At 66.9% G+C, this 57,671-nt stretch carries 42 protein-coding genes and 5 pseudogenes (1 of these 47 running past the window's edge); 16 read left to right on the forward strand and 31 right to left on the reverse strand.

Annotated features, from left to right (window positions below):
• Window positions 1–254: 254 nt before the first annotated feature.
• Window positions 255–1,619, forward strand: coding sequence for an FAD-dependent oxidoreductase (locus tag GVY39_RS24200; RefSeq protein ID WP_159928570.1), 1,365 nt, complete (start codon window positions 255–257; stop codon window positions 1,617–1,619).
• A gap of 7 nt (window positions 1,620–1,626) precedes the next feature.
• Complete coding sequence (locus GVY39_RS24205) at window positions 1,627–2,292, forward strand: TetR/AcrR family transcriptional regulator (RefSeq protein ID WP_159928568.1); 666 nt, start codon at window positions 1,627–1,629, stop codon at window positions 2,290–2,292.
• Window positions 2,293–2,311: 19 nt separating this feature from the next.
• Here GVY39_RS24205 and GVY39_RS24210 read toward each other — a convergent pair whose 3' ends face one another.
• A complete protein-coding gene (locus GVY39_RS24210; protein ID WP_159928566.1) occupies window positions 2,312–2,884 on the reverse strand; it encodes a TetR/AcrR family transcriptional regulator in 573 nt (190 codons plus the stop codon).
• A 69-nt stretch (window positions 2,885–2,953) separates the two neighbouring features.
• On the opposite strand from GVY39_RS24210, the gene GVY39_RS24215 reads away from it, so the two are divergent.
• Complete coding sequence (locus tag GVY39_RS24215; RefSeq protein ID WP_159928564.1) at window positions 2,954–3,355, forward strand: PaaI family thioesterase; 402 nt, start codon at window positions 2,954–2,956, stop codon at window positions 3,353–3,355.
• 821 nt (window positions 3,356–4,176) lie between these two features.
• Window positions 4,177–4,590: pseudogene (locus tag GVY39_RS34015) on the forward strand (cysteine hydrolase family protein); the annotation flags it as partial.
• A 276-nt stretch (window positions 4,591–4,866) separates the two neighbouring features.
• On the opposite strand, the gene GVY39_RS24225 reads toward GVY39_RS34015, so the two are convergent.
• On the reverse strand, window positions 4,867–5,520 hold the full coding sequence (locus GVY39_RS24225) for a class I SAM-dependent methyltransferase (protein ID WP_159928562.1): 654 nt from the start codon (window positions 5,518–5,520) through the stop codon (window positions 4,867–4,869).
• Between the two features lie 38 nt (window positions 5,521–5,558).
• On the opposite strand from GVY39_RS24225, the gene GVY39_RS24230 reads away from it, so the two are divergent.
• Window positions 5,559–5,996 carry a MerR family transcriptional regulator gene (locus tag GVY39_RS24230; protein ID WP_159928560.1) on the forward strand — a complete coding sequence of 146 codons (438 nt, stop codon included), beginning with the start codon at window positions 5,559–5,561 and terminating at the stop codon, window positions 5,994–5,996.
• 416 nt (window positions 5,997–6,412) lie between these two features.
• Here the strand turns inward: GVY39_RS24230 and GVY39_RS24235 are convergent, their stop codons facing one another.
• The 3 genes from GVY39_RS24235 to GVY39_RS24245 form a co-directional block, all read right to left on the reverse strand.
• On the reverse strand, window positions 6,413–7,018 hold the full coding sequence (locus GVY39_RS24235; protein WP_159928558.1) for a dihydrofolate reductase family protein: 606 nt from the start codon (window positions 7,016–7,018) through the stop codon (window positions 6,413–6,415).
• 115 nt (window positions 7,019–7,133) lie between these two features.
• Window positions 7,134–7,658: a hypothetical protein gene (locus tag GVY39_RS24240; protein ID WP_159928556.1), complete on the reverse strand. Its 525-nt coding sequence runs from the start codon at window positions 7,656–7,658 to the stop codon at window positions 7,134–7,136.
• 588 nt (window positions 7,659–8,246) lie between these two features.
• A complete protein-coding gene (locus GVY39_RS24245) occupies window positions 8,247–8,675 on the reverse strand; it encodes a hypothetical protein (protein ID WP_159928554.1) in 429 nt (142 codons plus the stop codon).
• Window positions 8,676–8,804: 129 nt separating this feature from the next.
• On the opposite strand from GVY39_RS24245, the gene GVY39_RS24250 reads away from it, so the two are divergent.
• On the forward strand, window positions 8,805–11,516 hold the full coding sequence (locus GVY39_RS24250) for an AAA family ATPase (RefSeq protein ID WP_159928552.1): 2,712 nt from the start codon (window positions 8,805–8,807) through the stop codon (window positions 11,514–11,516).
• A gap of 81 nt (window positions 11,517–11,597) precedes the next feature.
• Window positions 11,598–12,650 carry an alpha/beta fold hydrolase gene (locus tag GVY39_RS24255; RefSeq protein WP_159928550.1) on the forward strand — a complete coding sequence of 351 codons (1,053 nt, stop codon included), beginning with the start codon at window positions 11,598–11,600 and terminating at the stop codon, window positions 12,648–12,650.
• Between the two features lie 50 nt (window positions 12,651–12,700).
• Here the strand turns inward: GVY39_RS24255 and GVY39_RS24260 are convergent, their stop codons facing one another.
• From GVY39_RS24260 to GVY39_RS24290, 7 genes are all read right to left on the reverse strand, one after another.
• Complete coding sequence (locus GVY39_RS24260; protein ID WP_159928548.1) at window positions 12,701–14,296, reverse strand: ABC-F family ATP-binding cassette domain-containing protein; 1,596 nt, start codon at window positions 14,294–14,296, stop codon at window positions 12,701–12,703.
• 210 nt (window positions 14,297–14,506) lie between these two features.
• Window positions 14,507–15,949, reverse strand: a complete 1,443-nt coding sequence (locus GVY39_RS24265) for an aldehyde dehydrogenase (protein WP_159928546.1) — start codon at window positions 15,947–15,949, stop codon at window positions 14,507–14,509.
• A complete protein-coding gene (locus GVY39_RS24270; protein ID WP_159928544.1) occupies window positions 15,946–17,421 on the reverse strand; it encodes an NAD(P)/FAD-dependent oxidoreductase in 1,476 nt (491 codons plus the stop codon). Before GVY39_RS24270 ends, GVY39_RS24265 begins: the two co-directional genes overlap by 4 nt.
• A gap of 21 nt (window positions 17,422–17,442) precedes the next feature.
• Window positions 17,443–17,889, reverse strand: coding sequence for a VOC family protein (locus GVY39_RS24275; protein WP_159928542.1), 447 nt, complete (start codon window positions 17,887–17,889; stop codon window positions 17,443–17,445).
• A 35-nt stretch (window positions 17,890–17,924) separates the two neighbouring features.
• Window positions 17,925–18,773 (reverse strand): alpha/beta fold hydrolase, encoded by an 849-nt coding sequence (locus GVY39_RS24280; RefSeq protein ID WP_159928540.1) that lies wholly within the window; start codon window positions 18,771–18,773, stop codon window positions 17,925–17,927.
• Window positions 18,774–19,157: 384 nt separating this feature from the next.
• The gene (locus GVY39_RS24285) at window positions 19,158–20,078 is read right to left on the reverse strand and encodes a DUF2797 domain-containing protein (protein ID WP_159928538.1); all 921 of its coding nucleotides are present in this window, start codon (window positions 20,076–20,078) and stop codon (window positions 19,158–19,160) included.
• Between the two features lie 412 nt (window positions 20,079–20,490).
• The gene (locus GVY39_RS24290) at window positions 20,491–20,940 is read right to left on the reverse strand and encodes a hypothetical protein (protein ID WP_159928536.1); all 450 of its coding nucleotides are present in this window, start codon (window positions 20,938–20,940) and stop codon (window positions 20,491–20,493) included.
• 217 nt (window positions 20,941–21,157) lie between these two features.
• On the opposite strand from GVY39_RS24290, the gene GVY39_RS24295 reads away from it, so the two are divergent.
• Together GVY39_RS24295 and GVY39_RS34580 are read left to right on the forward strand one after the other, a co-directional pair.
• On the forward strand, window positions 21,158–22,264 hold the full coding sequence (locus tag GVY39_RS24295; protein WP_195071890.1) for an epoxide hydrolase family protein: 1,107 nt from the start codon (window positions 21,158–21,160) through the stop codon (window positions 22,262–22,264).
• A gap of 15 nt (window positions 22,265–22,279) precedes the next feature.
• Window positions 22,280–22,813, forward strand: a pseudogene (locus tag GVY39_RS34580) (MFS transporter); the annotation flags it as partial.
• Window positions 22,814–22,826: 13 nt separating this feature from the next.
• Here the strand turns inward: GVY39_RS34580 and GVY39_RS24305 are convergent.
• The 7 genes and pseudogenes from GVY39_RS24305 to GVY39_RS34585 all read right to left on the reverse strand — a co-directional run.
• The gene (locus GVY39_RS24305; protein WP_159928534.1) at window positions 22,827–23,459 is read right to left on the reverse strand and encodes a hypothetical protein; all 633 of its coding nucleotides are present in this window, start codon (window positions 23,457–23,459) and stop codon (window positions 22,827–22,829) included.
• The gene (locus GVY39_RS24310) at window positions 23,456–24,664 is read right to left on the reverse strand and encodes a cytochrome P450 (RefSeq protein ID WP_159928532.1); all 1,209 of its coding nucleotides are present in this window, start codon (window positions 24,662–24,664) and stop codon (window positions 23,456–23,458) included. Before GVY39_RS24310 ends, GVY39_RS24305 begins: the two co-directional genes overlap by 4 nt.
• Window positions 24,661–25,326 (reverse strand): glutathione S-transferase family protein, encoded by a 666-nt coding sequence (locus tag GVY39_RS24315; protein ID WP_201295331.1) that lies wholly within the window; start codon window positions 25,324–25,326, stop codon window positions 24,661–24,663. The genes GVY39_RS24310 and GVY39_RS24315 overlap by 4 nt, the downstream gene beginning before the upstream one ends.
• Window positions 25,323–28,316, reverse strand: a complete 2,994-nt coding sequence (locus GVY39_RS24320) for a type I polyketide synthase (RefSeq protein WP_159928530.1) — start codon at window positions 28,314–28,316, stop codon at window positions 25,323–25,325. Before GVY39_RS24320 ends, GVY39_RS24315 begins: the two co-directional genes overlap by 4 nt.
• Window positions 28,313–33,604 carry a type I polyketide synthase gene (locus GVY39_RS24325; protein ID WP_201296029.1) on the reverse strand — a complete coding sequence of 1,764 codons (5,292 nt, stop codon included), beginning with the start codon at window positions 33,602–33,604 and terminating at the stop codon, window positions 28,313–28,315. Before GVY39_RS24325 ends, GVY39_RS24320 begins: the two co-directional genes overlap by 4 nt.
• A complete protein-coding gene (locus tag GVY39_RS24330) occupies window positions 33,597–40,145 on the reverse strand; it encodes a type I polyketide synthase (protein WP_159928526.1) in 6,549 nt (2,182 codons plus the stop codon). Before GVY39_RS24330 ends, GVY39_RS24325 begins: the two co-directional genes overlap by 8 nt.
• A 366-nt stretch (window positions 40,146–40,511) precedes the next feature.
• Window positions 40,512–40,720: pseudogene (locus GVY39_RS34585) on the reverse strand (SDR family oxidoreductase); the annotation flags it as partial.
• Between the two features lie 182 nt (window positions 40,721–40,902).
• Between GVY39_RS34585 and GVY39_RS24340 the strand changes: the two are divergent.
• The gene (locus GVY39_RS24340; RefSeq protein WP_159928524.1) at window positions 40,903–41,268 is read left to right on the forward strand and encodes an HPF/RaiA family ribosome-associated protein; all 366 of its coding nucleotides are present in this window, start codon (window positions 40,903–40,905) and stop codon (window positions 41,266–41,268) included.
• Between the two features lie 280 nt (window positions 41,269–41,548).
• Here the strand turns inward: GVY39_RS24340 and GVY39_RS24345 are convergent.
• Window positions 41,549–41,971, reverse strand: a pseudogene (locus GVY39_RS24345) (class II glutamine amidotransferase); the annotation flags it as partial.
• Window positions 41,968–42,206 (reverse strand): annotated as a pseudogene (locus GVY39_RS35330) (Tn3 family transposase); the annotation flags it as partial. The pseudogenes GVY39_RS24345 and GVY39_RS35330, both read right to left, overlap by 4 nt.
• A gap of 300 nt (window positions 42,207–42,506) precedes the next feature.
• On the opposite strand from GVY39_RS35330, the gene GVY39_RS24355 reads away from it, so the two are divergent.
• On the forward strand, window positions 42,507–43,703 hold the full coding sequence (locus GVY39_RS24355) for an Ig-like domain-containing protein (protein WP_159928522.1): 1,197 nt from the start codon (window positions 42,507–42,509) through the stop codon (window positions 43,701–43,703).
• A gap of 807 nt (window positions 43,704–44,510) precedes the next feature.
• Here GVY39_RS24355 and GVY39_RS24360 read toward each other — a convergent pair.
• The gene (locus tag GVY39_RS24360; protein ID WP_159928520.1) at window positions 44,511–45,125 is read right to left on the reverse strand and encodes a TetR/AcrR family transcriptional regulator; all 615 of its coding nucleotides are present in this window, start codon (window positions 45,123–45,125) and stop codon (window positions 44,511–44,513) included.
• Window positions 45,126–45,214: 89 nt separating this feature from the next.
• On the opposite strand from GVY39_RS24360, the gene GVY39_RS24365 reads away from it, so the two are divergent.
• Window positions 45,215–45,619, forward strand: coding sequence for a nuclear transport factor 2 family protein (locus GVY39_RS24365; RefSeq protein WP_159928518.1), 405 nt, complete (start codon window positions 45,215–45,217; stop codon window positions 45,617–45,619).
• Window positions 45,616–46,116 carry a DUF3237 domain-containing protein gene (locus GVY39_RS24370; RefSeq protein ID WP_159928516.1) on the forward strand — a complete coding sequence of 167 codons (501 nt, stop codon included), beginning with the start codon at window positions 45,616–45,618 and terminating at the stop codon, window positions 46,114–46,116. Before GVY39_RS24365 ends, GVY39_RS24370 begins: the two co-directional genes overlap by 4 nt.
• Window positions 46,117–46,261: 145 nt before the next feature.
• Here GVY39_RS24370 and GVY39_RS24375 read toward each other — a convergent pair whose 3' ends face one another.
• From GVY39_RS24375 to GVY39_RS24405, 7 genes are all read right to left on the reverse strand, one after another.
• The gene (locus GVY39_RS24375; RefSeq protein ID WP_159928514.1) at window positions 46,262–47,500 is read right to left on the reverse strand and encodes a hypothetical protein; all 1,239 of its coding nucleotides are present in this window, start codon (window positions 47,498–47,500) and stop codon (window positions 46,262–46,264) included.
• Between the two features lie 445 nt (window positions 47,501–47,945).
• The gene (locus GVY39_RS24380) at window positions 47,946–48,326 is read right to left on the reverse strand and encodes a hypothetical protein (protein ID WP_159928512.1); all 381 of its coding nucleotides are present in this window, start codon (window positions 48,324–48,326) and stop codon (window positions 47,946–47,948) included.
• Window positions 48,327–48,411: 85 nt separating this feature from the next.
• Window positions 48,412–48,897: a hypothetical protein gene (locus GVY39_RS24385; RefSeq protein WP_236565642.1), complete on the reverse strand. Its 486-nt coding sequence runs from the start codon at window positions 48,895–48,897 to the stop codon at window positions 48,412–48,414.
• Between the two features lie 183 nt (window positions 48,898–49,080).
• The gene (locus GVY39_RS24390; RefSeq protein ID WP_195071866.1) at window positions 49,081–49,752 is read right to left on the reverse strand and encodes a serine protease; all 672 of its coding nucleotides are present in this window, start codon (window positions 49,750–49,752) and stop codon (window positions 49,081–49,083) included.
• A 271-nt stretch (window positions 49,753–50,023) separates the two neighbouring features.
• Entirely contained in the window at window positions 50,024–50,884 is an 861-nt protein-coding gene (locus tag GVY39_RS24395; protein WP_159928510.1) for a haloalkane dehalogenase, read from the reverse strand.
• Between the two features lie 420 nt (window positions 50,885–51,304).
• Entirely contained in the window at window positions 51,305–52,171 is an 867-nt protein-coding gene (locus GVY39_RS24400; protein WP_159928508.1) for a virginiamycin B lyase, read from the reverse strand.
• Window positions 52,168–52,809, reverse strand: a complete 642-nt coding sequence (locus tag GVY39_RS24405; RefSeq protein ID WP_159928506.1) for a CatB-related O-acetyltransferase — start codon at window positions 52,807–52,809, stop codon at window positions 52,168–52,170. The genes GVY39_RS24400 and GVY39_RS24405 overlap by 4 nt, the downstream gene beginning before the upstream one ends.
• 431 nt (window positions 52,810–53,240) lie before the next feature.
• Between GVY39_RS24405 and GVY39_RS24410 the strand changes: the two genes are divergently transcribed.
• The 3 genes from GVY39_RS24410 to GVY39_RS24420 all read left to right on the forward strand — a co-directional run bounded on the left by GVY39_RS24410 (window position 53,241) and on the right by GVY39_RS24420 (window position 55,745).
• Complete coding sequence (locus GVY39_RS24410; RefSeq protein WP_159928504.1) at window positions 53,241–53,519, forward strand: helix-turn-helix transcriptional regulator; 279 nt, start codon at window positions 53,241–53,243, stop codon at window positions 53,517–53,519.
• Window positions 53,516–54,052, forward strand: coding sequence for a hypothetical protein (locus GVY39_RS24415; RefSeq protein ID WP_159928502.1), 537 nt, complete (start codon window positions 53,516–53,518; stop codon window positions 54,050–54,052). Before GVY39_RS24410 ends, GVY39_RS24415 begins: the two co-directional genes overlap by 4 nt.
• A 175-nt stretch (window positions 54,053–54,227) precedes the next feature.
• Window positions 54,228–55,745 (forward strand): aminotransferase class V-fold PLP-dependent enzyme, encoded by a 1,518-nt coding sequence (locus GVY39_RS24420; RefSeq protein WP_201295330.1) that lies wholly within the window; start codon window positions 54,228–54,230, stop codon window positions 55,743–55,745.
• Window positions 55,746–56,006: 261 nt separating this feature from the next.
• On the opposite strand, the gene GVY39_RS24425 is transcribed toward GVY39_RS24420, so the two are convergent.
• Together GVY39_RS24425 and GVY39_RS24430 are read right to left on the reverse strand one after the other, a co-directional pair.
• A complete protein-coding gene (locus GVY39_RS24425) occupies window positions 56,007–56,555 on the reverse strand; it encodes a hypothetical protein (protein ID WP_159928500.1) in 549 nt (182 codons plus the stop codon).
• Window positions 56,556–56,790: 235 nt separating this feature from the next.
• Window positions 56,791–57,671, reverse strand: partial view of an FAD-dependent oxidoreductase gene (locus tag GVY39_RS24430; RefSeq protein ID WP_240679471.1) — the final stretch only. 1,219 nt of this gene lie beyond the right edge of the window; only the last 881 of its 2,100 coding nucleotides appear in the window; its start codon lies beyond the right edge, outside the window — the gene reads right to left on this strand; it ends in the stop codon at window positions 56,791–56,793.

A 57,671-nucleotide genomic window follows, 5' to 3' on the forward strand; every position in this document is an offset into this window, starting at 1 on the left:
GCGTTGGCCCGGCGCCTGGTCGACGTGCTGTGGGCACTGCTGCGCGACAACCGCCCCTTCGACACCCAGCCCCCGAGCATCAACGGAATCCGAGCTGCGGCTTGACATGGTCATTGAGATTCCTTCGGTCCGGGTGCCGTCATGGCACCCGGACAATGCAACACCTATCCGGAAGAAATATTCCGCATAAGTGGTTGCCGGTGAGACGGGCGAACGCCCGCTCCCGATCCGGGACACAGTGGAAGAGGACACAGATGAGCGAGCAGAACCGCACGACCACGGCGCTGGGACTACCGGCCGGAATAATCCATGGCCCGGAGAGCGAGGTCTACCGTGCCGCGACCAGCCCGCACAACACCGTCGCGCCCCAGCATCCGGCCGTGGTCGCCCGCCCACGTCAGGACCGGGAGGTCGCCGCACTCGTACACTGGGCGGCGGATCGGAATCTGCGAGTCGCCGTGCAGGCCAGCGGCCATGGTGCCGGAGCGGCCATCGGTGACGATCAATTGCTCATCGACACCTCCGCGCTGGACACGGTCGACATCGATCCCGTCGCCCACACCGGGCACATCGGGGCGGGCGCTACCTGGACGCGGGTGAACGCGGCCGCCGCCCGGTTCGGACTGGCCGGGCTCGCCGGCACCTCGTCCACCGTCGCGGTGTCCGGTTACACCTTCGGCGGCGGGGTCGGTTGGCTACTGCATCCCTACGGGCTGGCCTCGGCGGCCCTGCTGGCCGTCGATTACGTCGACGGGGCCGGGCGCATGCGCCGCGCCGCCGAGGATGCGGTCGATCCGATCGATCGCGAGGCGCTGTGGACCTTCCGCGGCGGCGGTGGTGTCGGCATCGCGACCGGATTGACCGTACGGCTGGTGGCGCCGACGGCGATGTGGGCGGGCTACCGCTTGTGGGGAATCGACGCGCTCGACGCCGTCATCACGGCTTACCACCGCGGGCTGGCCGCAGCCGGGGATGCGCTGTCGACCAGCCTGGCGGTGCTGCACACACCGCCGGCGGGACCGTTTCCGCCCGAACTGTCCGGGCGTCCGGTCGTCCACTTGGCCTACGCCTCGCCCGCCGGGGAGGCCGCGGCCGCACCCTTGCTCGAAGCGCTGTCCACCGTGCCCGCTCCGGCCACCGAGGACCCATGGGGTCCGGCCGACGGTGCGCGCCTGGCGCACATCCACCTCGACCCGTCCGGCCCGATGCCGGCGCTCGGGCTCGGGCGCTGGTTGGACCCGAACACCCCCGATGTCAGCGCGGCACTGCTGAACCGTGCGGCGTCGCCCGCCGGTGGGATCGCAATGCTCGAACTGCGTAACACGGCGCGCACCACAGCCGGTCCTGAAGGGGCGATGACCACCTCGCCAGGACCGTGGCTGCTGCACGCCGTCGGTATCGGCGCCACCGCCGAACCGGCACTCGCGGCGATCGAAATGCTCGCTGCTCCGGCGGATACCGGCCAGGCGATGGCGTCCTTCGCCGAAGGCCGGGCCGCGGTCGCGAACGCACTGCCGGATCCGGCGCTGGCCAGACTGCGGGCGATCCGCGCCGCGGTCGATCCGGAGCGGCGGATCGTACCCAGCCGGGTGGGCACGGCCACCGGGCGGCGACAATGAAGAGACGATGACACCGTCTCAGTCCACACCGCCGTCCCGCCGCCGGGCCCTGCGCCGAGACGCCGCACTGAACCGGGAGAAACTTCTCACCGTCGCGGCCGAACTCATTTCCCGGCGCGGGCCCGGCGTGCCGTTGACCGACATCGCCGCTGCCGCCGGTGTCGGCGTCGGCACCTTCTACCGCGGCTACCCCCACCGCGCGGCGCTGCTGCAGGCCCTCGAACAGCGCGCCTACGCGATGCTGGAGGCCGTGCTCGACGAGATCACCGCCGCCGGCGCGACCGGTACCGCCGCCATCGAAACCTACCTGCGCCGCTGCTTGGAACTCGGCGACCAACTGGTCCTACCGCTGCGCGGAGCCCCACCGCTCACCGACCCGGCCGCAGTCGCCGCGCGGCAGCGCATCGCCGCGGCACTCGACCGATTCCTCGGCGAGGGCCGTGCGGACGGCGCGATCCGGCCGGACGTCACCGCCGCCGACATCGTCGCCTGCGCCGCCCTGCTCACCCAGCCCCTGCCTCGCACTCCGCTGTGGTCCGATCTGGCCGACCGCCATCTCACCTTGTTCGTCAACGGTTTGCAGCCGACCCCCGGCGCACCTCTTCCCGGACCAGGCCCCGCCGACCTCGAAGCCCTGCTCGACGGTCGGTCGGCAGCGGATCCACCCGAGTGAGCGAGGCCGTGACGGCCACTCAGCGCAGCGCGTCGCGCACGAGTGCGGCGGTGACATCCGCGAGGTCCGCCGGGATCGCGGAGCTGGAGGTCAGGTAGCGGCGCACCGCGGCGATGGGCAGGTCGACGGCCGCCAGGAGCAGGGCGGTGCGCCCGCGCCCGGTCTGTTCGCCGAGCCGCGCGACAAGATCGCGCATCGCCGAGTTCCAGCGCTCGTTCTCCGCGTCTCGCTCGGCACGTACCATCTCCGGCCAGGCATCGGCGCCGAATCTGGCGGCGCCGGTGAGCATTACGTGCGCGTCCAGCGGGTTCGCCGCACACCACCGCACGGTGTATCCGGCCAGCGCCACCGCGGCCTCGACGGGATCACCGTCGAACAGCGGGTACGCCGCGGTGTGATAGCGCGCGAGCGTCCGCGTCCACAACGCGCCGAGCAATGCGGCCCGATCCGGAAACCGGTGATAAACCGACCCACTCGACACTCCTGCCGCGCGGACGACCGCGCTGACAGTCACCCCGGCGACACCGCCCGTCCGCAGTAACTGCGCGGCCGTGTCCAGGATGTGGTCCGTGTCGTGCACCAGTCGAGGCATTCCTGGACAGTACTGCCCGCCCTGCCTAGAGTCATCTCTCTAGAGAGTCTTATTTAGAAGGGAACCGTCATGACCATCACCACCGAGGACGTCTACGCGCTCGCACCATTCGTGCGCACTCTGGGAGTGGAGTTCGATCACATCGAACCGAACCGGGTGACCGCGCGGCTGACTCACTCTGCCGCCCTCTCGACCACCGGCGGTGGCTTGCACGGCGGCGCGGTCATGGCACTGGCCGACGCGACGGCAGCTGTGTGCGCGGCCGTGAACGGCAAGCCCGGCGCACTGCCCGCGACAGCGGACTCCACCACCCACTTTCTGTGTCCGATTACCGATGTCGCCACCGCGATCGCGGTTCCGCTCCGGGTCAGCGGACGTCAGGTCGTGGTCACAGTCGAGGTGCGAAATGACGTCGGCAACATGTGCGCCCATGTCGTGCAGACGGTGCACCTGATTTCGAACCACGAGTGAGGATCGAAGGCGGTTTCTCGAACCTCATCGGACCGGTGAGGCCGTGAGCGCAGCTATCCGCGGCTGAAGCGTTCCACCAGGCGGGCGTAGCTGTCATGGCCGTGACCTGATTCGAGCGCTTCGGCGACCAAGTCGGCCGCCGGGGAACGCAACCGCGTCCGGTGAGCCGATGGCCTGAGCGATGGTCATGATCTGGCCATGCAGGTAGTCCGTACCGTGTTCGGTCACCAAACGCGAGCGCTCCTTCGCATGGCTACACGCATTCGAACGCCTACGAACCGCTACGAACGCCGAGCCGACATCCGCCACGCCCTACTCAGCCTCGCCTGCTCGGTCATATTCTCCGCAACTCATTTTGAACCGAGTTCTTAGCCGGATCGGGGCCGCCAGCTCCGATCAGGCACCCAGTCAAGGTCACAGCCCAAGCTACACTCGGCACCCGCCGCGCCTCCGAACGCTAGATGAGATCCCCCGCCAAGCTCGCCGCCGCGTTGCGAGGCGGTCATGAGCGATCGCCCGCCTTCCCGACTTGACCGCTGGAAGCTGCAGGAACCGCCTCATCTCAGTTGAAACCTTCCCTCCAGCGGGGCATCACGGCCAACCATCCATTCGCCGCACAGGTGGTGGACCCACGGTACGAACTGCTCCCCCGGGTTCGCGAGATCGGCACGCTAGTAGTGTTCGTGCGATTTGCTCCGCGCCCCCAATGGAATCGACTTGCCGCGACACGGCGAATTGTTCCGGCCCTTCCACGAAGCGGGCGACGCCTTTCATGAGGGGGCGCCCGGAACGAGGTCGAATCGCCGGTCGCCGCCGAGGATGTCATCGCGTCCAAGCGCCGGTCCAGCTCATTCGCAGGCACCGATCTCGACCTCGTACTCCGTGCGCACGGTGTCGACACGCTCGCGATCGCAGGTGTCGCCACCAGCGCAATGGTAACTGCAACGTGCTACGTCGCAGCAGACCGCGACTACCGGGTGATCGTTCTGCGCGACGGCTGTGCCGACGACGAACCGACAACGCACGACTTCTTCATGGATACCGTTTTCCCCAATCGCGGTTTCGAGGTCGTCACCTGCGCCGAGTGGCTGCCGTCACCAACACCGCAACGCATGTCACGGGAGGCGATCCAATGCGCCGAGGAATCACTGACGGCGATCGTTGCCGAACTGCCCGGCGAGCGCATCACCGAGGTCGTGTACCACCTGCTGACCACAGGACATCTACATCGATGAATGGGAGTATCCCGGCTGGGACGAACCGCGGATGGGCGTCGAACCGATCACCGACAGCGGTCGGCACTACTCGGCGAGAACCACCGATGCCTTCACCGAATACAGAATCGAGATTTTCCGCAAACCGATGTCCGAGGTCCCTCGACTCGACCTCGGCGACATCAAGCCGGTATCGGCAACCGTCGTGTCACCCATTCCCCATCGAGGACGATTCCGGCCCTGGCTTCTTAGTCATGCAGTCAGCACTACCGAGGCTGTCCGGTGTGCTGCGGGCGGTCAAGAGGGTACGTCGGTCGGGTTGATGGCGAGAACACAGGCGACAGGCGGATCGAGGTCGAGGGTTTCGACCCGGAGCTCGGTGAAGCCGGCCTGGGCGAGCAGGTCCTGGAGTTCTTGGCCGGCTCGGGCCGTGGTGTCCCGGGTGGCGCCGGGGCAGCGGGGCTGGCTGACGAGCGCGATGCGTCCTGCGGGCCGGAGCAGGCGGCGCAGCTCGCGAAGCCGCTCCACCGGGTCAGGCCAGAATCCCACGGAGTTGACGACGAGGATGGCGTCGAGCGGATCGTCGAAACTCGGCAACTGCTCCACCGAGGCGTGCGTGAGATGCACTCGGCCGGCACGGACGGCGGCGGCGTTGCGGCGGGCGGCGTGCCGAACCATGGCTCGGGAGTGGTCGATCCCGAAGACATGCCCCTGGGTGGCGCGGCCGGCGAACTCGGCGATGGCGACGCCGGGGCCGAAACCGATCTCGAATACCCGATCGGTGGGCTGCACGTCCAGCAACGAAACTGCCCAGACGTTGCGCTGCCGGTTGGAGGGGCGAAGAGCGAACATCCAGCCGTTCGCCCACCCGACGAAGCCGCGAGGGTGACGGGCCTGGCGCACCAAATATCTGATCGCCCGTTGTTTGAGAGCTGTGGCTACTTTCTGCATGATCGCCAGTGAACGGCTTCAAGTATGCTTGAAGTCAAATGAGTGAACAGTTGACGATCGGTGAGCTGGCGAGCCGCACCGGTGTCGCCACCTCCGCGCTGCGGTACTGGGAGGAACTGGGCCTGCTACCGCCACCGGCCCGGGTCTCGGGCCAACGGCGTTATCCGCCGTCGGCGGTCGGGCTGGTCGGTGTGGTCTTGGCGCTGCAAAACGTCGGTTTCACATTGCGGGAGGTCAAAGCGTTCATCGCGTCTCGTTCGCTGACCGACGACAGCTGGCGGGAGCTGTATCAACGCAAGCTCACCGAGCTGGATCAACGGATTGCCCAGGCACTGGCGGCACGCACCGCCATCGCCCATGGTCTGGCCTGCCCGCACGATGACATCGTCGAGTGCCCCAACTTCACCAGCGGAGTCGAGGCGCTCCTGGCGGGATGTTCTCTCGAAGAGGCGCACTCACAGGTTCATTCGTACTGACCTCGCCTCGAAATAGGCGGCCTCGCTATTGAGACCTCAGCTCTTCACCCACTCGCCGAGGTGCTCGCGATGCTCGACGACTTCCTTCGAAGCCGAGGCCTTCCCGTCAGTGAACTTCTAACCGAATTCTTCACAGCTCGCGGCAGCACGAAGCCCGGCTTGGATACCTGCAAGGGATGGCACCAACAGTAGCTCGAACAGCGACGTGGGCATATGCACCCGGCGGGTGGTACCGACTCGCGTAACTATCTGCGGCGGCGACTTACCGCCAGATCCGGCGGACTCGGACCTCATGGGCCGATCTTCCGCCGGACCGAGCCGGCTGCCGGTTCGGTCCGCGCGGCCAGCGGCATTACGGGGCATCGGGCACTTGGATGCCGGGCCTGGCGGCGCTCCGGACCGGAGGACGGGCGACGTCACGCAGGGGCGCCGAGCGGCGGGTGCTCGAGCACGCGGGGCTTGTACTCGACCAGCTGGATGCGGCCATCGAAGGTGCGCTGATCGATCATCTCGAGCGCAACGTCCGGATAGCCGTCGTAGATGCGTTCCGCGCCCGTGGCACCGGTGATCACCGGGAACATCACGACCCGGAATCGGTCGACGAGTCCGGCTCTCAGCAGGGACCGGCACAGGCTCAGGCTGCCGATCGTGCTGAGCAGTCCCGAGCCGCTCGACTTCATGGAGCGGACCGCCTCGACGGCGTCGTCGCGGACGAGCGTGGAGTTGGCCCACCTCAGTGGCTCCTCGAGTGAGGAGGAGAACACCACCTTGGACGCTCGCGTGAGCTCGTCGACGGACGCCTCTTCCTCGGGCCTGAACTCGTCTTGGCCACTCGGGACCTCGCCGGCGGCGAAGCCCGACATCAGGCGGTAGGTATTCGCTCCCATCAGGTAGGTGGCCTCGGGCTGCTCGCCGAGCCATGCGAGGTACTCCGGGCCCTCGAGGCCCCAGAACCCGGGCCATCCTTCTCCCGATGCGTAGCCGTCGAGAGAGGTGATGAAGTCGACGAGAAGCTCCGACATGGCGGTGTCCTTTCCTAGAGTGTCACGAGCTTCGACCGATCGGGAGCCCCAAACTCATCGGCCGCACTGTGGGGGTGCCGATGAGGATCGTGTCACCAGCCGCAAACGAGGGGTATTACGTGACGTTGTCGTAGGCCGATCCAACCGCCCCGACCGAGGGCTGGACCCCGGCCTCGGCGAGGCGCTCGGTGAAGGCGATGGACATGTATTGGTGGTCATGATCCGCTTGGTCGAACACCGCATGCGGCAGGGTCCGCACCCACAGCCACGAACTTCGATCGCGTAGTGGGTGTTGCAGCGCTGCCGGCTCGCACCCGGCACGGCGCCGATCGCGGCTACCGGTCCGGCGGGCTACCTGTCGGTAAGAGTTCCTCGAGCCCGATCGGCGAGAGTGATTCGGACTCGCACTCCCAGGCCGATCAACCCGCCCGCTTCTTATTACGACAATGGCCCTGTCGAAGGCACATTCGATGACATTGCGGCGTTTGTAGATCTCGGCATCGAAGCTCGGTGTCCGCCCGCCTGCCCGGCCCTTGGGTTTGCGGTTGACGACCTGCTCCCGGCGTTCGGGAATCACGGTCTGGCGATGATCCCGCCGTCCCGCCCCTTCGAGCAGCACAAGCCCGATGAACACCCCCACCAGCGCCCAGTCCCGCCAGGACCGCCGCGGCGGGTTCGGCGCCGTACCACACCGAGCGGAGAAGTTGACGCACGCTTCGATGGTCGCGCTCGGACCCGAGGAAGGAAAACCGGTGCGGGCTCGGGGTTCGGCGACCGGCAGACGTCGCCCGCGGATCGCGGTACTCGTCACACGGCGCATGCCGACAGGATGTAGGCGTGCGCGCGCAGAACACTGAACTCGACGCGGACGAGGGTGCGGTTCGCTGTGCAGGTGGTGACCGTCTTTGGCTGTTATCTGGCGAAGTACGAGCCGAGCCACCAGGCGTCGTGTGTCGGTTGAGTTCTGCGGTCGAAGGCGGCCCGGCGTTGTTTCGGCTGGTCCGTTTTCTGGTCGCGCCGCTGAAGCAACCGGGCACTGACGTAAGCGACCTCGGGAGCGGACAGAGAGCTGCGGCGGGTCCAGCACATCCAGGTCGTGGAAGCCGTCGCCGCCGCGCTACGGACGGGTGTGGAAGCCGCCGTCACAGGGTCTCGATCACTCCGGCGCCAGTCGAATGGTGCGTGACGCCGTCGTGGCCGGGTATCTCGCGCGCGGCGACTCTGCTCATCACGCGGCGCGAAGCGGTCCGGCGAACGCCTTGCGCAATGACGACGGCCCGACCAGCCGCAGCAGCATCGCCAGGATCTTCCCCTTGACCGCCTGCGGAGTGCGGGTCAGTTCGACATCGACGCGGCTGCCCGACGCGGCGGGGGTGGCGCGGAAGACCCAGCCGCCGCCCGTGCCGAACAGCTTCGAGTCCAGCGTGGTGATGGTGACGGTGTCACCGGCGGGATCCCATTCGTAGCGGGCGCGCTCCCAGGCGGCGGCGGTGCCCTCGGTGACCTCGGCCCAGGTGTCGCCGCGGTCGTGGATTCGGAAGTGCTCGGCGTCGATGTTCGGCCACACCTCGGCGCGATCGGGTCCGAAGTCGGTGAGTACCCGCACGACCTCGGCGGGAGTCAGTGTGGACAGGAGGTGAAAACGTACCGTAGTCATGGGGCTACCTTCGCCGCCGCGACCAGGGCGCCGAATCTGTAAGTTGACGCTGGGGTGACGTAATCCGGTTTCGGTAAGGTCGCGGCGGGTCGCCGCATCCCGTGACGGCCCCGGGAGGAGAACGCCCACATGCCGATGTTCGGACGAGAGACCGAGCTGAAAGACCTGGCCGCACTGGTGGACGGTCCCGGCGAGCGAAGTGGCATCCTGATCGAGGGGGAACCCGGAATCGGCAAGTCGGCACTGGTCGCGGAGGCGGCCGCCGCCGCGGCCGCCGCGGGGCTGCGGATACTGCGGACCGCGGGTGCGGAGGCCGAACACGGCCTCACCTACGCCGGGCTGCACCGGCTGCTCTACCCGCTACGCAGCGCGTTCGATACCCTGCCGAGGCACCAATTCGAGGCGCTGACGAACGCCTTGGGCATGTCGGATACCACCGAGGAGCCGAGCCTGCACCTGGTGGGGCTGGCCGCGCTGACCCTGCTGGCGGACCTGGCGGTCGAACGGCCGCTGGTGGTCGTCGCCGAGGACGTGCACTGGCTCGATCCCGCCAGCGCAGAGGTCCTCGCCTTCGTCGCGCGCCGCATCGACTCCGAACCCGTCGCTGTGCTCGCCACGGTGCGCCACGGTGCAGATTCACCGCTGCGCGAGGCCGGACTGACCACCATGCGGCTGGGTCCGCTGCCCGAGCACGACGCGAACGCGCTGCTCGACAGCATCGCACCGGAATTGCCTGCCGAGGTCCGTCGTCGGGTGCTCGCGCAGGCGCAAGGCAACCCGCTCGCGCTGATCGAACTGCCCACGGCGGTGGGGTATCTCAGCGAAACCGCTCCAGCGCTGCCGTTGACCGAGCGCCTCGAACGCGCCTTCTCGGCGCGTGGTGCCGCGCTGCCCGAGCGCACCCGATCGGCATTGCTCGTCGCGGCGCTCGATGACAGCGATTCGCTCAGTGAGACGCTGATTGCCGCAGGGATTCTCCTGGGATCCGAGGTGGGAACCGAGATTCTCGCCCCTGCCGTGGCGGCCGGGTTGATCGATATCGGTCCCGGCACGGTGACTTTCCGGCATCCGCTGATTCGTTCGGCCCTGGTGGCGGCGGCGATGCCCGAGGAGCGCCAGCGGGCCCACCGGGCCCTCTCGGACCTGCTCACCGAGTCACCGGATCGCCAGGTGTGGCATCGGGCGGCGGGTGCGGTCGGCGCCGACGAGGAGGTGGCTACGGCGCTCGAGGACGCCGCCGAACGGTCCCGGCACCGCGGCGGCGCGATCGCGGCGCTGGAGCGTGCTGCGGCGCTGAGCGCCACCCCCGGCCGACGCGCGGATCGACTCCTGCGCGCTGCTGAACTGGCCGTCGACGCCGGTCACCGCGACACGGCCGATCGCCTGGTCGACACCGCACGTACGCTCCCTCTCACCGCCGCGCAGGAGGCCACCGCGAACTGGCTGCTCAGCGGGTTCGAGGACGGGATGCGTGAAAGCCCTTCGCGTATCGGCGAACTGGCCGCGCTCGCGGCCGCCGTCGCCGCCGACGGGTATGTGGATCCCGCGCTGCGGATCCTGTGGGGTGCGGCCATGCGGTGCTTCTGGGTCGAACCCGGACCCGAGGCCCGGCGCGCGGTGCTCGCGGTCGCCGACACCTTCGGCATTCCCGACGGTGATCCGCGCAAGCTCGCGGTCGACTCGATCGTTGCCCCGTTCGAGCGCGGCGAACAGGTCCTCGGTCACCTGCGCGCGCTGGCCGCGACCACCGGGCGTGATCCGGAGGTCGATCACTTTCTCAGCAGTGCGGCCTATCAGGTCGGCGCTTTCGACCTCGCGGCACAGTTCGCGGCCGCCGCCGCACCCGGATTCCGCTCCGCCGGACAGTTGGGGCTGCTGACCCGGGCACTCGCGATCCAGGCCTGGAGCCTGGCCCGGCTCGGCGACCTCGCCGCTGCCGCGCCCATCGCGGCCGAGGCCGCGGCCTTCGCCGGGGAGACCGGGGCGCCGTTCATGCACGCGGTGGTCGTCGCGGTACAGGCCGAAATCGCGGCGCTGCGTGGCGACTACTTGCAGGCCGCCGCACTCGCGGCGGACGCCGAACGGACCGGACTGGCGGCCGGCGCGCGGCCTGTGCTGGCCACGGTGCAGCTCACCCGCGGGCTCATCGCGCTCGGCGAGGGCCGATTCGATGACGCCTTCACCGATCTGGCTCGCGTCCACGATCCGCGGGATCCGTCGTATTCACTGACGCTGCGCGCGTGTTTCCTCACCGAAATCGCCGAGGCCGCGGTCCGCGCCGGACAGACCGACGCGGTGGCGGAACTGTTGCGCGAACTGGAACCGGTCGCGGCAGCCACGTCATCGCCCGCCCTGCACATCGGAATGCGCTACGCGCGAGCGGTGCTCGCAGGTGATATGGCCGGAAAGCTGTTCGCCGCCGCACTGGAGGCGGATCTGACCGGCTGGCCGGCCGAACGCGGCCGCCTGCATCTCGCCTATGGCGAGTGGCTGCGGCGGCAGCGGCGAGTCGTCGAATCCCGCACCCATTTGCGCAAGGCGCGAGAGACTTTCGACGCCCTTGGCTTCACGGCGTGGAGTGAACGGGCCCGCCTGGAATTGCGTAGCGCGGGCGAATCGAGCCCGAATCGCGATCCGGATGCCCGCGACCGGCTCACCCCGCACGAGCTGAGCATCGCGCAACTGGCGGCCCAAGGGCTGACCAACCGGGAGATCGGGCAGCGGCTGTTCCTGTCGCACCGGACCGTGAGCACTCACCTGCACCGGATCTTCCCGAAGCTCGGGATCAGTTCGCGCGGTGACCTCGCGGGGGTGCTGCCGACCGAGGAAGAGACGGCGTAGTAGAACGGGCCTGGGCAATGGACACCGATTACGTCATCCGACGCTCGCGGCCACGACCGCGCGCTACCTAGCGTCGGCGGAATGAATATCAGCAGACGATTCTTCGGTGGTGCGCTCGTAGCGGGTGCCGCGAGCCTGACCGCCGCCTCGCTGAGCGCCTGCGGCACGGATTCCGCCACCGCGCCGGGGGCCACGACGCCGGTCCCCGGCGCGGATCTGCGGAAGGGCTCGGGCGACAACACAACCCTGGGACCGATCAAGCAGATCGACGCTGGTGTTCTCAGCGTCGGATACGCCGAATTCGGGCCCGGCACCGGTCAACCGGTGATCCTGCTGCACGGCTGGCCCTACGACGCCTACAGCTACGCCGATGTCGGTCCGCTGCTGGCGGCCGCCGGTTACCGGGTTCTGGTTCCGTTCCTGCGCGGCTACGGTTCGACCACCTTCCGCTCCACCCAGACCGTCCGCAACGGTCAGCAGTCGGCCATCGCACGCGACATCGTCGATTTCATGGACGCCTTGCACATCGACAAGGCCGTACTGGGCGGCTTCGATTGGGGCGCGCGGACTGTCGACATCATCGCCGCGCTGTGGCCGCAGCGGGTCAAGGCCATGGTCGCGGTGAGCGGGTACATCGTCACGGTGCAGGCGGCGCAGCAGCAGCCACTGGCTCCCGAGGCCGAACTCGGGTGGTGGTACCAATACTATTTCGCCACCGAGCGTGGCCGCCTCGGCTACAGCCGCAATCGGCACGATTTCAACAAGCTGATCTGGAAGCGCGCCTCCCCGGCCTGGAATTTCGACGACGCTACCTTCGACCGCAGCGCCGCCGCCTTCGACAATCCCGACCACGTCGACATCGTCATCTCCAACTACCGCTGGCGCTTGAGCCTGGCGCCGGGCGAGCCGCAATACGACAGCTACGAGCGGCAACTGGCCGCCGCACCGGCGATCACCGTGCCCGCCATCACGCTCGGTAGCGACTTCGACGGCGCGGCCAAGGACGGAAAGCTCTACGCCGCAAAGTACACCGGCAAGCATGAGCACCGTGTTCTCGACGGTATCGGCCACAACGTGCCGCAGGAGGCGCCGCGCCCGTTCGCCCAGGCGATCATCGACGCCGACCACCTCTGAAAGCCGGAAAGGCGGGGCCCGGTCAACAACCGGGCCCCGCCTTTGCGCGTCTATAAGGAGTCGCGTAGCTGGAATCCGCCGTCCGCATCGAGTTCGATCACAGTGTCGATACCGATCCTGCGCAGGAACGGATAATCGTGGCTGACCACGAGAATCGCGCCGCAATAGTCGCCTAGGGCCTCCACGAGCTGGTCGACGCTGGCGATGTCCAGGTTGTTGGTCGGCTCATCGAGGATCAGCAGCTGCGGCGGCGGATCGGCGAACAGCAGGCGCGCAAGGGATACCCGGAAGCGCTCCCCGCCCGACAGTGTCGAAACCGGCCGTTCGACACTGCTGCCGCGCAACAGGAGCCGGGCCAGCTGATTGCGGATCGCGCCCGGCGCGGTGGCAGCGGCCACCGAAAGGACGTTCTCGAGCGCACCGGCCTGTTCGTCCAGATTGTCCAGGCGTTGCGGCAGATACCCGACGCGGTCGGTCAGCAGCGTCCCGCGTTCCAGATCTCGACCATGAATCAGATTTTCGAGGAATGTCGACTTGCCCGCGCCATTGCGGCCGATCAGAGCGACCCGCTCTGGCCCCTGAACGACGATGGAGCGGTCGCCGTCGCGTAGTTCCGCGATGCGACGGCTGCGCGGCACATCCGGGTCGGGCAATTCGAGACGAATGTGCTCCTCACGTCGGACACGGGATGCGGCGGTGTCCACAACTTTCTGGGCCGCGAGCACTTTCGCGTCGAGCGTGGAGCGCATCGCGCCCGCGGAGCCCTGCGCTCTACTGGCGCGGTTGCCCGCCAGGATCCGGGGTATGCCGCCGCCGCGCTGGGTCGCCCTGGCGGTGCGTTCACGTCTGGCGAGCTTCGTCTCGGCTTCGATGCGCTGGCGTTTCTCGACTTTCAAGGCCTGCTCTGCGGTGCGCGCCGCTTGCGCGGCCGCCGCCTGCTCCTGCTCGACGTGCTGCTGCCAGACGCTGTAGGGCCCGCCGAACACACCCAGCGCAGTCCCGTGCAGTTCGGCGGTGGCGTCCATATGCTCGAGCAGTTCGAGATCGTGGCTCACCACCACCAGGGTGCCGGGCCACGAGTCCACGAATTCGGCGAGCTTGGAGCGGGTCTCGCGGTCGAGGTTGTTGGTCGGCTCGTCGAGCAGCGTGATCGGTGTGCGCCGAATCCGCAGACCCGTGATGGCGATCAGCACCGCTTCGCCGCCGGAGATCTCCCCCACCTTGCGGTCGAGATCGGCGGCGCTGAAACCGATGTCGTGCAGCGCTTCGTCGGCGCGGGATTCGATGTCCCAGTCGTCGCCGATCGTCTCGAAGTGCGCTTCCCCGGTCTCGCCGGATTCGATCGCGCGCACGGCCGCGAGCGTGCCCGCGATGCCGAGCAATTCCGCGATGGTGTGGTCGTTGCCGAGGGTCAGCGTCTGCGGCAGGTAGCCCACCTCTCCGGTGGTTTCGATGCGTCCGGAGGTCGGGGTGAGGATTCCCGCGATCAACCGCAGCAGTGTCGATTTTCCGGAGCCGTTGCGCCCTACCAGACCGGTGCGCCCGGTGGTCAGGGTCCCGTTGAGCTGGGAGAGCGCGGCAGTTCCGTCGGGCCATTCGAAGGACACGTGCTGCAGAGTGATCGCTGATTGCATGGATGTGGACATGGGTCGTCGACTCTTTCCTGCTCGTGAACGAGCGGGCCGCGTGATTTCAAGACATTGCGGAAGCAGACGAAGGCGAATCAGGCTCGAAAAATCTCGGGCTGTTCGGTTACGGGGCACCGAGAGAAATGAATGAGGAATGCGCCGCCTTCGACTGGGCGGCTAGCGTCTGTCGACTTCCTCGATAATCCCGTGACCACCCTACCAGCGGTGTCAGACGGTGATCGTCTGGTATTCGGTGTACTGGCCCAGCCCGACCACGCCGTACTCGCGTCCGATTCCGCTGGCTTTGAAGCCACCGAAGGGACCGTCGAATCCGATCGGCGCCCCATTGATGGTGACCGTGCCGGTCCGGATTCGGCGGGCGACGGCCAGCGCCGCGGCCTCGTCGGCCGACCACACGCCGCCGGAGAGGCCGTATTCGGAGTCGTTGGCGATGCGGACCGCGTCGTCGATGCCGTCGTAGGCCAGGACGACCAGGACCGGACCGAAGATCTCCTCCCGCGCGATGCGCATGGTCGGCGTCACATCGGCGAAAACCGTGGGGGTGACGTAGAAGCCGCCCCGCGGGCCGGGCGGGACCTGCGGGCCGCCGCAGACCAGGCGCGCGCCTTCCGCGATGCCGATCTCGATGTAGTCGCGGACGCGCTGTTGTTGATCGCCGCGAACCATCGGGCCGATGAAGGTCTCCGGGTCGCGGGGATCACCGACCGGCAGGGACTCGACCAGCGCCGCCAGCGCCGAGATGACCTCCTCGTAGCGGGAGCGGGGGGCGAGGATACGGGTTTGGGCAATGCAGGATTCACCGTTGTTCAACAGCGACCCGAACTTCAGGCCGTTCATCACCGCCGTCAGATCGGCATCGGGCAGGATCACCGCCGCCGATTTGCCGCCCAGTTCGAGACTCACTCGTTTGAGCTGGGTGCCCGCGATGGACGCGATCCGGCGACCGGCCGCGGTCGAGCCGGTGAACGCGATCTTGTCCACCCGCGGATGGGAGATCAGATACTCGCTCGTTTCGCGATCTGCGGGCAGCACGCTGAGCACGCCGTCCGGCAATCCGATTCGATCCACCAGTTCGGCCAGCAGGCCCATGCTCAGGGAGTTCTCCGGAGATACTTTCAGCACCACCGAATTCCCGGCGAGCAGAGCGGGCAGAATCTTCGAGGTCGCGGAGGAGAAGGGTGAATTCCACGGGATCACCGCCGCCACGACGCCGACCGGCTCGCGCCGCACCACACTGCGCACGCGGGAACTCGGGTCCGACGGTTCGAGGGTGCGTTCCCAGTCGAAATGCTCGGCAGCAGCGAGGTAGGCATTCGCCTGGCGGGTCAGACCGGCCTGGCCTGCCTTGGTGAACCATGCGGCGGCGCCGTTTTCTGCGGAAATGAGGTCGGCGATCCGGTCTGCCTCGTCCTCGCGCAATTTATTGAATCTGCGCAGCAATGCGATTCGCTCGGCGAGCGGGGTGTCACGCCATACGCGTCCTTCGAACGCCGTGTGCGCCAGCATTGCCGCGCGGTCCACATCGGCGGGTTGCGCCTGCGCCGCCCTGCCGATGACCGAGCCATCGTGTGGCGAGAGGATTTCCAGCAGTGCCGGTTCGCTGGGTTCGGTCCAGGAGCCGCCGACGTAGAGCCGCTCGTAGATGATCATCGGGTTTCTCCCAGGGCGAACGATGGCTGTTGGTCGCGATATGTCTCCAGCAGGCGGAGCCAGACTTCGCTTATGGTGGGGAACGAGGGGACGGCATGCCAGAGCCGGTCGAGGGGAACCTCGGCGGTGATGGCGATAGTGGCCGAGTGCAGCAGCTCGGCGACGCCTGCGCCGGCGAAGGTCGCGCCGACGATGACCCGGCGGTCCGGATCGATCAGGATGCGGGCCCGTCCGCGATAGCCGGGATCGTGCTGGATCGCACCGGCGACGCGGCCGCTGTCGTAGTCGACCACGTCCACCGTCCGTCCGGCGCGGGCGGCGTCCTCGGTGGTGAGGCCGACCGCCGCGATCTCCGGATCGGTGAACACGACCTGCGGCACCGCCTCGAGGTCGGCGGTCCCGGCATGCGGGCCCCAACGACTGGTGTCGAGCGCATTCCCCAGCGCGCGGGCGGCGATGACCGGCCCCGCGATACGGGCCTGATACTTGCCCTGATGGGTGAGCAGCGCACGGTGATTGACGTCGCCGACCGCATACAGCCACTCGCCGTCGACGGCGGTCACGGTGAACGTGTCGTCGGTGGTGAGCCACGCTCCCGGTCGCAAACCGACCGTGTCGAGGCCGAGGTCCTCGGTGCGGGGTGCGCGTCCGGTCGCGAGCAACAGTTCGTCGGCGACCAGCCGGGCGCCGTCGGTGAGGGTCAGATGGATGGTGTCGTCGGGGCCACCCGCGCGATCTGCTGCGGTGATGGTGGTGCCGAATCGCAGGTCCACCCCGGCTGCCCGGAGCCGCTCGGCGACCAGGTCCGCGGCGAAGGCTTCGACGCGGCCCAGCAGCCGGGACTCGCGGGCGATGAGCGTGACCTGGGCACCCAATGCCTGCCAGGCGACCGCCATTTCGGTGGCGACCACCCCGGCCCCGAGAATCGCGAGCCGGCCCGGTACTTCGCGGGCGCTGGTGGCTTCGCGACTCGTCCACGGCCGCAACGCATCCAGGCCCGGCAGCGGCGGCAGCGCCGCGGAGGTGCCGGTGCACACCGCCACCGCGTGCCGGGCGGTGAGCCGCACGGTCTCACCTTCAGGAGTGTGGACCGTCACCTGACGGGGCCCGCCGAGGCGACCGTGGCCGCGGATCAGGTCGACATCGACGGAGTCGAGCCACTCGACCTGGCCCCGATCGTTCCAGCCGGCCGCCATGCGGTCGCGATGTTCGAGCACCGCGGGCGCATCGAGCGCGCCGGTGACCGCGGTGGCGACTCCCGGGAAGGCCGCGGCCTCACGGTAGAGCGAGGCTGGGCGCAGCAGCGCCTTGCTGGGTTCGCAGGCCCAGTACGAACATTCGCCGCCGACCAGTTCGGATTCGACGATCACGGTGCTCAGCCCGGCGGCGCGAGTACGGTCGGCGACATTCTCACCGACCGGTCCAGCCCCGATGACCACCACGTCGTAGCTACGAAGTTTTCTGTCGGACACGGATTTCACCTTCGATGGAGGTCAGCGGCCGGGTGCGCGCTGGGTGATTTCCTGCAGGAACCAGCCATTGCCATCGGGATCGGTGAACGCGGCGAACGAGCCGTAGCTGCGACGCTGCGGATCCGCTCCCGGCACTCGACTTTCGGTCCCGGCGTGATGGAAAACGCCGGTGGCGTCGTGGAACGGTCCGTCGACCGCGATCCCGCGCGCGGTCAACTCCGCGACCGCTTTCTCGATATCGGTGACGATCAGATGCAGCCCGGCCAGACTGCCCGGTGCGGCCGCGGTCACTCCCGTGCCGAAGATGATCGAGCATTCCGAGCCGGGTGGGGTCACCTGCACGACGCGATAGCCGTCGTCCACCGGGAAATCGGCGTCGAGACGGAATCCGAGCCGCTCGGTGTAGAAGGCCTTGGCGCGGTCGACATCGGCGACCGGCACGACGGCGACTTCCAGCTTCATGTCCATGATTCGTTCTCTCCTCTAATGTCTTTCGCGACGCTTCAGTGGGCGTTGTTCCGGGCGGCCTGCTCGATCACCTCGGCGACCCGATCCGGGTGCGAGACCGTGACCGAGTGCGACGCCGCAATCTCGATCACCTGGGCGTGCGCCCGCTCGGCCATGAACCGCTGCGCCGCGACCGGAATATTGAGGTCCTGCGTGGTGACCACATCCCAGCTGGGCTTGTCGGTCCAAGCAGCGACGGTCGCCTTCTCCTCGAGCGCGGACTGCCGGATCGGGCGCTGTGCGGCGGCCGCCAGGGCGGCGCGATCGGCGGGGACGTCGGCGGCGAACTGATCGTGGAATTTGTCCTGCTGGATGTACAGATCGGTGCCGGTACTGCCGTCGGCATCGGTGAACGGCACGGCGTTGAGCGTGCCCGGCAGGGTAGATCCGGGGAACTTATTGGTCAGCTCGAACGCAGTCTCACCGGGCGCGGGCAGGAAGGCCGCGACGTACACCAGCGCCTTCACCTGATCGCTGCCCGCTGCGGCGGTGCTGATGACCGATCCGCCGTAGGAGTGTCCGACCAGGACCACGGGCCCATTGATATGGCTGATCAGTCCCCGCACAGTGGTGGCGTCGGCGGCGGGCCCCCGCAGCGGATTGGCGGCCGCCACCACGGGATACCCATCCTTGCGCAACTTGTCGATGACATCGTTCCAGCTCGACCCATCCGCGAACGCGCCGTGTACGAGGACGACGGTCGGCTTCGGCGCGTCCTCGGTCGGTCCGGCATGGGTGGTGCTCGCAGTGCAGGCGACGGCGAGGCTGCCGACCGCCACCGCAGCCGTGACCGCCGCGATCGCCCCGCCCGCGCGCCGCGTACGAGGGTGTCGAATGTCGACCATGTCGATGTCCTTCCGAGGAGCGTTGAAGCATGTTGCGCAGCCTCGACTCTGGTCCCGCTCCCCCCACCGCCACATCTGTCAACTGACGCCGACCATGACGTAGTCAGCCGGCACCGCCACCAGAAAGGCGGACGGATCGACCAGCGTCCTACGCGCCGATCACACAACGCTTCCGCTGGTGGAGGCGTGTGCGTAGTGGTCGTGTCTTCCTCCGGGCACAGAAACGACTCAACCGCCCCGGGTACGGCCGCCGCGGTGTCACCGAATACGGCGCCTGTCGCTGCTCGACGTTCACCCGCTCCCGCCTCGATCCGACCATCCCGACAGCACTGTGATCGAGGCGAACGTTCCACTCGATCAGGTCGTCGAAACGTCCCGGAGTCCTCAGAACAAGCTCGTCTGCGCTGCAACGGACCCGCCGGTGATCGAATCGTCGAGCTCGATACGCCGCCCGATGAGCTGAGTGTCGTTGGCCAGGAGAAGTTCTCCGGTCTCGGATCCGTCGCGGCAAGCGATGGTGTGCCCGTGCGCGGTCACCGCGTCGAGGACGTACTCCCCCGGCGGCAACGCCCCGCCGAAATCGATGACGGTCGCGTAGCGGCCTCGCTCCGCCACTGTGCGATAGAACTCGCCGCCACCCGACCAGGTCGTTTCAGTGCGCATCGTCCCGGTGGGCAACACGGCGAGCGCCTCGGAGGCTGCGGCGGTCACCGCAGCCTCCACTGCCGCCCACGGAGCCAGCGGCTTGGTCAGGACGCGAGTCTTCGCCGCGCTGCCGACGGCCTGCCGGAAACCGGCCTGTGCCGATACCACCCGCTCCAGTTCGCGCACATGCATGCCATCTGGTGAGTCGGCGATGAACCGGGCGGCGAGCGCGCCCTGTTCGTACAGGCGGCGATGCCGACGTACCGCCGACGCCGTACCAACTTTGGCCAATCCCTCACCGAAATAGGCGATATAGAGATGGTGGGGCTGGGACACGTAAGCACGGATCTGCTCGGGCAAGGCCGAGATCGGTCCGCGGTGCGTGTGCACCACCGCCCACCCTTCCCGCACCCGGCAAAGCGGGCACTGCCGGCCGCTGACAAGTTGCGCGGAATCCGGACACGCTCGCCGCCCCGGGAAACTGCCGAATCCGTGATATCCCAAGCAGTATCGCGCCGTGTCGCGGATCCTGAACGCCAAGCGCGTACCGAGACCGGGCACGCGCTCGGTCGATCCGTCACCGTGGATCAGCTCATACCACCACTGGCCGCGCTCGTCCCAACGGGTGCCGCCGTACAGCAAGTTATCCGTAGTGGTCATCGGCGCAGCGCTCCGCACGTTCGTGTTGGGTCGTGGTCATCACCATGATGCGTGATGCCACCGAAACTCGTTCTGCGCGTGTGGATAACTGATGCCGCCTACCACGAGGCGTATGCCGGGCGATCCGCCGAGCTCGCAAAATGCTGGCCATGGGTATCTTGTGACTTCCCCGTACTATACGAGGCCGCGCCACCATCCCCGGCACCCCGGCCGAGCTCCGAGCCCGGTCTGCCATGGATGTAGTGATCGCCCGCACCGGCGACGCATACCGCTGAGCGGATGACCGGTCCGAACTGTGGTGGGCGCAGCAGATGCGACATCTCCCGACCTGAGGCTCGTCAGCCAGACTCTGATCCTGGACGAGACGCCATCCAGGATCGGGGTTTGTGACCGATTCGGCCGACGCCTTCGGTCAGATTCGTTCACTGGGCGGTGGACTCACCTGTGTGACTGGTGCTTCCACCGGGACCCACTGCTGGCTCGAGAGGTTCCACTCCAGAACCTTTCCGTGCAGTGCGGGCTCGGTAGGGTCGAGGTCGAGCAGGGCCAGGCGCGCCTCGTCCGGAAGGCCGGTGGTGACCAGGATCGCCGCCGCGTTCAGGTTCTCGATGTCGAGCACCGTAACCACTTCGACATCACCGTGCGATCGCCGTGCCCGCTGAAACCAGCGTTGGCGTAGCTTGCTCGGAAGCGCTGCCGCACCGTCGGCGGCACGCTGACCGAGCGCTTCGAGGAATGCTTTGCCGAACACTGTCGCCGCGGGCGCGACCGCGCCGAACGCAGCCGCTGACCACTGCAGCAGATCGTGCGACAGTGAGCCGGGATCGCCGGGTGGCGGGCCGCCTCCGGGCGACGGCTGCACGACATCTCCACTATCGGCGCGCCCCGAGCTCGGCTGTGTCTGATTCACGGTGACCCTACCCCCATCGCTTCAGTGCGCACCGATAGTACGTCACTCCGCCCCTGTTCCACGTCGCGCGGCCAGTGCTCGTGCGGGCTGATCCTCGACCGGATTTGCAGCGGAATGGACCATTCCGCTAGTGTTGTGGAACAAAGTATTCCGTTCCAAGGAGTTGGTCATGAACGCAATCCACCCCTTCCGCGTCGAGGTTCCACAGGCCGATCTGGACGATCTCCGCGACCGGCTGAACCGGGCTCGCTGGACTCCCGCCCTGCCCGGGGCGGACTGGAGCCGCGGCGTGCCGGTGGACTACCTGCGCGAGCTGGTCGCCTACTGGGCGGGCGAATTCGATTGGCGGCAGGCCGAATCCGAGCTCAATCGGTGGCCGCAGTTCACGACCGAGATAGACGGCCAGATCATTCACTTCAAGCACATCCGCTCCGCGCGGCCCGGCGCGCGGGCGCTGCTCCTGCTGCACGACAACCCGGGCGGGGTTATGGGCCTGCTCGACGTGCTCGAGCCGCTCTCGCGCGACTTCCATCTCGTGGTGCCCTTCATGCCCGGATTCGGGTTCTCCACGCCGCTGGCCGACACCGGCTGGACCGTCCCGCGTACCGCGACCGCGATGGCCGAACTCATGACCCGCCTGGGCTACGAGCGCTTCGGCGCGCACGGCGGCGGTGGCGGTGCGAACCTGTCCCTCGAGCTGGGCCGTCAGATCCCCGAGCGGCTGATCGGCCTGCATGTCAACGCCTACGTCGCCATGCCCGACGAGAGCGCCGGTGATTTCACCGACACCGAGAAGCAGCGCATGGCCACCATCGACGCCTTCATGCGCGACGGTATCGGCTTCAACATCATCATGTCCACCCGCCCGCAGACCATCGCCCACGGCCTCAACGATTCCCCCATCGGCCTGCTCGCCTGGGTGGTGGAGAAGTTCAAGGAGTGGAGCGACCCGCAGGCCGAGCTGCCTGAGCACACCGTTCCCAAGGACCGGATGCTCCTCGACGCGAGCGTCCAGTGGTTCACCGGCACGTCGGGTTCCATCGCGCAGAGCTACCACGACCTGGCACACGACCCCATGACGTGGGCGCCCAAGGAGCGCGTCACCGTTCCCACCGCCTTCGTGGTCGCCGCCGGTGACGTCACCGTCCGCCGCTTCGCCGACCGCGACACCACGGTCGCCCGCTGGACCGAGTTCGACAAGGCAGGCGCCTACATCGCCCTCGAACAGCCCACCCTGCTCGTCGAGGACATGCGCGTGTTCTTCGCGAACCGCTGAGCCCTATCCCGATTCTTTCGGCCGCCGCTGCGCGGCAAAGCGATCGGTGTGTGGACCGGCGTCGCCGGAGGCGGCGGCATCCTGGGCATGTTCCTGTCCGCATTGCTCGTCGATGTCGCCGACTGGCGCTGGCTGTTCGTCCTTCCCGCGGCTCTGGTCATCGCAGCCCTGGCCACGACGCTCAAAGCCCTGCCGAACTCTCACGAGCACTCCTCACATGCCTTCGACACCGTCGGGGCGCTGATCTCCGTCGTCGGCCTGGCGCTGATGGCCGGGTTCGCCTTCGTCGACGGCGGCTACCCGTCCATCCTGCCCGGCATCCTCGCCATGGGAATCGGCATGGGCCTGGCGATGACTGCGCACCCGCGCCGCGGGACTCGCGGATTCGCCACCAGGTCCGCAGCTCGCAGCGCGTCGCGAGGCGGAGGGGTTGGCATCAGCCGCGGTCCTGGGATGCGACCGGGTGGAATTCCTCGGGTACGCGGATTCCGGACTCGACGGTCATGTGCCAGGCGGCTTCTGCGGCGTCCCTGTCGCCCAAGCGGCTGAGCGGCTTGGCGCATCACCGACCGGACGTGTTCCGTACGACGATCGCGCCGTAGTCCCTGCTCGGCGGATCCGGATAGTAGTCGGGGATGATGTGCTGTCGGTCGGGCACCAGATAGCCGTGCCCCCGGTACATCTCCAGGAACGGATCGACGAGGCAGCCGCCGAGCTGACGAAACGCGTAGTCGCCTGCGTCGATCTCACCGAACCGGCGGCAGTAGGCGTCGTAGCCGGGGATCTTGGCTCCGGTGAGAACATAGTCCAGCGCCAACCGCTCGGCCAGCTCGACCGGGGTCTCCATCATCACCGCGTATGCCATTCCGCCGCGCGCGGTCCGCTTCAATGAGCCGGAGGCGAGGTAGATGGCGTTCGCGGTGTCCAGATCTATCGTCGGGTAGTAGCCGTGACCGGTCACCGTATCCCAATCGCTGAGTTCGGCGATCTTGTCCGGCGTGTAGTGCATCGGGAAGCCCATCAAGGTTCCGACGACCTCATCGTCCTGCTCGAAAATCCAGAATCCTTCGGGGAAGGCGCGCAGGCGAGCTGTCATCTGGTCCCGGCTCGCCCGCTGGGCTTCCTCCCAGTCCTGCTCGACCGCCATGATCTCGTCGAGGTCATCCAGCGCCGCCTGGCGCACTTTGATCGTCATCGCGCTTCCCAGGTGACAGGCAGGCATTCGAGGCCGTGGACGAATACGCCGATCTTCCATCGCAATGTGTCCGGATCAGCTGCGAATCCCAGTCCGGGAAAGCGCTGCACCAGGGTGCCGATAGCCACCTGCGCCTCGAGGTTTGCCAGCGACGATCCGAGACAGAAGTGCAGGCCATGGCCGAACCCCAGATGCTGGTTCGGCGTCCTGGTGATTTCGAACCGGTCCGGTTCGAGGAACCGTTCGTCATCGTGATGTGCCGACAGCAGCGAAGCGACGACCAGTTCCTCGGCCGGAATGACCGTGCCTCGGAACTCGACATCGGTCAGCGGAAAGGCCCCGGTGCTGTTTGCCACCGGCGGGCAGTATCGCAACACTTCCTCGATGGCCGACTCGATGAGTTCAGGCGTGTCGCGCAGCCGCCGCAACTGCGCTGGATGACGGAGCAGCGCCCACACTCCGTTGCCGATGAGGTTGCCCGTCGTCTCGAAACCCGCCGCGATGAGCAGGAAGACCATGCTCATCAGTTCCACCGATGAGAGCCGGTCACCATGCGTCTGCGCCTCGATCAACGCACTGGTGAGGTCGTCGCGGGGATGCCTGCGGCGTAGCGCGAGGAATTCCTCGAGGTACTGCTGAAACTCGATCGCCATCCGGCGCAGGGCGTCGAAGTTTCCGTCCGACGGCGGAGCGATCAGAATTCTGGTCCACTCCCGGAACCGCTCCTGGTCTTCGATCGGAACCCCGATCAGCTCGACCAGCACGGTGATCGGCAACCGGAATGCCAGTGTGTCGAGCAGGTCCACCGAGTCCTGCTGCTCGGCCAGGTCCAGCAGACTCTCCGTCGCCTCGGCGATGCGCGGGCGCAGCTGCGAGATTCGGCGGGGAGTGAAGGCCTTGGCCACCAGTGCGCGCAACCTGCTGTGCTCGGGCGGATCGGCGTAGAGCATGTGCTTGTCCAACCGATCGAATTCGGTGACCCGGAAGTACCGGGAGCGCGCCTGATCGGACAGTTTCCGCTTGTCCTTGCTGAAACGGGGATCACGGAGCAGTTCGACCACGTCGGCGTAGCGGGTCACGCGCCACTCGGGCGCCCCCTGATGCGGATTGAACAGCCGGACGATCGGTGCCTCGGCACGCATCCGCGCCAGCGTCGGCAACGGATCGACCCGCATCTGCTCACCCCACAGGTCGAACTGGTTCATTCGGGTCGCTCCAGCACCTTGCCGACTCGAAGCCAGGTCGGCCTTCCACTGATCTCCCGCCACCACCGCGCCAGGTTCGGCCGCGCATCGATCAGGTCCGCGCCGCCCGAGGCGACCAGATATTGCAAGTAGGGCAACCAGGTGACCTCGGCGAGTGAGAACTCGGGGCCGGCGAGGAACTGCTGCCTGGACAGCGTGGCGTCCGCTACGTCGAAAGGTGTCGCCAGTGCAGCGCGGGCAGCGGCGATAGCGTCCTGGTCCGGCGGCGGCGGCAACAGCGCAGCAGCGGGGCTGCTCCGGATGATCTCGTAGACGGGGCCGCCACGGACCAGCTCCCACACCGGGCCGCTGACATAGCTTTGCTCGATGCTGATCCACTGTTCCATCAGCCCGTGCAGCTGAAGGTTGTCCGGCGTCAGCGCGGGGCCCGGCAGCCGCTGATCGAGATAGCGGATGATCGCCCGCGATTCATACAGCAGGAACCCGTCGTCTTCGAGTACCGGAATCTCACCGAAGGGCTGGCGTTGCCGGTGTTCCGGCGACTTGTCGTGTCCTTTGAGAACACTGACCTCGACCAGCTCGGCTTGCTGATCCTTCTCCGCCAGCACCATCAGCACTTTGTGCGTACACGCGCTGGTGGCTGTCCCGTAAACCTTCATCATGATCCATCCTCTTCGCGCTCCGCGACTATCTTCAGCAAGTACCGAGTGATCGCCCGTGGGGTCGGGTGTTCGAAGGCGAGGGTGGATGGCAGCGCGAGGCCTGTTCGCGCGGCCAGTTCGTGCCGCAGTTGTACGGTCATCAGCGAATCCATGCCCAATTCCGTGAATTTGCCGTCGACCGGGACATCGGATGGCGAAGACAACTGGAGCACGGTAGCCGCATCCGCGCGTACCGCTGACTCGATCGCTGCCTCCTGCTCGCCGTCCGGCAGCCCGATCAACTTCTCGAGCCAATGCACCGGCTCGACGGGGACCTGTTCGCGTGGGGGTTCCGGGGTGTCGAGCCAGTGACGCCTGCGCTGCCACGGATAGTGTGGCAACGACACCACCGGGCGGCGATCCGGGTAAAGGGCGCCGAAGTCCACTGGATACCCCGCGGTATAGAGATCGGCGACAGAGTTCAGCAGGCTGCGCGTTTCCGGGCGTTCCCTGCGCAGCGTCGGTATCGCCGCCCGCGCGCCGAGACAGTTCGCGACATGGCCGGAGAGCACAGAGTGCGGTGCTATCTCGAGGAAGAGCCGCTGCCCATCTCTGGCGGCAGTATGCACGGCGTCGGCGAACCGGACCGGATGCCGGACGTTGTCCGCCCAGTAATCCGTGGTCAATTCGTTTCCGGCGATCCGGTCTCCGCGTGCCGTGCTGTACAGAGGGCATGCGGTCCGGCCTGCCTCCACCGTGCCGAGTTCCTGCGCGAGTTCCATGGCCAGCGGAGCCATCGACGGCGAGTGGAACGCATAGTCGACAGGCAGCCGGCGGCAGCGAACGCCTTGTCGCTGAAGTGGGCCGAGCACGGTGTGCAGCTCTTCCACCGTGCCGGACAGCACAACGGATTTGTCGTCGTTGATCGCCGCCACAGCGACCGACGTACCGATGGTAGACAACGAGGCCGCGACCTCATCGTGGGTGAGCTCGACCGCGACCATCGTCCCCGAACCGGCTGCTCGCGCCATGATCCGGCCTCTCGACACCACGATCCTGATAGCTTCCGCGAGGCTCAACGCCCCCGCGACATGCGCTGCGGCGATTTCACCGACACTGTGCCCGATGACCGCGTCCGGTCGGACGCCCCATGAGGACAGCAGGGCGGTCAGCGCGATCTGGAAGGCGAACAGCGCGGGCTGGGCGATCTCGGTGCGCTGCAACCTCGACCGATCCGGTGGCGCGGCCAGCTCCGCGAGCAGCGAGAACGATGTGTTCTTCGCGATGAGTTCATCGCATTGACCGAGCACAGCGGCGAAAACCGGCTCGCTGGACTGCAATTGCCGTCCCATGCCGATCCACTGCGAGCCCTGTCCGGAGAAGACATAGGTGAGCGCAGGCGGTGCGTCGGCTCGTGCCACGGTGGCGCCGTCCCGTGCGAAGGCGCGCAGCTTCTCGGCCAATTCGGCTCCGGACTCGCCGACCACCGCGGTCCGCCACTCGTGATGATCGCGCCGTGCCCCCGCTGTGTAGGCGATATCGTGCGGGTCGTTGCCCCGCTCGAGGACACTCGCGTGTGCCGAAGCCAGCTCGGTCAGCGCCGCCGGGCTTCGTGCCGACAGCGGGAGCACCACAACGGGCCCGGCGCGCGGTGGCACTTGCTCGGGCGTAGGCGCTTCGGTGACGACGACATGAGCGTTGGTGCCGCTCATGCCGAACGAACTGACGCCTGCGATCCGTGGCCGATCGCCCCGAGGCCACGCCACGGCCGTCTTCGGGATCACGAATGGTGTTCCGGTCAGGGAAATCCTCGGATTCAGGCTGCTGAAGTGCAGGTTCCGGGGAATCTCCGCATTCCGCAATGCCAGTACCGCCTTGATCAATCCGGCGATCCCGGCGGCAGCTTCGAGATGCCCGATGTTGGTCTTGACGGCGCCGAGTACACAACCGCCGCTGTCCGGCTCCGGTTCGCCGAAAACTTCGGTCAAGGCCTCGATCTCGATCGGGTCCCCGAGCGCGGTTCCGGTGCCGTGGGTCTCCACGTATCCGATCTCGTCGGGCCGCACACGCGCATCGGCGAACGCCTGACGCAGCATGTCCTTTTGCGCCAGCGGGTTCGGCGCGGTCAGTCCGGCCGAGCGACCGTCCGAGTTCATCGAGGAACCCCGCAGCACGGCAAGCACCCGATCACCGTCGGCCAGCGCGTCGGACAATCTCTTCAGCACCACGATTCCGCAACCCTCGCCCCTGACGAACCCATTCGCACGCGCGTCGAATGCGCGACACCGGCCGTCCGGCGACAGCGCCTGCAGATCGGCGACTATCTGGGTCACCGACTCGTCGAGAACGAGGTTCACTCCCCCAGCCAGCGCTAGCGAGCTCTCTCCTGTCCGCAGACTGCGGATCGCCAGGTGTACCGCAACCAGCGACGATGAGCACGCGGTGTCCACCGCGAGACTCGGCCCACGCAGTCCGAGCAGGTACGACAACCGGCCCGCGCCGAAACAGTGGGCCGTTCCGGTGCCCGCGTACGCGCCCATCGCGCCGGACCTGGCGCTGAGCAGAAGGTAGTCGTTGCTGCTCATGCCGACGAACACACCGGTTCTGCTACCGGCCAGCCGCTCGGTCACCACGCCGGCATCTTCCAGCGCTTCCCACGCGACCTCGAGCAGCAGTCGATGTTGCGGATCCAGCGCCGCCGCCTCCTTCGGCGAGATCCCGAAGAACGCCGCGTCGAAACCGTCGACAGCGGAAAGGAAGGCACCGGTTCGCGCGGCATCGCCGGTGCCGCCAGCCGGCCGCTCGGACACCGCGTCGACGCCGTCGGAAAGCAACGTCCAAAATGATTCCGGGTCGTCGGCGCCGCCGGGGAAACGGCAGCCCATGCCGATCACGGCGACAGGTTCGGATTGCTGCCGCGTCAGCCGGGCAACCTCGGCCTCCAGGCTCCGCAGCGCGGCAGCCGCTTTCACCAGACGCGAGCGGTAGCCTTCCTCATCGATGACGGTCACGGCAGCTGCCTGCGTTCGAGCCGGTCGATCGAATCGTCGATCTGCGCCAGCAGGTCGCGAAGGTCATCGACCTCTTCGATGACCTCCTCGGGCTCGGCCATGCCGAGTACGTCGAGTAGCTGTTCGCTCAATGCCCGCACCGTCGGTGCGCTGTACAGCAGCGTCGCGGACAGCCGGACGCCGAGCGCCGCCTCCAGCCGGTTCCTGAGTTCGAGCGCCATCAGCGAGTCGACTCCCATGGTCGTCAGCGGCGCCTTCCGGTCGATCGAAGCGGCGTCGAGGTGCAGGATCCGGCCGAGTTGCTCAGTGACGACGTCATCGATCAATCGCGGGCGTTCGGCAGGTGTCGCCGCGCGCAGCCGGTCCGCCAACCACGGATCCGATGGTCTGCTCGCACTCTCCCGGTCATCGTCACCGAGTTCGGTGAACAGCGACGCACCGGCCAGAACCGGGTAGAACGCCAGCCACTGTCGCAGATCGAGATTGGCCGCAGCGATCTGGCTGGTGCTGCCACCCAACAGCAGACCGAGGATGTCCGTACCTTGTTCGGGGGTCAGGGTGCCAACTCCTCGATGCGCGAGTCGCTGCCCTTCGGTGTTGCGTTCTGCCATGATTCCTTCCTGCGAGTACAACCCCCAGTCCACGCACAGGGCTTTTCGGCCACCATGGTCCCGATGCCGGGCGAGCGCGCCGAGAAATGCGTTGGCGGCCGCGTAGTTGGCCTGTCCCGGCGAGCCGAGCAGGGCAGAGGCCGAGGAGTACATCACGAAGAATTCCAGCTCCCGGTCCTCGGTGAGCTCATGCAGATTCCAAGCGCCCCGCATCTTGGGTGCCAGCACGCGGTCGTACCGTTCGGCATCCAGTTCCAGAATGGTCCGATCGTCGAGCACCATGGCCGCGTGCAGCACTCCGCGCAGTGGCGGCAGCCGGTCATCGATGTCCGCGAGCATCGCGGCCACGTCCTGGCGCCGGCCCACGTCCGCCCGGGCGACCACGACCTCGACGCCTTCCCTCCTGAGCTCGTCGATTCTGGCCTGCACGTCAGGAACCGGATCATGCCGTCCGGCCAGCACGAGGTGCCGCGCACCGTGCGCGGCCAGCCAGCGCGCCAAACCGATGCCGAGCCCGCCGAGCCCGCCGCTGATCAGGTACGTGCCCCGGGCGAAGGACAATTCGACATCCCCTGGCTCGACCGAGGCCCGTACCAACCTCGCCAGATTCCGCCCTTCCTCCCGTAAAGCGATCTCGTCCTCACCGTCCGGCCCGACCAGTTCGGGAAGGAGTTCGTCGGCGCAACGGGTTGGCGCCCAACCCGATCGGAGGTCGACCCGCACGCACTCCAGTTCGGGATGCTCGACGCTCAATGTCCTTGCCAATCCCCACAACGGAGCTTGGGACACCTCGACCGGCTCGGAGCCCACCTGCTGTGCGCCTCTGGTGACCAACCACAGCCGGGGATGGTCCCGCAGACGGAGGCGAGCGAGCGCGCGGACGAGGCGCACGGTAGTGAGTCCGGTGATGTGCTGATCGGCGGTCAGCGTGTCGGCGGTGACGTGTTCGGTAGCTGTGGTGTCCAGGCTCCACAGATGCACTACCCCGACGCAGGCTCTTTCGCCACCGGCGGTGACGTTGTCGAGCAACGTGCTCCACGCGTCGTCGTCGGCGACGTCGATATCCCGCTTGTCGATCAGTACGCAGGTTTGGCCACGCTGTTCGAGCAGCGTGGCCAAACCTGCACCGACACCGGTGGAGTCGGTGAGCACCAGCCACGTCCCGGGAGACCCCTCGCGACGATCCGGGGCAACGAGCCGCTCGGCGGCGCGCCATGCCACCTGGTAGAGCCAGTCCCGGTACGGTCCCGGTCCGGCAGGCCTTGCCACTGTCAAACCCTCGACCTCGATCAGCACCGTGCCGTCTTCGTCGAGCACCAGCAGATCCCCGCTGTCCTCGGTGGACCGGGCGCGTGCGTGTACCCACACACGGTCGCCAGGTGGCCGGTGGACTCGCAGCCGGTCGATCCGAATCGGAATGACCCCGCCGCTCGCCCGCTGGTCGAGTAGCACGCTGCCGAGCACCTGGAAGCAAGCGTCCAGCAGTGCAGGGTGGCAGACATACCCCGAGGACGATCCGGTCGACTCGACCAAGGCCACGCCCTCCCCGTCACCGGTCCAGATTCGTTGCACACCACGGAAAGCCGGGCCGTAGTCGATAGCTCGCCCGGCATACCGCGCGTAGTGCTCGGCTACGGCTACCTCGCTGCCGCACCGTTCCCGCACGGACGACGGGGGCTCGGCCATCGGCGGCCCCCCGCCACCATGACGAACGGTTCCGTGCGCGCAGTGAACCCACGGTTCGTCCCTTGTCGCTCGGCAATACACCTGGAAATGGTCGGAGTCCTCGATGAACTGGACGTGCCCGGAGCCGTCTTTTGCGAGAATCGCCATCCGGTCGAAGGCGAGGTCCTCCAACACCATCGATCGTCCGCACGCGCCGAGCGCCATCTCCACATAGCCCGACGCCGGGAACACCACCGCCCCGTCCACCATGTGGTCGGCCAGGTACGGCAGATTCAGCTCGCGCTCCCAGATCCGGGTACCCGGTGAGGTTGCCGGGCTGACCGGCTCACCGAGCAATGGATGCCCGTGGTCGGCGCGCGCAGCCGGAGTTCGATCCACCCAGTACCGCTGGCGTCGCCACGGATAAGCGGGCAGTGGCACGCAGCGTCCGCCGCTCGGGTGGAGGGCGGGCCAGTCCACCTGGCAGCCTCGGACGTACAGTGCGGCAAGCGATTCGAGGAAAACCGCGCGCTCATCGTGTTCACGCCGCCCGGACGGAACGACCAGGCCTCCGTCCTCTTCGATCGAGGGCAGCAGGATCGGGTGTGGGGTCAGCTCGACGAATACCGTGCGCCCCAGCGTCATGCAGTCACGGACCGTTTGCGCGAACAACACTGGTTCACGAAGGTTGCGTATCCAGTAGGCGGTATCCAGCTCGGCCCCGTCACAGACCTTTCCGAGCACGGTGGACCACATCGGCACCGTGGTGGCCTCCGGCGTCAGCGCACCGAGTTGGCGACTCAGCTCATCGGTGATGACATCGACTTGTGGGCTGTGCGCGGCGACCTCGACCTTGATCCGTCGACAGAACACCCCCGCGCCGGTCAGCTCGGCCAGAACCTCCTCCAGCGTGTCCGGGTCGCCGGAGAGCACGGTCGAGCGCGCGCTGTTGCTCGCCGCGATCGACACCTGATCGGCGAATCCGGACAGCGCCGCGCTCGCTCGCTCGAGCGGCAGTTCCACCAGTGCCATCGCGCCGCGCCCGGCCAGTCCGCGCAGCAATCCGCTGCGGCGGCAGATGATGCGAGCCGCGTCGGTCAGCGTGAGCGCGCCGGCCACATGCGCGGCGGCCACCTCACCCATGCTGTGCCCGATGACGGCGTCCGGCTCGATGCCCTTCGATCGCCACAGTGCCGCCAACGCGACCTCCATCGCGAACAGAACCGGCTGCACGACGTCCACCCGGTCGAGCCGCGACGTGGATGGACCTGCGGTCAATTCATCGATAACGGACCATCCGGTCTCGTTTCGGATCGCGTGGTCGCATGTCTCGACAGCCGCTCGGAACGCGGGCTCACCGGCGAGCAGTGCTCGCCCCATGCCGAGCCACTGCGAGCCTTGACCAGAGAACACGAACACCACTCGCGGCCGTTCGTCCGGCTCGGCGCCGGGCACCAGCCGCGGCGGCCCGTCACCGGGCAACACCAGGGCGGCCCGGTACTGATGATGATGCCTGCGGACAGCCGCGGTGTAGGCGATATCCCGGATGTCGGCCTGCCGCTCATCGAGCCTGGCGCGGAACGCAGCGACCAAATCGGTCAGCGCGCCCGCATCGCGCGCGGAGATCGGCACCAGTGCCGGTCCTGGTTCGGTCGCGGAAGGCTCGGCCTGCTCCGGCGGATCGGCGACGATGACGTGCGCATTGGTGCCGCTGATACCGAACGAGCTGACACCCGCCATCCGCGTCGCACCGTCGCGTTTCGGCCACGCGACCGGATCACTCGGCAGAACCAGGGCGGTTCCGGTGAGGTCGATCCTGGGATTGACGGTGCGCAAGTGCAGGTTCGCCGGGATACGCTCCCGCTGCAGCGCGAGCACGACCTTGATCAGCCCTATCACCCCGGCGGCCGCCTCGAGATGCCCGATATTGGTCTTCACCGCGCCGAGCACGCAACGCGAACCGTCGGCCCGCAACCCGCCGAGCACGTCGGCAAGCGCGTCCACTTCGATCGGATCACCGAGCGGCGTTCCGGTGCCGTGCGTCTCGACATAACTGATGTCCGCCGCGTCGGCGCGAGCGCTACGCAAAGCCTGACGGAGCAAAGCCTTCTGCGCCGAGACGTTCGGCGCGGTCAGCCCGGAGGAACGGCCGTCGGAGTTCACCGCTGAACCACGGATCACCGCGAGCACCGGATCGCCGTCGGCCACCGCGTCGGAAAGCCGTCGCAGGACCAGCATCCCGCAGCCCTCGCCCCGGACATAGCCGTTGGCCAGCGCATCGAAGGTTTTGCATCGCCCGTCCTCGGACAGCGCGCGCGAGCTGGCCAGCATGTCGGTCATGTCTCTGGCCAGCATCAGGTTGACCCCACCGGCCAGCGCCATCGCGCTCTCTCCGGAACGGAGGCTCTGGACCGCGAGATGCACGGCGACCAAGGACGAGGAGCACGCCGTGTCCACGACCATGCTGGGCCCTTGGAGACCGAGCACGTAGGACAGCCGTCCTGCGGGGAACGAGTGCCCGTTGCCGGTCACCGTGTAGATGTCCCGGTTTCCGCGGCTCAGCCGGTCGTAGTCGGTGACGACGACACCTGTGAAGACACCGGTTCTCGAGCCGGCCAGCCGGTCGGGCCGAGCGTGCCCGGCCTGTTCCAGTGCCTCCCAGGCCACTTCCAGCAGTAGGCGCTGCTGGGGGTCCATCGCCTCGGCCTCCCGGGGCGCGATGCCGAAGAAGGCCGCGTCGAATGTGTCCACATCAGACAGAAAGCCACCCCAGCGCGCCGGACTGCCGACCTCACCAACCCACCGGTCCGGAGGCACTTCGGTGATCGCATCGACGCGGTCGTCGAGCAGTCGCCAGAATTCGTCGGGGTCGCGGCCGCCGCCCGGCACACGGCAGCCCATGCCGACAACGGCGATCGGCTCGGTCTTCGCCATCAGTTCCCGGTCCAGCCGGGCTTGCAGGGTCCGCATAGCCGCCAGGGCCTTCTTCACCGGCGATGTCTGCTCAGTCATCATGCTGTTCCTGTTCGACGAGCCGGATGCTCTCCAGCAGCATGGCCTCGGCTTCCTCGTCGGAGAGCAGATCAATGTCCGCTGCCATGGAAGGCCGATCGTCCGGTTCCGGTTCTGCGGCCGGAGTCTCGGTCACCGCGAGTTCGTCCGCGATGAACTCGGCGAGCGTGGCGATGGTCGAGTAGGTGAACACCAGTGCGACGGACAACCGCACGCCGAGCGTCGATTCCAACCGGTTGCGTAGCTCCACCGCCATCAGCGAGTCCATGCCCATGTCCTGGAACGTCGACTGGCGACTCAGGCTCGGGGGATCTCGTTGCAGCGTCAGGGAGACCTGCTCGATCAGGTGCTCTTCGATCAACCCCGCCCGTTCCGGCGCGTTGGTCGCGGCCAGCCTGTCGGCGAACGCGGTGGCGATCCCCGAGGCACGGAATTCGAGCTCGTCGAACAGCGGTGTCCCCGCCACGCTGGGAAACGATTCGAACCAGTGCCGGAGGTTCAGCTTCATCACCGCGAGTTGACCGAGATCCGCACATACCCCGTGGTCCAGTGCTCGCGCAAGATCCGCCGAGGACGCGTCGGCGATGCCGTGTGTCGGCATGCCGGCATGCGCGAGGTGCAGGCTCAGTGCGCGCAGGCCGCGGGCACGGCGATGGTGTGCGATCGCGTTCACTCGTGCGCTTGCCATCGAGTCGCCCGGGGACCCGAACAACGAGGCGACCGATGAGCAGAGTACGAAGAGATCCAGCTCGCGATCGAGCGTGTGTTGGTGCCACCGCCACGCGCTGTCCTCGCCCTCGGCGTGGATGAGCCCGCGCAATGGGCCCGACGCACTCTCGATCTCGGTGATCAGCCCGGTCATCTCCAGGTCGTCGGTCGCGCACGTGTCGATGGTCGACACCTGCACCCCCGGAAAGCTGATCGGCCCGATGGTGCCGTCTCGGTTCAGGATCACGATGTTGCGCGCACCACGGTCGGTCATCCACCTGGCAAACGACTCCGCGAGTGCGGCATCCGCGCCGACGATCAGGTATGCGCCGTCCGCCCGTAACGTCGCCACTCGCTCACGGACGTCCGGAGCGCGGACCAGCCTGGCCACGAACCGGCCACCGGGACGCAGGGCGACATCGGTCTCCCGATCATCGCTGAGCATAGCCGTCACCAGCGTGGCTGCCTCATCGAGTGTGGTCGGCGCGGCAAGATCCACCCGCGTGACCGATAGCCCGGGATGATCGAGCCCGATCGCCCTGCCGAGTCCCCACAACGCTGCCTGGTCGACATCCACCGCCGAGATGTGCTCGCCGACTGCCTGGGCGGCCCGAGTCACCACCCACAACCGTGGCTGATCGCGCCAGCCCATTCCGGCCAACACGTCGGCCACCCCCCGCAGGCTCGCGCTGCCGAGACTTCCGACGTGCACTACCCCGGTCGGCGCCGTTCCGGTCAGAACCGCACGCAGAGACTCTGTTCCGGTCGGGTCCGCTCCCTGCGCGGTGACCAGATCACACTGCTTGCCTCGAGCCCGCAGCTCTTCCGCGAGTTCAGCGCCGAGGCGATCCTCGCCCGCCAACACGATCCACGACCCGGCCCGATCTCCCACCGGTTGTGGATCTGCTCTTTCGCGCCATTCCACCGTGTACAGGCAATCTTCGACCGGATCGGGTTCTCTGAGCGGCCGTAGGCGCACGCCCTCGGCCTGCACCAGTACCCGGCCGTCGTCGTCGAGCAGGTAGAGGTCGCCGCCCGACCCCGCTGATCGGCCGTGCGCCCATACCGAGCCCGCCGGGGTCCGATGCACTCGCAACCGACCGATCCCGGTCACCACATTGCTTCCGGACGAACCGTTGCACAGGGCGATCAGCGCCTGCAGACCGGCGTCGAGCATCGAGGGAGGGATGCGGTAACCGGTCTCTCGAGCATGTGGCCGCTCCGGCGGCACGAGCCGGGCAAGCACTTCCTCGTGGCCGAACCACAGCTCCGATACCCCACGAAGGTGCTCTCCCATTCCCAGCCCCGCCCCGGCCAGCGCGCGGTAGTGCTCGGTCCGGTCTCGGTGCGTGGTGCAGCGGTGCCGAATCAGGGCGGGCGCCTCGCGCACATCCGGCTTTTCGGTGTCCGGCGCGACGGTGGCCAGTGCGTGCCGCACCCGATCCGGACCGTGGGGGCCGAATACCTGGAAGAGTCCCTCCCGCGTGCTGATCACCGTCTGAGTCGTGGGCACCGCGGCCGCGGTCACTTCCAGCATGCGCTCGAACACCAAATCGGTAACGGCGATGTCCTCGGTTCCGTACGCCTCGGCGCCCGATGCCAACGCCATTTCGGCGAACGTGGCCGCGGAGATCACGGTGTCCCCGCGCACCGTGAGGTCCGCGAGATACGGCAGCCTTACCGGGTCCAGCGCGCGTTGCCAGTAGCAGGTTCCCTGCTCTACGGCCGAGATCAGGCCTGTGCCGAGCAGCGGATGGCCCCCGTCGTCGCCGGCGAGCGCGGTACGCCGGTCGGCCGCGAGCCAGTATCGCTTCCGTTGCCACTGGTAAGCGGGCAGCGAAACGACCCTGCCGGTCTCGAGTAGCCGATCGAAATCTGGCGAGCAGCCACCGGCGTACAGTGCGCCGGCCGCGCGGCGCAGCGCGGATCGTTCGTCCTCGCCCTTGCGCAGCGAACCAACGGCGTGACCATCGATCCGGCGGGCAGCGAGGCATCGCTGGACGTTCTCCAGCAGTACCGGATGCGGGCCGATCTCCAGGAAAACCCGGTATCCGTCGGAGATCGCCCCGTTCATGGCGTCCGCGAATCGCACGGTGTCCCGCACGTTTCGTGCCCAGTAGTCCGCGTCGAATCGCTGATCGTCGACGAGTTTTCCGGAGACTGTGCTGTAGATGGGCAACCGGTTCGGCCCCGGAGTAAGCGTGCCGAGCGCTCGAGACAATTCACGCCCGGCCGGGTTCATCCGCGCACTATGGAACGCGTAACCGACCCGGAGTTCACGGTATGCGATCCCCTCGCCGCGCAGCCGTCCGAGCAAGTCGGCCAGCGCGGCGGCGTCACCGGACACGACGGTCGAATCGGGATCGTTGATCGCGCCGATCGTGAGCTCACCCTGGTACGCGCTCAGCAGGTCGCGCACCCGCTCGGCGGGCAGCTCCACCGAAGCCATCCCACCTTCTCCGGCCGCGGCCTGCATCAACCGGCCCCGGTGATACACCACCTCGACCGCTTCGGCGAGGGACAGCGACCCGGCCAGGTACGCGGCGGTGACTTCGCCGAAGCTGTGGCCGATCAACGCGTCCGGCACAAGCCCCCATTCCTGCCACAGTCGCGCGATCCCCACCTGGACAGCGAACAGAGCCGGCTGCGCGACCGCGGTCTCATCGAGGCGGCTACGTTCCACCGGCGCGGTCAGCTCGGCCGTAAGCGACCAGGTGGTCAGCGGCCGTAACCACTTCTCGCATTCTTCGACAGCCGCGCGAAACACCGGCTCGGCACGCAACAGGTTCCGGCCCATACCGGCCCACTGCGAACCCTGGCCGGAGCACACGAACACGATCGCTCGCCGTTCGCCACGAGCCACGCTGCCCATCCATGTGTTGCCGGGCATGGTCCCCACAGCCGCGGCACGCAATGAATCGGCCAGCTCCTTCGAAGATGAACCTGTCACCGCGAGCCGGTATTCGTGGTGGTCCCGCCGCACCGCGGCCGTGTAACACAAATCGCGCAGGGCGATGTCGTCGGCATCGCTGAGTTCGCGTGCCATCGTGGCCGCCGATGCCAGCAGGGAATCGCGAGAGCGGGCGGAGAGCACCAGCAACTCCGTCCGGCCCCGGTCCGGCGGCGGCTGGGCGGCGCCCAGGGTGTACAGCGCGCCCATCGAGTCGATCAAGGTCGAGCGGTCGCGGTCCGCACGGCGCAATGTCGGCAGCGCCGTGCCGCCGTGCTGCTCGACCACCGACGTGAGGATCGGATGCGGGTCCACGTCGACGAAGATCTGGCGGCCCCCGGCGAGCAGGTGTCCCATCACGGTGTCGAATCGCCATGGTTCGCGTTCGGTGCGCACCCAGTGCTCGGCATCGAGCAGCGCGCCCTTCATCTGCGCCCCGGTGGCCGCGGAGTAGAACGGTATCCGGGTCTCGCCGGGCCGCAGGTCAGCGAGCGCGGCCCGTAAGTCGGGCAGCACCGAGTCGACGTAGGGACTGTGCGAGGCGTAGTCGACCCTGATCCACGCCGACGCGACCGAGCGCGCGGCGAGTTCGTCCCGTATCGCCTCGATCGCCGATCGATCACCGGAGACGACCGTGGATCCCGGGCTCGCGCTGCCTGCGACCCATACGTCACCGCCGTGCCGGGACAGCAGGTCGTTCGTGTCCTCAGCGGACAGGTCGAGCACGGCCATTCCGCCGTGGCCGGACAGTCTGGCGGCGATCGCGCTGCGCCTGCACATGATCAGCGCGGCATCATCGAGAGTGATCGCTCCGGCGACGTGCGCGGCGGCGACTTCACCCATGCTCATCCCAGCGACGGCATCCGGCTCGACTCCCTGTGATCGCCACAGGTGGGTCAGGGCGATCTGCATCGCGAAGATCGCCGGCTGGGCCAGCTCAGTACGCTCGATCCAGCTCTCGTCGGCTGAGGTCAGCAGCCGGGTGAGGGACCAGTCGACGTGTGGGCGCAGCGCGGTCTCGCACCGCATGATGGCCGAGCGGAACGCGGGCTCACGCAACAACGGCGCACCCATCCCGGTCCACTGCCCACCCTGGCCGCCGAACAGAAACATGATCTTCGGCCGGTCGCGGTCGACAATCCCGGTGCTGATTCCAGCCCCGGCACGGCCGCTGAGGAATTTCTCGGCGCCCGTGGCGATATCGTCGCGGTCGCGAACGGACAGTGCGAGCCGGTGCGAGCCGTCCGCCTCGACCGACGCGGCGGCGCACAGTCGGGCGATCGGCGTCAGGTCCCGAGCGGACGCCAGCTCCCGCGCCGCGGCACGGAGGCCGTCTTCGGTGCCCGCGGCAAGGGGCAACAGGCAGACCGGAGCGCAATCGCCGCTCTCGAGGACCACATGGCAGTTCGTGCCGCCGAAGCCGAACGCACTCACCCCGGCGACGAGGCGGCCCTCTGCGTCACCGTGCCACCGTTCCGCCCGCCTAGGCACCCGCAAACCCCATTCACCGAGAGGGATATTCGGGTTGGCTTCCTCGAACTGGCCGCATGGCGGCACGGTGCGATGCCGCATCGCCAGCAGCACCTTGATCAGCCCGGCGATCCCGGCCGCAGGCTCGAGATGGCCGATCGCGCTTTTGACCGAACCGACCGGCAGCAGCTGGTCGCGAGACCGGCCCGCGCCGAGCACCGCGCCCAGCGCGCTTGCCTCGATCGGGTCACCGAGCGCCGTTCCCGTTCCGTGCGCTTCGACGTACCCGACCTCGGCAGGCACAACCCCCGCTCGGCGATAAGCGCTGCGCAGCAGGGATTCCTGGGCCAGCGGGCTCGGCGCGGTCAGGCCGTTACTGAATCCGTCGTGGTTGACCGCGCTGCCCTTGAGCACACCGTGAATCGGATTACCGTCGGCGAGCGCCCGATCGAGCGGCTTGAGTACGACCATCCCGCCACCTTCGCCGCGGCCGTATCCATCCGCACGCGCGTCGAACGCCTTGGACCGCCCGTCTGGTGCCAGCGCGCCGAGCCGGGACAGTGCGTGCACCGTGTCCTGCGCGAGCATCAGGCTCACACCACCGACCAAGGCGAGATCGCACTCGCCTTCACGCAGGCTCTGCGCCGCGAGGTGGACCGCTACCAGTGACGACGAGCATGCGGTGTTCACCTGAAGACTCGGGCCGCGCGCACCGAGCGTGTAGGACAATCGGGCGGGAATAATGCTCGGATCGCCTCCGGCCAAGGTGTGCTGGGTGACCAGGTCGGGGTCCGCGCGAATTCCCGCTCCGTACTCACTCCACATCGCACCGACGAAAACTCCGGTCCGGCTGCCTTCGAGACCGCTGGGCGGAATGCCCGCGTCATCGAGAGCTTCCTGCATCAGTTCGAGCATGAGCCGTTGCTGCGGGTCGACGTGCGGAGCCTCACGGGGAGATATACCGAAGAACTCCGGGTCGAACTCGTCGATCCGGTCGAGGAACCCGCCGCGCGGCGGACCGTCGCGCCATCGACCATCCGGCGGTTCGGTGAGCGCGTCGGCGCCCGAGCTGAGTAATCGCCAGAATGCCATCGGGTCGGGAGCGCCGGGGAACCGGCAAGAAAGACCGACGATGGCGATCGAAAGCTGTTGATCCGGCGTTTCGCGCTGCACCGGTGACGTCGAGGCGGCTCCGGTCAGCCTGCGCGCCAGAGTGATCGGCGACGGATGCGCCCAAAACAGGACTGGCGAAACGGGGTGTCCCCCTGCCTCACTCAATTCGTCGGCGAGCACCGTCAACATCAGCGAGTCGAGCCCGTAGCTGGTAAACGGCTCACGTCCATCGATCGCAAGGGGATCCAACCCACTGAGGGCGGCGGTTCTAGCTATGAGCCAGTCCCGGACAGCTTCCATAGACCAGGACAACACGGGTGAAGCTACCTCCAGCAACAATCTAGTTCGTGGCATATCCGATGCCCGACCGGCGGCTCGCCCGAATCAGACCAGATGGTATCCCCGCTGAATTGCCTATGTAAAGTGCGGGATTCGTAGGTCGGCTTCAGATGTCTACCAGCGGTTCGGAGGATCCCGAGTTCGTCGATCTGGTCGGCGATAGCGAGCGCCGGGCGATTTCACCGCGGTTGGTCCGACATCAACGCCCGACCCCGGTTCCGGCACCCGCTTGGACCCGGCTCGGGAGCGAACTGCGGGATAGCTGACCGGCGGCAACACCCGCCCTCTCCGGCAACCGAGCCGCTGGCCACCGGATCGGCCGTGATGGTAGACCGCCGCGCTGGGGACGACCTCGTAGGCGCCGACCGAAGCGAGGTTTACGAAGTGCCCGCCGCCCTGCCTTGCATGACCGGAAGCGCGGCGGCGATGCCGTGGAGCACTCCGCCTACGTTGACATCCAGCACGCGGTTCCATTCGTCGACTGTCAACGCGCTCAACGGCGACAGCGGCATGACTCCCGCGTTGTCGACCATGACCACCACCAGCCGAGGCTGGTCATCACCATTTCGGCGCCCCAGCCCGCTCGGTCCGATGATCATCGGGGATTACGGCCGGTACCGGGGGTATACGCGGAGCAGGCAACGGCGGTGGAGTCGATGACGAACATCATCCGCTTCCGTCCGAGTAACAGTCGCCACCTACCGGAATGGATGCGCACATGCAGATTCAGGTCAACACCGACAGCAACATCGACAGCGGCGAAAAGCTGATCCGGCACGTCGAGGAGGAGATCGCCTCGACGCTCGAGCGCTTCAGCGACCAGATCATAAGCGTGGAAGCCCACCTCAGTGACCAGAACGCGGGCAAAGGCGGACCGGACGACAAGCGATGCGTGCTGCAGGCTCGTCCAACCGGTCAGCAGCCGGTCGCGGTGACCCACAACGCCGCGACGATCGATGACGCCTGCCGGGGCGCGGCCGAGAGCATGGCGCATCTGCTCGCCAGCCGGTTCGGCCGGTTGCACGAGACAAAGGGTGGCGACTCCATCAGGCACCCGCACAAGAACCACCCACACACGAACTGAGTCGGCAGCACCCGGCTGTTCGGTACTCGGGGCGGCCCGTCGATCCGTTGACTCGGTTCAGGAATTCGGGCGGCACGTGACTGTAGGACGTCACCACCAGCGGGATCTTCACCGATTCCTGAGACGCGCTGCCCCGCCCGGCCGATAGCCGCGGTCGGGCGGTTGCGCATCTGCTGCCACTGACATCGAGGAGGTCCGTGATCTGTCCTCGATGAGCGGCATCCATCCTGGCCCGAGTCGGTAACCTTACTCGATATCGGCGTTGTGCTGATCTCCGAACTCAGACCGGTGAGATCGGCGCAAAGGCCCGAATCTCGGCGGTGCCGGGTCCCACCACCGCCGCCGACGATTCCGGCACTTCGTTCCACGCGCCCTCGAGGTCCCGCAGGGGCTCGGACACCACGAAACGGGTTTCGCCGCCCAGTTCGCGCAGAACCTCGATTTCCGGGTGCAGGGCGCGCAGCTGGGAGAGCTCGGTGGAGAAGAACAATGACCGCGTTTGCCGCTCGCTGGAATATCGGAAGACCTACAAGAATTCGCCGTTGGTGGTCGCGACGGTAATTTGAACCGGATGCTCGACCTTGTTCGCGTGCCCGACATCTTCGACGAAGCCGACCGCGCGGGCGACACCATCGAAGGGATCATCGACGAGACCGAACGTCAGAGCAAGGTAGAACAGAGCTTCCGTATCCGTGGAACTCTGGTGGTGATCGACTTGCCGCGTGTGGGGAACCGCTGCCCGTCGCTCGAGGACAGAGTTCCCGCCCAGAAGGTCGCGGCCCGCGGCAAACCGCTGGTGGTAGCCAATGAGCGCCAGGTTCGCTGCCCGCAGCGTCTCCTCCCGCACGTGCCACTCCTTGGTCCAGGTGAGGATGCCGTAGGAGATGCCCGCTGGTCAGGCCGAGATTCGTGGCACCGGCCAGCAGGACGGCTGAGAGTGATTCACCTATCTGCTCGACGCCGTGGACCACCACGGTCAGCAGACGCGGGGAGTCCTCCGAGGTCGAGACATCTCGGAACCACCGCCGTCTGCGCAGTCGAAGCGGCCCGGCTCGATGCCGACCGCCACCGCGCCCGCCGCCACATCCCGTTTTACGGAGCCCGGATCGATCGAGGAACGGTATCGGTTGTGCGGCGGATCGGTGGAGATGGTGGTCGTCGGTACCACGGCCGGCGCGTAGCAGCCGCATGCTGGGCGGACAGAGGTCGGCCCAGCACCCGGAGAAGGGAGATGGACGGTGGCATTGGGACGTCGTCGGCTGCTGATCGGTTTCGCCGGTGCGGGCGGTCTCACCCTGGCCGGATGGGGATGGTCACGAGAACTCGCGTCACCACCCGAACCCGCCACCATCCGATTCGATCCCCCACCCGGCACCCACGATGTCGAAGCGCGCCACCCCGGCACGATCACCGTCACCGACGGGACGCTGCGGTCGGTCGAATGGATCGATGAAACGGGTAGATCGCTGCCGGGCGCAGCGGCACCCGACCAGCGAACCTGGACGAGCACCGAACCACTCGGCTACGGACACACCTACACCGCCACAGCGGTGGCTCACGGCGAAACCGGCGACGTCACCGCGACGGCAACCTGCACCACGGTGGCACCGCAACAGCTCATCGACGTCTCCCTCCGCTCCGCCAATCTCATCGAGCTGGCCGAAAACGACATCTATGGAGTAGGTTTCGTGCTCGTCGCCCATTTCGATGAACCCGTCGATCGGGCAGCCGCGGAACGCCACCTGAAGGTCACCACCCAGCCGGCCGTCACCGGTGCCTGGTACTGGCTCGACGATCACAACGCACACTGGCGGCCGGAGCATTATCACGCACCGAGAACCCGGATCACGGTCGCGGCCGAACTCTTCGGCCGCGCGCTCGGCGAGGGCCGCTACGGCCTGCGTGACCAACGGGTTTCGGTGATCATCGGGCCCTCGCACGTCGCGATCGCCGACGACGACACCAAGCAGATCGAGGTCTTCGACAACGGAAACCTCGTGCGCACCATGCCCACCTCGATGGGCATGGGCGGCACCGCGGTCGTCGACGGCACAGTCATGTCGTTCTGGACTCGCCCCGGCATCTACACCGTGCTGGACCGGAATGACCCGGTGATCATGGACTCCGCCAGCTACGGCCTGCCCACCAACTCCGCGCTCGGCTACCGCACGAGCATCAACCACGCGGTCCGAATCAGCCACGACGGAATCTTCGTGCACGAATTGGCTGCGAGCATGTGGGCCCAAGGCAATACCAACGTCTCACACGGCTGTCTGAACCTCTCCCCTGCCGACGCCACATGGTTCTACGACTTCGTCATCCCCGGCGACGTCGTCGAGGTCCGCAACACCGGCGGCGACCCCCTCGATATCTGGCACAACGGCGACTGGAGCATCCCGTGGACCGACTGGCTTCGCGGTGGCGCCCACCGATGAACACGACTCTCCGACAGTGCACGGACCGGACGCCAGAGACCCGCCACCTGCCCAGTCGGCAACCCTACTGCCCGCGACGCCCTGTGACGTGGGAAGGCGACTGCCGCCACAGAGATACGGCCGGTCACCAATTCCAGCGGGGCCTGTGCAGCGGGAACCGCGATCAACTCACCCGATGCCGCTCCGGGTGGTGGAAAGCAGTGACACCATGGTGCCCAGCAGTAGCCAGTCGCGTCTGCGGGAACTGGTTGAACACGAGCTGGACGATCCGCTCTCGGCGGGGCCGCACAAGGTGCGCGCGGTGCGACCCCTATAGGCCCCATGCCCGCTGAACGAACGGCCTGGACGGCAGCGGCGACTCTAGATCTGCCCAGCATCGAAAGATTCGCCGAGATCGCCGCGGTGTATCGGTCGTGGGCATCCCGCACAGCCTGGCGCATGGTGTCGATGCCTTCGGCGACATCGGTTGCCCCCGTGTGCCATTCCCGGAAAGCATCGACCTGGCATCCGCGGCGGCACCGTTCCAGTTCTGCTTAACGGCGGAGATGCGTTGCTGCGGTCCGTCGAGGCTGTCATCGCGGAATTCGCCGGACTCGGCAACGGATCGCACCGGCGGCTACCCGCACCAGCTCAGCGAACGCCGTGCTGGTGTCCGTCGCTGCAGTGTCCGGCTTCTGCTCGATGGTCTCCAAGGTTGCTCAACTCCTCGCCCACGAGCTGCAAGTAGTTGAGGCATGGCGTCGTTCCACCTGGGCGCCTCAACTTCGTGAGACGGCATCGCGTGGGCCTTGTATCGTTCCGGGGCAATTATCGGCTGGGCGACGCTGCATCACCCGATTGCTGCTTGCCGTCCAATAGACGGTTGACCGCCTTGCGGGCGCGCGTCAGGGCGTCCTCGCGGCGGAGAAGCTGGCGATCGTGATTCGCCTGAAGCACCATGGCATGTAGTTCGAAGACGAGCTGCTCGACGTCTGTGCCTGGTGGAAGCTCCCGAAGGCGCACGGCGAGTTCGACGTCGCGTTGGAGCAGGGCGTCGGCTCGGGCGACGGCGTCCGCGACCGCGTCTCGGACGGGTCCCGACCGGCCGTCGAGTTCGCTTGCGGCAGCGACGAAGAGGCATCCGCCCTCGAATGTCTCCAGGTAGTCGATCCACAACGACATCAGCGCCCGCAGTCGCGCGAGCCCGGCCGGCTCCCGCTCGGCGGGCAGCAGTACATCACGCTCGAAGACCCGCGCTGCCGCCGCGACGATCGAGAGTTGGAGTTCCTGCTTCGTGCCGAAGAGGGCCTGGATGCCGCTCTTGCTGGTGCGCACAGCCTCCGCCAAGCGTCCTAGCGTCAGACCCTCGATGCCTTCGACCGACGCGATGTGCATCGCGCGATCGACGATCGCGCCGCGGCGGGCGTCACCTGTGCGAGTCATGAATACGATCGTACCTGACTATACGATTGGACGTATTGACGTATACGATCGTATCGCCTAGCGTCGTCGTATTCGACCTGAGGAGTTCCATGACAACCCCATCCACGGCACTGGATCCTTCCGCGATCGCGAAGCGCTATTTCGCCGCTTGGGAGGCGCACGACATCGACGCGATCGTCGCTCTCCACACCCCCGATTCGCAGTTCCAGGCCCATGGACGCGGTGCCGCAGTCCATGGCCGCGAAGCCCTGCGGCGCGAGTTCGCGTACGTCTTCGAGCTCTACCCGGGCTTCGGCTTCGAGCAGCGACGCTTGCTGTTCGGCAGCGGGCATTGGGTTCTGGACTGGACGCTGACCTTCCAGCGGCCCGGGGAAGATCGTCGGGGCGTCCACTGCCTCGACGTCGTCGAGGTGGCATCCGACGGCCTCGTCACGCGCAAGGACACTTTCTTCGACTTCGCCGAGCTGAAGGCCGCGTTCGAGGAGGCCGCATGACCACCGCCGAGACGACCACGCCGATATTCGACCGGCCGTTGCTCGATGCGTTGCCGGTCGAGCATCTCTGCGATCTCAGCATCGACCTGGAACCAGCCCAAGTGATTTCGACCCCGCTCGGTACCCGTATGACTTTCGTGACCAAGGGCGGCCGTTTCAACGGGCCGGGCTTCCGGGGTGAAATGCTGCCCGGGGGCGGTGACTGGGTGTGGCTGGGAGCCGACGGGATCAGTCGCATGGACGTTCGCGCGACCCTGCGCACCCACGACGGTGTCCTCATCCACTACGAGTCGAACGGAGTACTCCGGTTCCCGCCCGATGGTCGTCAGCGTCTGGCCGACGGGCACCGGCTATCGGTCGATGAGAACTATGTGCGACCGACGCCGAGGTTCGAGACCTCCGACGAGCGTTACTCGTGGCTGTGCGGACTGGTCGTGGTCGGCTACGGCGAATACGGTCACGGCCGCATCGACCATCGGATGTATCGGATTCTGTAAGGAGCACTTCGCCCCGACGCGCGACCTCGTCGACCTTTCTGTTGTCGCCGGAGTCTACCGCCACGTCCTGCCTCCGGTGGAGCGCTTTCACGCTCCACCGGATCGAAGCTCGCGTGCCACCGAGTGCGGGGCCCGGGGCATCAGTTCATGCGGCGGTGGGGTCGAACTCGGCGGTGACGCGGTCCGCGAGTTTCTTGGCTTCGGGGCTGTCGTGGTCGGTGGGCAGCTCCACGGGCTGTCCGTTGATCGGGATGGTCACCGGCCGACGGTTCGCCAGTACCTTTCCGGCACCGTCGCCGAGCGGTAGACCGGCCAAGGCCAGGATGCGGTTCATCACGGTGTCGGTGCCGACCGGCGGGAGGGCTACGACGCCCTGCGGCCACTGAACGCCTTTGATTTCGAAGAAATCATGGTAGCCGTCTATGTGCTGGTACCCCACCTGTCCGAAGTACAAATCATCCGGCGTCGAGCCTTGCGCTTGACTTATCTCATTGTTGAACGTGCCTTGGAACACGCTGGTGGGGTCGAAGTGTGCGTATTGGCCTGATACGGACGCCTGCGTCTTGAGCAAGTCGAAGACAACTTTCATACCATCGGGAGCAGGCTGGTTGTTCTTGGAGTAGAGAGCCTTGGCGCCATCGATGTCGGGCGGGTTCCACATGTGCGGGACGATGTCGAGGTCGTTGGCGTAGCGCTGCACTCGTTGCAGGCGTTGGCTGGTGTAGTTGACGAATTCCTGATTGCAGAAACTCGGTCCGGCGGTCGAGAGCACGCTGATCCTGGCTTTCTCGGAATTGTCCCATAGCCACTGGGTGTCGCGCAGGAACAGGGCCAGTGTGGGTGATAAGGCACCACCGAGGCTGTGGCCGGTGACGGTCAGCTCGATCGCCTTGTCGCCGAGCGTGCTCAGGAACTCGGGCAAGGTGTGACCGGCACCGGGGCGGGGCCCGGAGGGTTTGAGATTTATGAGGGTTTTCACCCCGATGGCCGTGCCGATCGTGTGCATGGCGGCGCTATTCGCGAACCACGGGGTCTGGAGAATGAAGGAGTCCTCGACGAGCCAGTCGAACACCAGTGCATCACTGCTGCCGGCCATGGCGATCACGTACCGGGAGCGATCCTCGATGCTTCGCACCATGTAGAGGGCGTTGACCGCGTACAAGTCGGTGTCGAACAACGCGACTCCCGGACCCCAGACGATCTCCCACCCTCCGATGACCTCCTGGTTGGTGTCGAGATACTGCTGTATTTTCTGATAGAGCGTCCCCTCCAGGTCGCTGTCTTCCTTGCTGATGCTGTTGACCAGATTCGCGTACTCGCACAGCTGGTATGTGATCTTGTCTTGCAGAGTCGGCTCGTTGATCGTCGTGGATTGTGCAGTCATGTTCCGCTCCTTGCCGTATGAGTTTCACCCGAAACAGAGAGGAGAAAAGCGTTGACGCGAATTCACACGCCACGTCCGTATCGGGGACAGAACATCCCGTACCGGTAGCTGTTGATACGAGTCCAGATGACTCACCACCCATGCGGGCGAATCACCTGCCTGTCCGGGACCTGATGTTGCAGCTGAATCCTCCTGAAATTTCCAGGAACCCGTTGCGCCGAACTACGCGCAGAACAAAGAGAGCGTACGAATAATTGATCGAGTTGCGCTTCACACCTTCCGGATGAAACACGGAGCACCGTCTACGACCACCGGACGGTAGGTCCCGCGTGGCCACCTGGAAACTTGCTCACTTGGCTATCCGGCCCGCAGATCCGTATGGCGCCGACCTCGCGCAGATCGGCGAGCATGCCGGTCGAGCCATTTCACCGTGATCTCCGGCCGATCAGAGCCACCAGCCGGCATGCAGCCACGCGATGGACGAGTCGAGCGCGATCGGGAGTGTTCCGAGCCGCTGTGAGGGCGACCTTCCGCGCCGCACGTCGGCGGCTTCGAGATGTGCAGTTGCAGGTATCACGGTGCGGCTGGTCGACCACGAACGGATTTCAGGTTTCGCGATCCATTCCTCACTGCAGCTGACACGCCAGAGATCGGGTCGTCGAGCAGGTCGACGAGGCGGATGAGATCCCAGCGTTTGAAGGGTGTTGTCTGCGCCGATGGTGTACAGCGTCCGGCTATCCGCGCTGAGTGCGAGTCGTGTGATCTCACCGTTGTGAGCGTGGATCGAGCCGCCCAGCCGGAGCCGTCCGTTGTCGCTGATGAACAAGGCCGAGAGCGTGCCGTCGTGTCGGAGCCTTCGAGCTACTGACCTGATCGCGCACAGTCGCGTAGGCAGCTGGTGGTCACCGCGCTCAGCTCAGCGTGAACGTCGCCGTCCCCGAGATCTGCTCCAACTCCCTGTCGTTCGCGTCCAGCGCGACGATGCGAGCCTCCACCCGGCCGGCGCCCGGCGCAGTGCCGAAACCGACGATCACGCCGTCCACCGTGTTCTGGACGACGCCGTTCACGACGCGGTGCTGCTGCCCGTCCGCGTACCCCGTATCCAGGTTCTTGAAGCGAACAGCGACCTTCCAGTCCGAGCAGCTCTCCCCGGTCTGGGTGACGTTCACCCGCACGCCGAACGTGCCGGGCTTCTCCTGCCGCACGGTGACCGCGTCGATGATCGCGGAGCAGCTGGTCGGAACCAGGCGTGTCAGGGTCGGCGAGAACGGAAAGCCCGGATCATGCGGAATGGCGGTAGACGGCGCCGCGAGCCCGACCACCCCGGCGGCGGTCACCGCTGCGATGACACCGGCGCGGACCGAAAACTGTTGCAGCTGCCCGTGAGTGAGAGTCATGGACGGTTTGTCGGGTCACCGGCAGATGTTGTTACTGAGGTGCGATCGTTGGGGACGCGACACCATGCTGGAGCGGCGCCGTTGGCTACGCCGCGCATTCGTCCTCGACGTATTCCCGATCCGGTGCGCATCGCCTTCGCTGGATACCCTCAGGCGGGCCGGGCGTCGATCGATTCGCGCGGATCAGATGGGGCGGAATCCGGCGCCTATGTCGTTGCGGGAGTCGATGTCGGTGACGATGGCGTTGATGTCGGTTCCTACCTCGGGCCCTAGACACCCCATGCCCAGGTAGGCGTTGACCATGCCGACCAGGGTCGAACCGATCACCACCGGCGCGCCGGAATCGCCTTTGAGCACGCACATCTGGGTCCAGGTGTCCCTGCTGTCGCCCATCATGTCGCCCCAGGCGACACCACAGGTTCGACCGGTAGTGCGGCCCTTCTTACAGACGACGTCGGGGAACTGCGCGGGAGCGCCGAGCCCGTCGATGCGGAACCCACCGACCTCCCGGGCGGGAACGACACGTGCGGAATCGAATTCGATGATCGCGTAATCCAGTTCGTGATCGGCGTGGACGAAGCGCCCCAGCACCCCGTAGCTGGGATAGGTCAGGGACGTGACGCGCGCCCCGGGTTCGCCACAATGGCCCGCCGTCAGACCTACCAACCGGCCGTCTGCGTCGTGGCCGATAGTGGTCAGCGTGCACTCGGCTTCGTCGTCGATCACGATTCCCGATCCACCGCCTATCGGCGGCAGCGGTAGCTGCGGAACAGCGACTGCCGCGCCTGCGCCGACCGAGACCGGGCCGCACGCCAGCGCCGCCGTGGCGACAACCTTCATCAGCGAATGAGTCATTGTTCCTCCAACCGGACCGAGCAGAGCTCCCGCGACTCGGCGCGTGCCGTACCCGGTACTGCCGTCGACAAACTCGACATCCGCATCGTCTCCCACGGCCGAAGTCCGAACCAAGCGCGTACTTTCGCGCGTCCAGCGGAACTACCCACGCCGACGAGGCGGAAACCGGTTGGTACATGTGGGAGATCGCGCGTGTACGCGCGGGCCGACTGCTCGGAGAGGGCCGCCATTGGCCGGGTTCCGGCGTCAATGCCTCGTGATCGGATCCCACTTACGAGAAACGCTTCGCGATCGCTTCCGTGATCGCACGCGGTTCGTGTTCCTGGATGAAGTGACGAGTGCGCGGCAACTCGACCACTTCGAGATCTGCGAAGGCGGCGCGCATTCGTGGGACACAGGCGCTCGGCCGGAAGACCATGTCACGCATTCCCCACACCAACAGGGTCGGCTTGTCGCCGAGCAGGGCAGGTACGTCCCGGGCGAGTCGCTCGAGCAGTGGACGCGCGGCACGAATCTGCCCGGGCATGACGGCGAGTCCGCGACGGGCTTCGGCGGTGGGTTGCACCGCGCGGTAGTGATCGGCCTCGGCCGCGGTGAGTTTGTGCTCCAGCTCAGCGAGCAACACGCGCTCGATGAGGAAGTTGTGTTCGAGTATCCGCCACTGCATCGGACGGCTGCTCATGATCATGCTGAACGCCCGGTTGGCGACTGCCTCGATCGGCCAGAACACGGTATTGCCCAGAACGATCCCTCTCACCCGGTCCGCCCGCGCGGTGACCGCGCCCAGACCGATGGGTCCGCCCCAATCGTGTCCCATCACGACGAAGCCATCGAGTTGCAGATGATCGATCAACTCGCCGAGGACCGCGGTGTGCTCGGCGATGGTGTAGCCGAAACCCATGGGCCCTTCGGACAATCCGAAGCCCAGGTAGTCGACGGCGACACAGCGGCACCGATCGCGCAGGGCCTGCACGATGTGGCGGTAGAGGAAGCTCCACGCCGGAGCGCCGTGACAGAACAGGAACGTTGGTCTGGCCCCCTCGTCGATGTAGTGAACGCGGCCGACGGACGAGTCGAACCAGCGCGACGCGAATGGATACAGGTTCCCATCGGGAACAAAGTCGATCAGCATTGAGCAGCCCCCTCCCTCTGCGCGAGACTACATGCGCTGTCCCGCTCAGCACCGGCCCCTAGCCGATTGCGTCGAAGCCGCTCCCCCGGCGCTATCGCTGCCGGGCTCAATGGACCTTCAGTTGCTTCCACCCACGCGCCAACTGCATCCGAACGATCTCACCGACATGTCAACGCGGGCGCACACGGTGGCGGCCGGCTCGGCTGGTTGCCCCGTTCAGCGAGCACACGGCAGCGGAGTACTCCTGTCGGCGCGACCCCACAGCCACCGCGTCTCTCTCGGCCCCGACTTCCCCGGTGACAGCGCCACACGGAAGGGGAACTGCGACAGCCGGTGCGCCCGGACGCTTGTCGACGTGGCCGAACCGGCGTGGTCGGCGGTGGGGTGCAGGCAGGCGCCCCTTCGTGCGGCAGTCGGCGGTCAAACCGTGATGCGGGCGAGTGCGCCGATTTCGAGTGCTGTCCACAGTGCACCGTCGGGACCGAGGGTGATGCCGTGCGGTTCGGCGCCGGGGATGGGCAGATCGTATGTCTCGATCACGCCATCGGTGGTGATAGACCCGACACGGTTGCCGCCCCACTCTGTGAACCACAGTGCTTCACCCGTTCCGGCGGTGATGGCGTGCGGTCGGGCCGCCCGGTCGGGTAGCGGGAACTCGGTGACCTGGCCATGAGTGGTGATCCGACCGATCTGTCCGGCGGCGATCTCGACGAACCACAACGCGCCGTCCGGCCCCGCGGTGATCCCTACCGGCGCGGCGGCCTCGGTCGGTAGCGGGTGGACGGTGATGCTGCCGTCCATGTCGATCCGCCCGATGGCATTGGTCTGGTTCAAGGTGAACCACATTCCACTGTCCGGGCCGACGGTGATCGCGGACGGGAACGCGCCCGTGGTCGGGAGCGGGAACTCCGTAACCGCACCCTCGGTGGTGACCCGGCCGATGCGATCGGCGGTGGTCTCGGTGAACCACAACGCACCATCGGGTCCGGCGGCGATGCCGAACGGCCCACACTCCCGCAACGGAAACTCCGTGATCTCGCCTCCTGTCGTGATCCGGCCGATTCGGTGCGCCTGGTACTCCGTGAACCACAACGCACCGTCCGGGCCGGACGCGATGATCGTCGGCCCGCAGTCCAGGTCGAGTTGGTGGTTCTCCGGTTCACCGCCGGGCACCAACCTGCCGATCTGTCCACTCCGGACAAGCGTGTACCACAGGGCGTCATCCGGGCCCGTGGTGATCGCGTACGGGCCACCGCCGGGCACGGCGTTGTGTTGGATAGTGGTCATCGGATTCCCTCCGCGATGCGGACGATGTCGGCAGGAGAGCCGGCCATGATGGTGCGGGCGTGCTCGGTGACGAGTTCGGTCGGCCAGTCCCACCAGGCGGCGCGGAGCAGGCGCTCGATGTCGGCATCGTCGAAGCGTCGGCGGATCGGACGGGCCGGGTTTCCGCCGACGATCGTGTACGGCGGCACGTCCGCGGTGACCACCGCGCCGGTCGCGATGATCGCGCCGTCCCCGATGGTGGTACCGGGCATGACGGTGGCCTGGTAGCCGAACCACACGTCGTTGCCGACCACGGTATCGCCCCGGCTGGGTATGCCCATGACGATGTCGAGAGTCTTGTCAGCCCACTCACCACCGAACATGGTGAAGGGGAACGTGGACACGCCCACCGTCGGGTGCTCGGCGCCGGCCATCAGGAACCGCGTGCCAGCGGCTATCGCGCAGTATCTGCCGATGACCAGCCGCTCCGGACCGTAGGCGTAAAGCACGTTGCGGGACTGGAACTCCGTCGCGCCGTCCGGGTCGTCATAGTAGGTGTAGTCGCCGACCACGATCTTGGGCGAATTGATCAGCGGCGCGAGGAAAACCACCCGCTCGTGCGCAGGCAGGGGATGGACGGTCGTCGGATCAGGTGTCAACTTCCAGCTCCTGGTGAAGGGATGTCTGCGGGAAAGCTATCGAGGGAGTTGCGGACGCGGCGAGACGGCCCCTGCTCGGTGACCATCACGGCCGGCCCGACGATCACCGCCTGGCCGGCTCGTTGGTGTCGAACATGGTCATCACGCTACGGGCGGCGACGAGATAGGAATCTGTCACACCCTCGGCCTCCCCTTCGGGGCTCGCCGTCCTCGACGACGTCCCCAGCCGCAACCCTGGGCGAAGCCCTGCTGCGCTGCGGCATCTGAGCACCGAGGTTACCGGGGTATCGACAAGTCAGCGAAATGCTGGTTCAGAGAACAATTGTGAGCATCACGCGACGCCCTCGCGGCTGCCGACGCCTTCGTAGCTCACCGTCAGCGTGCTGCTTCCAACCTTGACGAACTGTTGTGTTTATGCAACATTTAGTTGTATGACCCCTGTGAGGCGTGGGAAAAATCTTCCTATTTACAACCGCATCGGGGTGTTACGCGCCGAGCGGAGAATGAGCCGGGCCCAGCTTGCCGAGGCGATCGAGGTGAATCCGCAGACGGTCGGGGCGCTGGAACGAGGCGATCACTATCCGAGTCTCGATCTGGCGCTGCGGATCTGCGATGTGTTCGGCCTGCCGGTCGAGGCGGTGTTCTCGCGGGAAGAATTCGCGCCGCTGTCCACGGCGGTCTACCGGAACGACGGAGGGGATATTCGATGACGCACCCGAACCTGCTGGAGCGCTACCAGGCTCGCCGGACACGCCGGTTCGAGGTCTACGCCGAGCGCTGGGCCCACATGTTGCCGCGGTGGCGGACGCGGCGCCGCCGCCGGTTGCTGGTGGTGGCCCTCGCGACGATGTTCCTGGCTCTGACGGTCGTCGCGGTGCTGATCGCGTGCGGTCTGGAGCGGGGACCCCTGCTGTGGGCGCCGATATGTCTGCTGTTCTTTCCGCTGTGGATATCGTTGCAGATCGTCTCGGGACGCCAAGCCGACGCGCCCGTCGGCGCTCTGGACGAATGGGAGATCGAGCAGCGCAACGCGGCTCGCTCAGTGGGGCTCACCCTCACCCAGACGCTGGCGATGATTCCTGCGATCTGGCTGATCGTCGTGGGCGGATTCACCGACCTCGACAATATCCAGTCCGCCTACGCGGGCGGGGTGATACTGCTGACCGCGCTGCTTGTCGGCGGTTGCACCCCAACAATGATCCTGGCCTGGACCCGCCCCGACGCGGAAGCCGAGGACGAGTGATGAACCTGCTCGCCGGAGACTTGATGCTGCTGCTTCTCAACGAACGTACTGGGCGCTCAATGCGCCGACGTGTGTGGCGGGTCGTGTCGAGTCTGGCGGGCAACGGTTTCGTCCGAGCGACACGCATTGCCACCGCATCGGCACCGATCGGTGCGCCGACCTCTACCCTTTGACTGTGGCGACCACCCGTTCGGAGTTCCACACCCACCAGGACGTGAGTGCGCCCTGCGCCCTGTGCACACAGCCCGTGGACCATGCGCCGCCTCGGCATATGACTGCGGCGGAGTTTCGGGAACACGGTCGCGCGGTGGTGGATTGGGTGGCCGACTACTGGGACCGGGTGGAGTCCCTGCCGGTGTTGTCGACGGTGCCGTCCGGTGCGGTGCGTGCGCAACTGCCGTCATCGCCACCGGAGTTGGGTGAGCCGTTTCCCGACCTGCTCGACGATATGGATCGCATTATCGTGCCCGGCTTGACGCATTGGCAGCATCCCGGTTTTTTCGCCTACTACCCGACGGGCGCGTCGGGTCCCGCGGCGCTGGCCGATCTGCTGGCCTCCGGATTGGGCGTGCAGGGGATGCTCTGGCAGACCAGTCCGGCCTGTACCGAGTTGGAACAGCATGTCCTCGACTGGCTTGCCGGGCTGATCGGCCTGCCCGAACGCTTCACCTTCGCAGGCACCGGCGGCGGCGTCGTTCAGGACAGTGCCTCCACCGCGATGCTGGTCACGCTGCTCGCGGCGCTGCACCGGGCCTCTGGCGGGCAGGTGGCCCAGGAGGGTATCGGCCTGGGGCGCTACGTCGTCTACACCTCCGCCGAGGCCAACTGCGGCTTCGAGAAGGTCGCGCGCACCACCGGTCTGGGCTCCTCGGCGGTGCGTTTCATCGAGACCAGCGCCGACCTCTCGATGGACCCGCAGGCACTGCGTGCCGCGATCGAACACGACGTGGGTCTCGGGTTCACTCCCGTGCTGGTGATGGCGACGGTAGGCACGACGTCCACTGGTGCGATAGATCCGGTGGGACTCATCGGCCCGGTCTGTCGCGAATACGGCGCCTGGCTGCATGTGGACGCCGCGTATGCGGGCGTCGCGGCGATCTGTCCGGAGCTGCGGTGGATCCATGCCGGCGTGGCCGAGTTCGCCGATTCGTATGCGACCAACCCGCACAAATGGCTGCTCACCGCCCTGGACTTCGACGCTTGCTACGTCGCGGATCGCGGCGCTCTGACCGGTGCGCTGTCGGTGCTGCCGGAATACCTGCGCAACGGTGCGAGCGAATCGGGTGCAGTAGTGGACTACCGGGATTGGCAGGTGCCGGTGGGACGTAGGTTCCGGGCGTTGAAGTTGTGGGCGGTGATCCGCTGGTACGGCGCGGCCGGGCTGCGCGAGCATATTCGGCACAGTGTGGCACTGGCCCAGCAGTTCGCCTCCTGGGTCGGAACGGATGAGCGCTTCGAAGTGCTGGCTCCGCATCCGCTGTCGCTGATCTGTTTCCGGTTGCGCGGAGACGATTCGGCGAATCGGGAACTGCTCGATGCGGTCAACGCGACCGGACGAGTGTTTCTGTCACACACGAGGGTTCGTGGTGCATTCGCACTTCGGCTGGCCATCGGCGGCACTGCCACCCGAGGCGAGCATGTCGCCGCCGCGTGGGCGCTGCTGAGTGAACGCGCTGGCAGCGCACGATACTGACTCGGCCGCGGTGATGCCGCGTTGCCCCGGAGGGGGTGGTTCGGCCACCGCTGCCGGCCGACTGTCTCGTTGCTGGCCCGATTGCCAGCCGGTTCACGCGGCGCCAGGTCGTCGGCAGCGGATGGGTGAGACGCAGCGGTGCACCCGCGTGACGCCGACCATCCGGCGCCATCACAGCAATCCGGTCCGGCGGCGCTGGACAGCGCGTACGTGAACGCCGCCGAAGCACCCTTCGGCGGCGTGCTCACCCATCTCGGGCATTCAGTAGACGGTGAATGTGCCGACCAGCTCCGCTTCGGTGACGCCGGGACAGGATTGGTCGGTGGTCACGGTGTTGTCATCGGATGCGGTATGTCCCGCGTAGGTACCCGATACGATCACGATCGGGAACAAGGCCGGACCCGAGCCCTTGGATTTGCTCTGATTGCCCGCGGCCGCGCTGCTGATCGTGCTGGTGCTGCCATCGGACCAAGTGATGGTCCCGGTGCCCTGGTGGATGTTGACTTTCCCGTCGCACGATGCGACTTCGAAGCCCTGCTCGTCCATGCTCACCGGGTACGGCTGCCCCTCGTCGACAGCAGTCCCCGTACAGTCGGTGAATTGGGCGGTAGCCGTCCACTCGACCTTCGACGGCAACGAACCCAACCCCGATCCGGCCCAGTTCACAGTGCCGTGTTCGGTGCAGGTGATGATGGGGACCGCGGTAGTGCCACCGGGCGGCGCAGCGATGCCCGGGGCTGCGAACGGGATCACCCCGAGCGACGCGCTTGCGAGAACAACGGCTCCGGCCAGACGATATCGAGTGAACATGCGTCTCCTTGGTCGTTCCTGCTTGCCTGACGTCCGCTCCAGACATTAACCGGCTACCGACCGCGGAACCGGTTCCCCACGCCCCGCGGCGTTGCGGAGACGACCGGAAACTCGCAGTCCGGCCGCGCCTGCACACGACCAGGCGGCAGAGGCGAGCAACGCTGGCTATACCTCTCTCCGCGGTCGGACCGGCGCTACACCTGAAACGGGCTTGCTCCCCTGGACGGCGCGTGCGTCAGAACGCGATGTCGCCGCTGTGCCTGGACTGCAGCATTCGGCGTGCCCCCGTCAGTGCCGCGGCGCCGAGGACCCGTTCCAGTTGCTCCCAGCGGGTGACGAGGTCGGCGAGCATCATCATCATGACATCCGGGAATGCGTAGAGGAACGTTTTGTAACGGTAGTGGTCGAGGTAGTAGAGACGGACTGCGGTCACGGCGGTGACGGCGGCGGTTCTGGCGTCGAAGAACAGGTCGTGGCCGCCGAGGATACTGCCTCTGGCCAGTACGGCGCGGTCGTAGACACCGCCGAAATCGACCTCCACGTCACCCTCGGCGACGACGTAGACGCCGTGGGCGGTGTCGTCTTCGCGGCAGATGGGGTCGCCGGGGGCGTAGGTGAGTTCATCGAACATGGAGGCAAGGGTTTCGAGGTCGGCGTCGACAAGGGGCGCGAACAACGGCACGCCGAAGGGGTCCACACCATCGCTGAGGCACGCCACGCGAGCTCTCAGACAGTCGAAGCCGATATGCTTCATACGCATTCGCGCGAAGCGTTTCATGCGGTCGATATCGCGGCGCTGTCGGCGCGAGGTCTCGGTGCTCGGCGGGCTGTAGATCGACGGGTCATCGGCGATTCGGGCCGCTTCGCGTAGACCCGACTCGTAGGCACTGTGGACGCAACCCCAGTGATAACTGTTGGTCGCCTCGCCCGCGAAGAACAGGCGCGCGCCGACGGGTTCGGCGAGGGCGTCGAGGTCGCGAGGGGAAGCCTCGACACCGATGCAGGCGTAGGAACCGAGCGCGTAGGGATCCGATGACCACGCCGTTCGGGAAACATGCCTGGGCTCCGGAGTGTTCGTGCCGAAGATATCCCGCACGACGCCGACAGCGTAATCCT

Origin of the sequence: Nocardia sp. CY15, assembly GCF_009829295.1 — a bacterium.
GTDB classification, from domain to species: domain Bacteria; phylum Actinomycetota; class Actinomycetes; order Mycobacteriales; family Mycobacteriaceae; genus Nocardia; species Nocardia sputi.

Excerpts from the sequence above, each read along its gene's own strand:
- GVY39_RS24200 (WP_159928570.1), top strand. The coding sequence starts at position 255 with ATGAGCGAGCAGAACCGCACGACCACGGCGCTGGGACTACCGGCCGGA.
- GVY39_RS24205 (WP_159928568.1), top strand. The coding sequence starts at position 1,627 with ATGACACCGTCTCAGTCCACACCGCCGTCCCGCCGCCGGGCCCTGCGC.
- GVY39_RS24210 (WP_159928566.1), bottom strand. The coding sequence starts at position 2,884 with ATGCCTCGACTGGTGCACGACACGGACCACATCCTGGACACGGCCGCG.
- GVY39_RS24215 (WP_159928564.1), top strand. The coding sequence starts at position 2,954 with ATGACCATCACCACCGAGGACGTCTACGCGCTCGCACCATTCGTGCGC.
- GVY39_RS24225 (WP_159928562.1), bottom strand. The coding sequence starts at position 5,520 with ATGCAGAAAGTAGCCACAGCTCTCAAACAACGGGCGATCAGATATTTG.
- GVY39_RS24230 (WP_159928560.1), top strand. The coding sequence starts at position 5,559 with ATGAGTGAACAGTTGACGATCGGTGAGCTGGCGAGCCGCACCGGTGTC.
- GVY39_RS24235 (WP_159928558.1), bottom strand. The coding sequence starts at position 7,018 with ATGTCGGAGCTTCTCGTCGACTTCATCACCTCTCTCGACGGCTACGCA.
- GVY39_RS24245 (WP_159928554.1), bottom strand. The coding sequence starts at position 8,675 with ATGACTACGGTACGTTTTCACCTCCTGTCCACACTGACTCCCGCCGAG.
- GVY39_RS24250 (WP_159928552.1), top strand. The coding sequence starts at position 8,805 with ATGCCGATGTTCGGACGAGAGACCGAGCTGAAAGACCTGGCCGCACTG.
- GVY39_RS24255 (WP_159928550.1), top strand. The coding sequence starts at position 11,598 with ATGAATATCAGCAGACGATTCTTCGGTGGTGCGCTCGTAGCGGGTGCC.
- GVY39_RS24260 (WP_159928548.1), bottom strand. The coding sequence starts at position 14,296 with ATGTCCACATCCATGCAATCAGCGATCACTCTGCAGCACGTGTCCTTC.
- GVY39_RS24265 (WP_159928546.1), bottom strand. The coding sequence starts at position 15,949 with ATGATCATCTACGAGCGGCTCTACGTCGGCGGCTCCTGGACCGAACCC.
- GVY39_RS24275 (WP_159928542.1), bottom strand. The coding sequence starts at position 17,889 with ATGGACATGAAGCTGGAAGTCGCCGTCGTGCCGGTCGCCGATGTCGAC.
- GVY39_RS24280 (WP_159928540.1), bottom strand. The coding sequence starts at position 18,773 with ATGGTCGACATTCGACACCCTCGTACGCGGCGCGCGGGCGGGGCGATC.
- GVY39_RS24285 (WP_159928538.1), bottom strand. The coding sequence starts at position 20,078 with ATGACCACTACGGATAACTTGCTGTACGGCGGCACCCGTTGGGACGAG.
- GVY39_RS24295 (WP_195071890.1), top strand. The coding sequence starts at position 21,158 with ATGAACGCAATCCACCCCTTCCGCGTCGAGGTTCCACAGGCCGATCTG.
- GVY39_RS24305 (WP_159928534.1), bottom strand. The coding sequence starts at position 23,459 with ATGACGATCAAAGTGCGCCAGGCGGCGCTGGATGACCTCGACGAGATC.
- GVY39_RS24310 (WP_159928532.1), bottom strand. The coding sequence starts at position 24,664 with ATGAACCAGTTCGACCTGTGGGGTGAGCAGATGCGGGTCGATCCGTTG.
- GVY39_RS24315 (WP_201295331.1), bottom strand. The coding sequence starts at position 25,326 with ATGATGAAGGTTTACGGGACAGCCACCAGCGCGTGTACGCACAAAGTG.
- GVY39_RS24325 (WP_201296029.1), bottom strand. The coding sequence starts at position 33,604 with ATGACTGAGCAGACATCGCCGGTGAAGAAGGCCCTGGCGGCTATGCGG.
- GVY39_RS24330 (WP_159928526.1), bottom strand. The coding sequence starts at position 40,145 with ATGGAAGCTGTCCGGGACTGGCTCATAGCTAGAACCGCCGCCCTCAGT.
- GVY39_RS24340 (WP_159928524.1), top strand. The coding sequence starts at position 40,903 with ATGCAGATTCAGGTCAACACCGACAGCAACATCGACAGCGGCGAAAAG.
- GVY39_RS24360 (WP_159928520.1), bottom strand. The coding sequence starts at position 45,125 with ATGACTCGCACAGGTGACGCCCGCCGCGGCGCGATCGTCGATCGCGCG.
- GVY39_RS24365 (WP_159928518.1), top strand. The coding sequence starts at position 45,215 with ATGACAACCCCATCCACGGCACTGGATCCTTCCGCGATCGCGAAGCGC.
- GVY39_RS24370 (WP_159928516.1), top strand. The coding sequence starts at position 45,616 with ATGACCACCGCCGAGACGACCACGCCGATATTCGACCGGCCGTTGCTC.
- GVY39_RS24375 (WP_159928514.1), bottom strand. The coding sequence starts at position 47,500 with ATGACTGCACAATCCACGACGATCAACGAGCCGACTCTGCAAGACAAG.
- GVY39_RS24385 (WP_236565642.1), bottom strand. The coding sequence starts at position 48,897 with ATGACTCTCACTCACGGGCAGCTGCAACAGTTTTCGGTCCGCGCCGGT.
- GVY39_RS24390 (WP_195071866.1), bottom strand. The coding sequence starts at position 49,752 with ATGACTCATTCGCTGATGAAGGTTGTCGCCACGGCGGCGCTGGCGTGC.
- GVY39_RS24395 (WP_159928510.1), bottom strand. The coding sequence starts at position 50,884 with ATGCTGATCGACTTTGTTCCCGATGGGAACCTGTATCCATTCGCGTCG.
- GVY39_RS24400 (WP_159928508.1), bottom strand. The coding sequence starts at position 52,171 with ATGACCACTATCCAACACAACGCCGTGCCCGGCGGTGGCCCGTACGCG.
- GVY39_RS24410 (WP_159928504.1), top strand. The coding sequence starts at position 53,241 with ATGACCCCTGTGAGGCGTGGGAAAAATCTTCCTATTTACAACCGCATC.
- GVY39_RS24415 (WP_159928502.1), top strand. The coding sequence starts at position 53,516 with ATGACGCACCCGAACCTGCTGGAGCGCTACCAGGCTCGCCGGACACGC.
- GVY39_RS24425 (WP_159928500.1), bottom strand. The coding sequence starts at position 56,555 with ATGTTCACTCGATATCGTCTGGCCGGAGCCGTTGTTCTCGCAAGCGCG.